The sequence below is a fragment of the Roseateles chitinivorans genome, assembly GCF_002761755.1.
Lineage (GTDB): Bacteria > Pseudomonadota > Gammaproteobacteria > Burkholderiales > Burkholderiaceae_C > Roseateles > Roseateles chitinivorans.
The window spans coordinates 57,289-114,959 of record NZ_PEOG01000008.1 but is presented as its reverse complement, the minus strand read 5'-3'; the positions used below and the strand labels follow the sequence as shown (position 1 = coordinate 114,959).

At 65.7% G+C, this 57,671-nt stretch carries 49 protein-coding genes and 1 tRNA gene (2 of these 50 only partly in view); 20 read left to right on the top strand and 30 right to left on the bottom strand.

All coding sequences use genetic code 11. The annotated features are described in order from the left end of the window. From CS062_RS03470 to CS062_RS03435, 8 genes are all read left to right on the top strand, one after another. Positions 1–894 carry the 3' portion of a polyprenyl synthetase family protein gene (locus CS062_RS03470; RefSeq protein ID WP_099860065.1) on the top strand. Its footprint begins 36 nt before the window's first position, so only the last 894 of its 930 coding nucleotides appear in the window; its start codon lies beyond the left edge, outside the window; its stop codon occupies positions 892–894. A 26-nt stretch (positions 895–920) separates the two neighbouring features. Continuing rightward, positions 921–997 (top strand) — tRNA-Pro (locus tag CS062_RS03465). A 305-nt stretch (positions 998–1,302) separates the two neighbouring features. Then, positions 1,303–3,036, top strand: coding sequence for a type IV-A pilus assembly ATPase PilB (gene pilB, locus CS062_RS03460; RefSeq protein ID WP_099860064.1), 1,734 nt, complete (start codon positions 1,303–1,305; stop codon positions 3,034–3,036). Between the two features lie 125 nt (positions 3,037–3,161). Then, positions 3,162–4,400, top strand: coding sequence for a type II secretion system F family protein (locus CS062_RS03455; protein ID WP_099860063.1), 1,239 nt, complete (start codon positions 3,162–3,164; stop codon positions 4,398–4,400). Positions 4,401–4,403: 3 nt separating this feature from the next. Then, complete coding sequence (locus CS062_RS03450; RefSeq protein ID WP_233217893.1) at positions 4,404–5,345, top strand: prepilin peptidase; 942 nt, start codon at positions 4,404–4,406, stop codon at positions 5,343–5,345. A 19-nt stretch (positions 5,346–5,364) separates the two neighbouring features. Continuing rightward, a complete protein-coding gene (gene coaE, locus CS062_RS03445; protein ID WP_099860062.1) occupies positions 5,365–5,958 on the top strand; it encodes a dephospho-CoA kinase in 594 nt (197 codons plus the stop codon). Between the two features lie 76 nt (positions 5,959–6,034). After that, positions 6,035–6,790, top strand: coding sequence for a cell division protein ZapD (gene zapD / locus CS062_RS03440; protein ID WP_091731524.1), 756 nt, complete (start codon positions 6,035–6,037; stop codon positions 6,788–6,790). A gap of 13 nt (positions 6,791–6,803) precedes the next feature. After that, on the top strand, positions 6,804–7,013 hold the full coding sequence (locus CS062_RS03435) for a DNA gyrase inhibitor YacG (protein ID WP_099860061.1): 210 nt from the start codon (positions 6,804–6,806) through the stop codon (positions 7,011–7,013). Positions 7,014–7,081: 68 nt separating this feature from the next. Here CS062_RS03435 and CS062_RS03430 read toward each other — a convergent pair whose 3' ends face one another. The 3 genes from CS062_RS03430 to tal all read right to left on the bottom strand — a co-directional run bounded on the left by CS062_RS03430 (position 7,082) and on the right by tal (position 10,339). After that, on the bottom strand, positions 7,082–7,702 hold the full coding sequence (locus CS062_RS03430) for an HAD family hydrolase (RefSeq protein WP_099860060.1): 621 nt from the start codon (positions 7,700–7,702) through the stop codon (positions 7,082–7,084). 61 nt (positions 7,703–7,763) lie between these two features. After that, a complete protein-coding gene (gene pgi, locus CS062_RS03425; protein ID WP_099860059.1) occupies positions 7,764–9,392 on the bottom strand; it encodes a glucose-6-phosphate isomerase in 1,629 nt (542 codons plus the stop codon). Further along, the gene (gene tal / locus CS062_RS03420) at positions 9,389–10,339 is read right to left on the bottom strand and encodes a transaldolase (RefSeq protein WP_099860090.1); all 951 of its coding nucleotides are present in this window, start codon (positions 10,337–10,339) and stop codon (positions 9,389–9,391) included. Before tal ends, pgi begins: the two co-directional genes overlap by 4 nt. Positions 10,340–10,566: 227 nt before the next feature. Here tal and zwf point away from each other — a divergent pair, with 227 nt between their 5' ends. Together zwf and CS062_RS03410 are read left to right on the top strand one after the other, a co-directional pair. Beyond that, positions 10,567–12,012 carry a glucose-6-phosphate dehydrogenase gene (gene zwf, locus CS062_RS03415; RefSeq protein WP_099860058.1) on the top strand — a complete coding sequence of 482 codons (1,446 nt, stop codon included), beginning with the start codon at positions 10,567–10,569 and terminating at the stop codon, positions 12,010–12,012. Between the two features lie 10 nt (positions 12,013–12,022). Continuing rightward, positions 12,023–12,883, top strand: coding sequence for a MurR/RpiR family transcriptional regulator (locus CS062_RS03410; protein WP_099860089.1), 861 nt, complete (start codon positions 12,023–12,025; stop codon positions 12,881–12,883). Positions 12,884–12,972: 89 nt separating this feature from the next. Here CS062_RS03410 and CS062_RS03405 read toward each other — a convergent pair whose 3' ends face one another. The 6 genes from CS062_RS03405 to CS062_RS03380 all read right to left on the bottom strand — a co-directional run bounded on the left by CS062_RS03405 (position 12,973) and on the right by CS062_RS03380 (position 17,267). Then, positions 12,973–13,287: an STAS domain-containing protein gene (locus tag CS062_RS03405; RefSeq protein ID WP_099860057.1), complete on the bottom strand. Its 315-nt coding sequence runs from the start codon at positions 13,285–13,287 to the stop codon at positions 12,973–12,975. Between the two features lie 4 nt (positions 13,288–13,291). Then, a complete protein-coding gene (locus CS062_RS03400) occupies positions 13,292–13,936 on the bottom strand; it encodes an MlaC/ttg2D family ABC transporter substrate-binding protein (protein ID WP_099860056.1) in 645 nt (214 codons plus the stop codon). A gap of 101 nt (positions 13,937–14,037) precedes the next feature. Beyond that, positions 14,038–15,102: an MlaA family lipoprotein gene (locus tag CS062_RS03395; protein ID WP_099860055.1), complete on the bottom strand. Its 1,065-nt coding sequence runs from the start codon at positions 15,100–15,102 to the stop codon at positions 14,038–14,040. Further along, complete coding sequence (gene mlaD, locus CS062_RS03390) at positions 15,099–15,587, bottom strand: outer membrane lipid asymmetry maintenance protein MlaD (RefSeq protein ID WP_099860054.1); 489 nt, start codon at positions 15,585–15,587, stop codon at positions 15,099–15,101. The genes CS062_RS03395 and mlaD overlap by 4 nt, the downstream gene beginning before the upstream one ends. A 61-nt stretch (positions 15,588–15,648) precedes the next feature. Then, positions 15,649–16,428, bottom strand: a complete 780-nt coding sequence (gene mlaE / locus CS062_RS03385; protein ID WP_099860053.1) for a lipid asymmetry maintenance ABC transporter permease subunit MlaE — start codon at positions 16,426–16,428, stop codon at positions 15,649–15,651. Then, a complete protein-coding gene (locus CS062_RS03380) occupies positions 16,425–17,267 on the bottom strand; it encodes an ABC transporter ATP-binding protein (RefSeq protein ID WP_099860052.1) in 843 nt (280 codons plus the stop codon). The genes mlaE and CS062_RS03380 overlap by 4 nt, the downstream gene beginning before the upstream one ends. Positions 17,268–17,646: 379 nt before the next feature. On the opposite strand from CS062_RS03380, the gene CS062_RS26735 reads away from it, so the two are divergent. The 6 genes from CS062_RS26735 to CS062_RS03350 all read left to right on the top strand — a co-directional run bounded on the left by CS062_RS26735 (position 17,647) and on the right by CS062_RS03350 (position 24,896). Then, complete coding sequence (locus CS062_RS26735; protein ID WP_099860051.1) at positions 17,647–18,105, top strand: type IV pilin protein; 459 nt, start codon at positions 17,647–17,649, stop codon at positions 18,103–18,105. Continuing rightward, positions 18,099–18,734, top strand: coding sequence for a GspH/FimT family pseudopilin (locus CS062_RS03370; RefSeq protein ID WP_099860050.1), 636 nt, complete (start codon positions 18,099–18,101; stop codon positions 18,732–18,734). Before CS062_RS26735 ends, CS062_RS03370 begins: the two co-directional genes overlap by 7 nt. Next, positions 18,731–19,141: a type IV pilus modification PilV family protein gene (locus tag CS062_RS03365; protein WP_099860049.1), complete on the top strand. Its 411-nt coding sequence runs from the start codon at positions 18,731–18,733 to the stop codon at positions 19,139–19,141. The genes CS062_RS03370 and CS062_RS03365 overlap by 4 nt, the downstream gene beginning before the upstream one ends. Positions 19,142–19,143: 2 nt before the next feature. After that, positions 19,144–20,367, top strand: a complete 1,224-nt coding sequence (locus CS062_RS03360; RefSeq protein ID WP_099860048.1) for a PilW family protein — start codon at positions 19,144–19,146, stop codon at positions 20,365–20,367. A gap of 106 nt (positions 20,368–20,473) precedes the next feature. Then, positions 20,474–21,031: a hypothetical protein gene (locus CS062_RS03355; protein ID WP_099860047.1), complete on the top strand. Its 558-nt coding sequence runs from the start codon at positions 20,474–20,476 to the stop codon at positions 21,029–21,031. A 13-nt stretch (positions 21,032–21,044) separates the two neighbouring features. Beyond that, positions 21,045–24,896: a pilus assembly protein gene (locus tag CS062_RS03350; protein ID WP_099860046.1), complete on the top strand. Its 3,852-nt coding sequence runs from the start codon at positions 21,045–21,047 to the stop codon at positions 24,894–24,896. Positions 24,897–25,046: 150 nt separating this feature from the next. On the opposite strand, the gene CS062_RS03345 is transcribed toward CS062_RS03350, so the two are convergent. The 12 genes from CS062_RS03345 to CS062_RS03290 all read right to left on the bottom strand — a co-directional run bounded on the left by CS062_RS03345 (position 25,047) and on the right by CS062_RS03290 (position 42,835). Beyond that, a complete protein-coding gene (locus CS062_RS03345) occupies positions 25,047–26,522 on the bottom strand; it encodes a glutamate synthase subunit beta (protein WP_099860045.1) in 1,476 nt (491 codons plus the stop codon). Between the two features lie 50 nt (positions 26,523–26,572). Further along, a complete protein-coding gene (locus CS062_RS03340; protein ID WP_099860044.1) occupies positions 26,573–31,393 on the bottom strand; it encodes a glutamate synthase-related protein in 4,821 nt (1,606 codons plus the stop codon). Between the two features lie 147 nt (positions 31,394–31,540). Continuing rightward, positions 31,541–32,242, bottom strand: a complete 702-nt coding sequence (locus tag CS062_RS03335) for a transposase (RefSeq protein WP_099860043.1) — start codon at positions 32,240–32,242, stop codon at positions 31,541–31,543. Positions 32,243–32,329: 87 nt separating this feature from the next. Further along, positions 32,330–33,463 carry a deoxyguanosinetriphosphate triphosphohydrolase gene (locus CS062_RS03330; RefSeq protein ID WP_099860088.1) on the bottom strand — a complete coding sequence of 378 codons (1,134 nt, stop codon included), beginning with the start codon at positions 33,461–33,463 and terminating at the stop codon, positions 32,330–32,332. Positions 33,464–33,485: 22 nt separating this feature from the next. Then, complete coding sequence (gene aroB / locus CS062_RS03325; protein WP_099860042.1) at positions 33,486–34,631, bottom strand: 3-dehydroquinate synthase; 1,146 nt, start codon at positions 34,629–34,631, stop codon at positions 33,486–33,488. Beyond that, positions 34,612–35,196, bottom strand: coding sequence for a shikimate kinase (locus CS062_RS03320; RefSeq protein ID WP_438270451.1), 585 nt, complete (start codon positions 35,194–35,196; stop codon positions 34,612–34,614). Before CS062_RS03320 ends, aroB begins: the two co-directional genes overlap by 20 nt. A gap of 17 nt (positions 35,197–35,213) precedes the next feature. After that, a complete protein-coding gene (locus CS062_RS03315; RefSeq protein ID WP_099860040.1) occupies positions 35,214–37,496 on the bottom strand; it encodes an Ig-like domain-containing protein in 2,283 nt (760 codons plus the stop codon). A gap of 166 nt (positions 37,497–37,662) precedes the next feature. After that, positions 37,663–39,855, bottom strand: coding sequence for a type IV pilus secretin PilQ (locus tag CS062_RS03310; protein WP_199174162.1), 2,193 nt, complete (start codon positions 39,853–39,855; stop codon positions 37,663–37,665). A gap of 26 nt (positions 39,856–39,881) precedes the next feature. Continuing rightward, on the bottom strand, positions 39,882–40,433 hold the full coding sequence (locus tag CS062_RS03305; RefSeq protein WP_099860038.1) for a pilus assembly protein PilP: 552 nt from the start codon (positions 40,431–40,433) through the stop codon (positions 39,882–39,884). Then, positions 40,433–41,140 carry a type IV pilus inner membrane component PilO gene (locus CS062_RS03300; RefSeq protein ID WP_099860037.1) on the bottom strand — a complete coding sequence of 236 codons (708 nt, stop codon included), beginning with the start codon at positions 41,138–41,140 and terminating at the stop codon, positions 40,433–40,435. The genes CS062_RS03305 and CS062_RS03300 overlap by 1 nt, the downstream gene beginning before the upstream one ends. Positions 41,141–41,147: 7 nt before the next feature. Beyond that, a complete protein-coding gene (locus CS062_RS03295; protein ID WP_199174158.1) occupies positions 41,148–41,759 on the bottom strand; it encodes a PilN domain-containing protein in 612 nt (203 codons plus the stop codon). Next, positions 41,756–42,835 (bottom strand): pilus assembly protein PilM, encoded by a 1,080-nt coding sequence (locus CS062_RS03290; RefSeq protein ID WP_091731533.1) that lies wholly within the window; start codon positions 42,833–42,835, stop codon positions 41,756–41,758. The genes CS062_RS03295 and CS062_RS03290 overlap by 4 nt, the downstream gene beginning before the upstream one ends. 442 nt (positions 42,836–43,277) lie before the next feature. Here CS062_RS03290 and CS062_RS03285 point away from each other — a divergent pair, with 442 nt between their 5' ends. Beyond that, a complete protein-coding gene (locus tag CS062_RS03285) occupies positions 43,278–45,719 on the top strand; it encodes a penicillin-binding protein 1A (protein WP_099860036.1) in 2,442 nt (813 codons plus the stop codon). 84 nt (positions 45,720–45,803) lie between these two features. On the opposite strand, the gene cyaY is transcribed toward CS062_RS03285, so the two are convergent. After that, complete coding sequence (gene cyaY / locus CS062_RS03280; RefSeq protein WP_438270448.1) at positions 45,804–46,151, bottom strand: iron donor protein CyaY; 348 nt, start codon at positions 46,149–46,151, stop codon at positions 45,804–45,806. Between cyaY and lptM the strand changes: the two genes are divergently transcribed. After that, positions 46,032–46,409, top strand: a complete 378-nt coding sequence (gene lptM / locus CS062_RS27360; RefSeq protein ID WP_368372846.1) for an LPS translocon maturation chaperone LptM — start codon at positions 46,032–46,034, stop codon at positions 46,407–46,409. The genes cyaY and lptM overlap by 120 nt on opposite strands. A 241-nt stretch (positions 46,410–46,650) precedes the next feature. Here the strand turns inward: lptM and CS062_RS03275 are convergent, their stop codons facing one another. The 7 genes from CS062_RS03275 to CS062_RS03245 form a co-directional block, all read right to left on the bottom strand. After that, positions 46,651–47,676, bottom strand: a complete 1,026-nt coding sequence (locus CS062_RS03275; protein WP_438270447.1) for an ABC transporter ATP-binding protein — start codon at positions 47,674–47,676, stop codon at positions 46,651–46,653. Positions 47,677–47,699: 23 nt separating this feature from the next. Next, positions 47,700–48,695, bottom strand: coding sequence for an ABC transporter ATP-binding protein (locus CS062_RS03270; protein ID WP_099860035.1), 996 nt, complete (start codon positions 48,693–48,695; stop codon positions 47,700–47,702). Positions 48,696–48,714: 19 nt separating this feature from the next. Beyond that, positions 48,715–49,677, bottom strand: a complete 963-nt coding sequence (locus CS062_RS03265) for an ABC transporter permease (protein ID WP_099860034.1) — start codon at positions 49,675–49,677, stop codon at positions 48,715–48,717. Between the two features lie 57 nt (positions 49,678–49,734). Beyond that, on the bottom strand, positions 49,735–50,967 hold the full coding sequence (locus CS062_RS03260) for a M20 aminoacylase family protein (protein ID WP_099860033.1): 1,233 nt from the start codon (positions 50,965–50,967) through the stop codon (positions 49,735–49,737). 1 nt (position 50,968) lies between these two features. After that, a complete protein-coding gene (locus tag CS062_RS03255) occupies positions 50,969–51,946 on the bottom strand; it encodes an ABC transporter permease (RefSeq protein ID WP_099860032.1) in 978 nt (325 codons plus the stop codon). Between the two features lie 248 nt (positions 51,947–52,194). After that, complete coding sequence (locus CS062_RS03250; RefSeq protein ID WP_099860031.1) at positions 52,195–53,256, bottom strand: porin; 1,062 nt, start codon at positions 53,254–53,256, stop codon at positions 52,195–52,197. 299 nt (positions 53,257–53,555) lie between these two features. Next, complete coding sequence (locus tag CS062_RS03245; RefSeq protein ID WP_099860030.1) at positions 53,556–54,617, bottom strand: porin; 1,062 nt, start codon at positions 54,615–54,617, stop codon at positions 53,556–53,558. A gap of 313 nt (positions 54,618–54,930) precedes the next feature. Here CS062_RS03245 and coq7 point away from each other — a divergent pair, with 313 nt between their 5' ends. Further along, positions 54,931–55,548 (top strand): 2-polyprenyl-3-methyl-6-methoxy-1,4-benzoquinone monooxygenase, encoded by a 618-nt coding sequence (gene coq7, locus CS062_RS03240; RefSeq protein ID WP_099860029.1) that lies wholly within the window; start codon positions 54,931–54,933, stop codon positions 55,546–55,548. Positions 55,549–55,623: 75 nt separating this feature from the next. Here coq7 and CS062_RS03235 read toward each other — a convergent pair whose 3' ends face one another. Next, entirely contained in the window at positions 55,624–56,046 is a 423-nt protein-coding gene (locus CS062_RS03235) for an OsmC family protein (RefSeq protein ID WP_099860028.1), read from the bottom strand. A 462-nt stretch (positions 56,047–56,508) separates the two neighbouring features. On the opposite strand from CS062_RS03235, the gene ilvA reads away from it, so the two are divergent. Further along, on the top strand, positions 56,509–57,671 hold the 5' portion of the coding sequence (gene ilvA, locus CS062_RS03230; protein ID WP_099860027.1) for a threonine ammonia-lyase, biosynthetic. 424 nt of this gene lie beyond the right edge of the window; 1,163 of the gene's 1,587 nt are visible here — the first part of the coding sequence; the start codon lies at positions 56,509–56,511; its stop codon lies off the right edge, out of view.

Sequence of the window (57,671 nt, the reverse complement as noted above, 5' to 3'; positions counted from 1 at the left end):
CGATCGGACGTCGCGCTGATCAACCAGATTTCCGCGTACATCATTCATGCCGGCGGCAAGCGGATGCGGCCGAAACTGGTGCTGATGTTCGCCAACGCGCTGGACGCCGACTCGCCCGCCAGCCGCGAGCTCGCGGCGGTCGTCGAGTTCATCCACACCGCGACCCTGTTGCACGACGACGTGGTCGACGAATCCGCGCTGCGCCGCGGCAAGCAGACAGCCAACGCCATGTTCGGCAACGCGGCCAGCGTGCTGGTCGGCGACTTCCTGTATTCGCGCGCCTTCCAGATGATGGTGTCGGTGAATCGGATGCGCGTGCTCGAGGTGCTGGCCGATGCGACCAACGTGATCGCCGAGGGCGAGGTCCTGCAGCTGATGAACATGCATGACCCGGACGTGGCCGTCGACAGCTACTTGCGAGTTATCCGATACAAGACGGCGAAGCTGTTCGAAGCCAGTGCGCGCCTGGGCGCGGTGCTCGCGGACGCACCGCCCGCGCTGGAGGAAGCCTGCGCCGGTTATGGCCGCTCGCTGGGCACCGCCTTCCAACTGATTGACGACGCCCTGGACTACGAGGGCACCAGCGATTCGCTGGGCAAGAACGTCGGCGACGACCTGCGCGAAGGCAAGCCGACGCTGCCGCTGCTGATCGCCATGGAGCGCGGCACCAAGGAGGACCGCGCGCTGATCCGCCACGCGATCGAGCATGGCGAGGTGGAACGGCTGCAGGACATCGTCGCGATCGTGCGCCGCACCGGCGCGCTGGAAGCGACGCGCGAGGCAGCCCGCGCGGAAGTCGCACAGGCGCGACAACATTTGTCGGCGCTACCCCTTTCCAAGTGGAAAGAAAGCCTGCTAGAATTTGCGGCTCAGTCGGTTGAGAGAAGTTCTTGAACGAACTCTCGATCGAGTGACCAAAACGGGGTGTAGCTTAGCCTGGTAGAGCGCTACGTTCGGGACGTAGAGGCCGGAGGTTCGAATCCTCTCACCCCGACCAGGACATCGAAAACGCCGCGAATCGCAAGGTTCGCGGCGTTTTTCTTTGCGCGCTCCCCAACTGCTGCAACCGCTGGCCAACACCCTGCCAAGCCTGGCGCAGGGTCAGGCGTTGCTGCGTCCCGCGGAGGCTTCCCAGGGTCTCGCACATTTCGCGCTCAATTTCCAGTGACCAAGGCCGAAATTGCACGAAGCGTGAGACTTCAGTGAATGCCTGGGGCATCCCCACCGCCACCCCTTCGTTCAAGGGGGTAAAGTGAGAGGTCGTTCCGGCGCCAGCGCCGGGCATCCGGCAAGACCCAACCGATGGCGATATCCGTGGACACCACATTGGCCGAACACCCTCAGTCCGCCCTGTCCGGCGTTGCCCGCGTGCTCGTGCATGCGGGCAAGCTCAAGCCGCAGGCCGCCGAGGACCTGGTCAAGCTGGCGCGGGAGAAGAAGACCAGCTTCGTCAACGCGGTCATGGCCTCCGGGACCGTCTCTCCGTCGGACCTGGCCCACACGCTCTCGCATGCGCTGGCGTTGCCGCTGCTGGACCTGAACGCGGTCGACGCCCACAAGCTCCCGCAGAACATCATCGATGCCAAGCTGGCCGCGCAATACCAGGTCGTGGTGCTGGCGCGGCGCGGCAACCGGCTCTTCATCGGCGGCGCCGATCCGACGGAGCAGGAGGCGGTCGAGCGCATCAAGTTCGCGACCCAGCTGACGCCGGAATGGATCATCGTCGAGCATGACAAGCTGGCGAAGCTGCTCGGCATCACCGCCGCCTCGACCGCCGAGGCGCTGGAGGCGATCTCCGGCGACGACTTCGACTTCGACATCGCCGAGGAAGACGCCCCACCGCCGGAAGAGTCGCAGGACATCACCGATGTGGAGGACGCGCCGGTCGTGCGCTTCCTGCAGAAGATGCTGGTCGACGCCATCAACATGCGGGCGTCGGACCTCCACTTCGAACCGTTCGAATACCACTACCGGGTGCGCTTCCGGGTCGACGGCGAACTGCGCGAGATCACGCAGCCTCCGATCGCGATCAAGGACAAGCTGTCCTCCCGCATCAAGGTGATCTCGCGACTCGACATCTCCGAGCGCCGCGTCCCGCAGGACGGCCGGATGAAGCTGAAGTTCGGCTCCAAGGCAATCGACTTCCGGGTCTCGACACTGCCGACCCTGTTCGGTGAAAAGATCGTGATCCGGATCCTGGACCCGTCGTCGGCGAAGCTGGGCATCGAGGCGCTGGGCTACGAGAAGATCGAGAAGGAGCGGTTGCTGCAATGCATCCACCGCCCCTACGGGATGATCCTGGTCACCGGCCCGACCGGCTCCGGCAAGACGGTGTCGCTGTACACCTGTCTGAATATCCTCAACCAGCCCGGCACCAACATCTCGACCGTCGAAGACCCGGCGGAAATCAACCTGCCCGGCATCAACCAGGTCAACGTCAACGACAAGGCGGGGCTGACCTTCTCCGCGGCGCTGAAGGCCTTCCTGCGTCAGGATCCCGACATCATCATGGTCGGCGAGATCCGGGACCTGGAAACGGCCGACATCGCCATCAAGGCGGCGCAGACGGGCCACATGGTCATGTCGACGCTGCACACGAACGACGCCCCCACCACCCTGACGCGTCTGCTGAACATGGGCGTGGCGCCGTTCAACATCGCGTCCAGCGTCCTGCTGATCACGGCCCAGCGTCTGGCCCGTCGCCTGTGCGAAAACTGCAAGGCGCCGGCCGAGTATCCCCGCGAGGCGCTGATCCGCGCCGGCTTTGCCGAACAGGAACTCGACGGCAGCTGGAAGCCGTACCGCGCCGTCGGCTGCTCGAATTGCAACAATGGTTATCGAGGCCGTGTCGGTCTTTACCAAGTGATGCCCATCAGCGAGGCGATTCAGCGGATCATCCTGTCCGAGGGAACGGCCATGGACATCGCCGAACAGGCCCGCGCCGATGGCGTGCGGGACTTGCGGCAGTCCGGGCTGGTCAAGGTCCGGGCGGGCGTCACGACACTGGAAGAGGTGCTGGCGGCCACCAACGAATGACACCGGCGGCATGACGCGGCGTCCTCGGGCGCCGCGTTCGCGCGTCTGGCGTCCGGCCACCGGAACCGTTCGAACGATTCAAAGATTGGGAGCGCCAGTCACCTGGCGCGACGGCAGGAGGTGATATGGCGACGACCACCGCAAGCGGCAAGAGCGCGGCCAGCAAGGGCATCAAGGAATTCGTCTTCGAATGGGAAGGCAAGGACCGCAACGGCAAGATCGTTCGCGGCGAGATGCGTGCCGGCGGTGAAGCCGTCATCAGTGCATCGCTGCGGCGCCAGGGCATCCTGGTCACCAAGGTCAAGAAGCGACGCACCTCCGGCGGCAAGTCCATCAAGCAGAAGGACATCGCCGTCTTCACGCGCCAACTGGCGACGATGATGCGCGCCGGCGTGCCGCTGCTGCAGGCCTTCGACATCGTCGCCCGCGGTAGCCCCAACCCCCGCCTGACCAAGCTCCTGACCGACATCCGTCAGGACGTCGAGACCGGCACGTCGCTCTCGGCCGCTTTCCGCAAGCACCCGCTCTACTTCGACGCGCTGTACTGCAACCTGGTCGAGGCCGGCGAGCAGGGCGGTATCCTCGAAGCGCTGCTGGACCGCCTCGCGATCTACCAGGAGAAGACGGTCGCGCTGAAGGGCAAGATCAAGTCGGCGCTGACCTATCCGATCGCGGTGCTGGTGGTGGCCTTCGTCGTGACGGCCGTCATCATGATCTTCGTGATCCCGGCCTTCAAGGACGTGTTCAAGTCCTTCGGTGCCGACCTCCCCGCGCCGACCCTGTTCGTGATGGCCATGTCGGAGATCTTCGTCGCCTACTGGTGGCTGATCTTCGGCGTCATCGGGGGCGGCCTGTACTTCTTCTTCCAGAGCTGGAAACGCTCCGAGAAGATGCAGAAGTTCATGGACCGCCTGCTGCTGAAGATCCCGGTCTTCGGCCAGCTCATCTACAAGTCCGCGGTCGCTCGATGGACCCGCACGCTGGCAACCATGTTCGCCGCGGGCGTGCCGCTGGTGGAAGCGCTGGACTCGGTGGGCGGCGCCTCCGGCAACGCGGTGTTCGTCGAGGCGACCGAGAAGATCCAGCGCGACGTGTCCACCGGCGCGTCGCTCACGACCTCGATGCAGACGACAGGCATCTTCCCGGTGATGGTCCTGCAGATGTCGTCGATCGGCGAAGAGTCCGGCTCGCTGGACCACATGCTGGGCAAGGCCGCCGATTTCTACGAGGAAGAAGTGGACGATGCGGTAAAGGCGTTGTCCAGCCTGATGGAGCCCATCATCATCGTGTTCCTGGGTACGCTGATCGGCGGCATCGTGATCTCGATGTACCTGCCGATCTTCAAGCTCGGCGCGGTGGTGTAAGTGCTGGACCAGAGCCTGCTGGAGGCGCTGCTCTCGCCCGCCTACCTCGGCCTGATCGGTCTGTGCGTCGGCAGCTTCCTGAATGTCGTCATCTATCGATTGCCGGTGATGCTGCATCGGGCCTGGCTGTCCGATTGCGCGGACCAGCTGGCCCAGGAAGACGACTTGCGCACCCATGCGGGGTTGGATGAGGCCAAGGCCAGGCAGCTGGCCGCCTCCGCCGCCCCGCTGAGGGAAGCCCTGGATCGCCAGCCAGCGTTCTCGCTGATCCGGCCGGCATCGCGCTGCCCCCATTGCGGCCACGCACTGCGCTGGCACGAGAACCTGCCGCTGCTCGGCTGGCTGCGGCTGGGCGGGAAGTGCGCGTCCTGCAAGGCACCGATCTCGCCGCGTTATCCCTTCGTCGAACTGTTGACCGGCCTGCTGTTCGCTGGCATCGCCTGGCGCCTCGGTCCCCAGCCGAGCGCCTTGCTCTACTGCGGCTTCGCGGCAGCGCTGGTGGCGCTGGCAGGCATCGACTGGGACACGACATTGCTGCCGGACAGCATCAACCAGCCCTTGCTATGGGCGGGACTGATCGCCGCGTCGGCAGGTTGGATCCCGGTGTCCTTGCCGAGCGCGCTGATCGGTGCGCTCGCGGGCTACCTGTCCCTCTGGTCGATCTACTGGATCTTCAAGCTGGCCACCGGCAAGGAAGGCATGGGCTACGGCGACTTCAAGCTGCTGGCGGCCTTGGGGGCGTGGCTGGGCTGGCAGATGGTGCTGCCGGTGGCGCTGTTCGCCTCGTTGATCGGCGCCGTGGTCGGCATCGCGCTCAAGCTGCGCGGCGGCTTGCGCGAAGGCCGCTATGTCCCGTTCGGCCCCTTCCTGGCCGGTGGCGGGCTTGCGGTGCTGTTGATCGGCACCACCGAAGTCGCCGCCTGGCTCGGTCTGCAACCGATCTGATCGCGTCTGCCGGGGCCCCATGCGCATCGGACTCACCGGCGGCATCGGCAGCGGCAAGAGCACCGTGGCGGCCGCGCTGGTGGAACTCGGCGGCGCGCTGCTGGTCGACACCGACGCCATCTCGCGCTCGCTGACCGCTCCGGGCGGGGAGGCGATGCCCGCGATCGAGGCGCAGTTCGGCGCGCGATTCGTTGCCAGCAATGGCGCGCTGGACCGTGCCGCGATGCGGGAACTGGCCTTCCACGATCCCAAGGCGAAACAGGCGCTCGAGGCCATCCTGCATCCGATGATCGGCGCCGAGACGGCGCGGCAGGCCGCGCTCGCCGCCCCCGGTCAGCATGTCGTGTTCGACGTGCCCTTGCTGGTCGAGTCCGGCCGGTGGCGGCGCCTCGTGGACCGCGTCCTGGTGGTCGACTGCGATGAAGCCACGCAGATCGCCCGGGTGATGGCCCGATCGGGCTTGAGCGAGGCGGCGGTGCGGGCCATCCTCGCGCAGCAGGCGACGCGGGCGCAGCGTCGTGCCGCCGCGGATGCGGTCATCCACAACGAAGGCTTGACGCTCTCGCAACTGCGCGATGAAGTCGGCCGCCTGCTGACCAGTCCCCTGTTCTGACCACCCCTCACCCGGCCGGGGTGATGCGTCGGCGCACTGTGGAACAATGGCCCCTTGCCGCAAAGGGATGGTCGACTTGGTCCTCTACGAATACCCGTTCAACGAGAGCATCCGCACGATGCTCAGACTCGAACACCTGTTCGATCGGCTCGGTCAGCTGATGGCGCGCGACACCGCGATGGATCACCACTTCGCGCTGGCCACCATCTTCGAGGTCATGGATGTCGCCTCGCGCGCCGACCTGAAGGCCGACCTGCTCAAGGAGCTGGAACGACACCGCACCCAGTTCAACGGCTACCGCGGCAATCCCGCGGTCTCGGAAGCCGTGCTGGACGAGGTGGTGGGTCGCATCGACGCCGCGTTCGACAAGCTCAATCAGTTGCCGGGCAAGGCCGGCCACGCGCTCACCACGAACGAATGGTTGATGAGCATCCGCAGCCGGATTTCCATCCCTGGCGGCACCTGCGAGTTCGACCTGCCGGCCTACTATGCCTGGCAGCAACTGCTGCCGGTACGCCGGCGCAATGACCTGATGCAGTGGGCGCAGACGCTGATGCCGATGGCCGAAGCGCTCAACGTCCTGCTGGGGCTGCTGCGCGACAGCGGTTCGCCGCACAAGGTGGCGGCGCATGGCGGCCAGTACCAGCAGAGTCTGCCGCCGGGGCGCAGCTTCCAGTTGCTGCGCATGCGCATCGACCCCAGCCTCGGGCTGATTCCGGAAATCAGCGGCCACCGCCTGATGGTCTCGATCCGCCTGATGCGCCAGGACGAGGACGGACGCTTGAAACCGGCGCCAGTGGACGCCACCTTCGAACTGACCTTGTGCTCCTGACAGCCGTACCGTCATGCCCGAGAAATTCATTCCCGCCACGCCCGCGCCGCGCATCGTGCCCTGCCCGACCTGCGGCGGCGACAGCCTGTTCGCGCCGAGCAACCTCTGGCGCCCCTTCTGCAGCGAGCGCTGCCGGCAGATCGACCTGGGCCACTGGTCCGACGAATCGTTCCGGGTCGCGGCACCGCCAACCACCGTCGACGAGGACGAGTCCTCGAAATGAGCATTCGGAACCGGCCGTCAGGCCGGTTCTGCTTTCCGATCCGACGACGCGGGCCGCTTCTTGGATCCTCAGGCCGGCAGCAGACCGCGCCGGGTCAGGTCCTCGCGCGCCAGTTCCGGCGTCGTGAACAGGTGGGCCTGCCAGCCCAGCGCCTTCGCCGCCGCGATATTGGCCGGATGGTCATCGAGGAAGAACACCTCTTCCGGCCGGGCGCCGAACTGCTCGAGGGCCAGATCGAAGATCTCCCGCGACGGCTTGGACTGCTTGACCCGGCCCGAGAACACGCCCGACACGAACCAGTCCTTCAGCGGGAAGGTCTGCTCCAGGTAGTCGGCATAGGGCTCCGGCATGTTGGACAGGAAGTGCAGCGCATGCCCCTGCGCCTTCAGCTCCTGGATCAGTGCGGCCGTGCCCTCGATGAGCTTGAGCTCCGACGGCACCGCATCCATCACCGCGACGATCTCCTCCCGCGGCCAGCCGGTACGGGCATGGATGCGGTCGGCGGTGGTCGAGGCATCGATGAGGCCCTGGTCGAAGGCGCCCCAGTCGCCGCGATAGTCCTGGAACAGGTCCTTGGCCAGTGCGGCGCCTTCGACCTCGTCGGCGGCGCGGTGGGCCCAGACGCGGGCCAGGAAACTGGGCGGATGCCAACGGAACAGCACCGCACCGAAATCGAACACGATCTTCATCTGTCGTTCTCTACTGCTGGAAAGGGGAGATCGGCGCCGCCGCGCGGGACGGCGCCGTGATTCAACCGCGGACCTTGGCGAGCAGGCCGGCGGTCGAGCCGTCCAGGCCCGTCGCGTCGCCGGAAGCCAGGCGCGGCAGCAGGCTGTTGCACAGCGCCTTGCCAAGCTCGACGCCCCACTGGTCGAAGCTGTTGATGTTCCAGATCGCGCCGCTGACGAACACGCGGTGCTCGTACAGCGCAATCAGCGCGCCCAGCGACGACGGGGTCAGCGCCTCCAGCAGCAGCGTGGTGCTGGGGCGATTCCCGCTGAAGCTGCGGTGGCGGGCAAGCACATCCGGATCGAGGTCCTTGGACGCGGTGGGCGCCGACTCGGCACGAGCCGCCTCCGCCGTCTTGCCCTGCATCAGCGCCTGCGATTGCGCCAGGCAGTTCGCGAGCAGCTTGACATGCTGGTCCTGGAGCCGGCTCAGCAGTTCGCCTTCGACGTGGGCGCCGAAGTTGGGCGTCTTCACCGCGATGAACTCGACCGGGATCACATCGGTGCCCTGGTGCAGCATCTGGAAATAGGCGTGCTGGCCGTTGGTGCCGGCCTCGCCCCAGACCACCGGACTGGTGCCGAAGCTCAGCGGATCGCCGGCGCGGTCGACGCCCTTGCCGTTGCTTTCCATCTCCAGCTGCTGCAGGTAGGCCGGCAACCGGCGCAGGCCCTGGTGGTACGGCGCCACCGAGCGGCTGGTGAAGCCATGGAAATTGCGATACCAGACGTCCAGCAGGCCCAGCAGCACCGGCAGGTTCTTCTCCAGCGGCGCGCTGCGGAAGTGCTGGTCCATCGCATGCGCGCCGGCCAGCAGTGCACGGAAGTTCGCCGAGCCCACCGCGATCGCGATCGGCAGGCCGATCACCGACCACAGCGAGTAGCGGCCGCCGACCCAGTCCCAGAAGCCGAAGGTCGTGTCGATGCCGAACTCGGCCGCGGCCCTGGCATTGCTGGTGGTCGCGGCGAAGTGCCGCGCGATGTCGGTGCCACCGCTGCTCAGGAACCAGGCCTTGGCGGCCATCGCATTGGCCAGGGTTTCCTGCGTCGTGAAGGTCTTGGACGCGACGATGAACTGCGTCCGCTTCGGGTCGAGCCCGCGAAGCACCGGGGCCAGGTCATGCCCATCGACGTTGGACACGAAATGAAGCTTCAGGCCCGCGGGCACATACGACTGCAGCGCCTGAACGACCATCGCCGGACCGAGGTCCGAGCCGCCGATGCCGATATGCACGACATCGGTGACACCGCTCGCGGCCGGGTCGCGCACCCGGTCGGCGAAGGCCAGCATGCGGTCGAGCGAGGCCTGCACCTCGTCCGAGAACGGTCCCTGGCCCGCCGGCGCGCGCAGCGCCGTGTGCAGCACCGCGCGGCCTTCAGTCGCGTTGATCGGATCGCCGTTGAACAAGGCCTCGCGTTGCGACTCGAGCTTCACGTCCTGGGCCAGTTGCAGCAGCAGTTCCAGGGTGCGGGCGTCGATGCGGTTCTTCGACAGGTCCGCGAACACCTCCGGCGCCTGCAGTGACCAGGCCGCGAAGCGGCCGGGGTCGGCCGCGAAGGCCTGGCGCACGTCGAACGCGCGGCCGGATTGCTGGAAATGGCTTTGCAGGGCGGCCCAGGTCGGGCTGCGGTCGCAACGCGGGAACTCGGTCATCGCAGGCTTTCGATCATCTGGTCCAGCTTGCCGGCGTCGGCGGCAAACAGGCGGATGCCTTCGGCCAGCTTCTCGGTGGCCATGGCGTCCTGGTTGAGGGCGAAGCGGAATGCCGCCTCGTTGAAGGAGACCTTGGGCAAATCCAGGGCCTTGGCCGCGTCGGCATCCAGCGCGCGCGTCAGCGGCGCCTCGCTGGCCTGCAATTGCGCCAGCAGGTCGGGGCTGATGGTCAGCAGGTCGCTGCCAGCCAGCGCCTGGATCTGGCCCACGTTGCGGAAACTCGCGCCCATGACCTCGGTCTTGATGCCCTGCTTCTTGAAGTAGTTGAAGATCGCCGTCACCGACTTCACGCCTGGGTCGTTGACGCCGGCGTTGGCGGCCTCGTCCCAGTTCGCGCCGGCCGACTTCTTGTACCAGTCGTAGATCCGGCCGACGAAGGGCGAGATCAGCTGGATGCCGTTCTCGCCGCAGGCCACCGCTTGGCAGAAGGAGAACAGCAGCGTCAGGTTGGTGTGGATGCCTTCGAGCTCGAGTTCGCGGGCGGCCTGGATGCCCTCCCAGGTCGAGGCGATCTTGATCAGCACCCGTTCGCGTCCAATGCCGGCCGCCTCGTACATCTGGATCAGGCGGCGCGCGCGCGCCAGCGTCGCGACGGTGTCGAAGCTCAGGCGCGCATCGACCTCGGTCGAGACGCGGCCCGGCACGACCTTCAGGATCTCCAGGCCGAAGGCGACCAGCACCTTGTCGACGACCAGGTCTAGCGCGTCGGTCTTGTTGGCGGCGACGGTGTCCTCGAGCAGGTGGGCATAGTCGGGCGACTGCACCGCCTTGAGGATCAGCGACGGGTTGGTCGTCGCGTCGCGGGGCGTGAACTGGGCCAGTTGCTTGAAGTTGCCGGTATCGGCGACAACGGTGGTGAAGGCCTTGAGTTGTTCGAGCTGGTTCATGAGCGTGGGCGCTGGGAAGGTCGAGAACGGGACGGCGTGCATCGGGGCATGGGCTTTGCCCCTCGACGCGGACGGGGAAACCCCGTATTAGAACTGCTTGCGCCCCCCCGCCCGGAGGCTCCGCGCACGTTGACCGGCCCAAGAAACTGGGGCATCATAATTCCGGTAACTCCGTTACATCAAGACATCGCCAACAACTCTTACGCCCGGATGCGGGCGCAGCGCCCATGTCCTTCGATCTCGTCTTTTTTGGTGGCACCGGTGACCTGACCTGGCGCAAGCTGATGCCTGCGCTGTTCCAGGCCTTCCGCCACGGCAAGCTGCCCGAAGGCGGCCGCATCCTGGCGGTCGCGCGCGATGACCAGTCCGACGAGCGCTACCGCGAATGGCTGAAGGAGCGCTTCCAGGAGGTCGAGGCCGGCAAGCGTCCCAACGACGAGGAGTTCGCCCGCTTTTCCGAGCTGGTGCATTACCGGCGGATGGACTTGTCCCAGCCCGATCACTACGCCCGCCTCAAGGAATGGCTGGGCGAGCGCAACGCCGACACGGTCGTCTTCTACCTGGCGACCAGTCCTCACCTGTTCACCCAGATCTGCCAGCAGCTGGGGGCCGCCGGCCTGAACGGCGACAAGGTGCGCGTGGTGCTGGAGAAGCCGCTGGGCCACGACCTGGCCAGCGCGCAGGAGATCAACCGCGTCGTGCGTTCGGTGTTCACCGAGACGCAGGCCTTCCGCATCGACCATTACCTGGGCAAGCCCTCGGTGCAGAACCTGATGGCGCTGCGCTTCGGCAACGCGCTGTTCGAGCCGCTGTGGCGCCGCGAGAGCATCGCCAACATCCAGATCACGCTGGCCGAAGGCCTGGGCGTGGGCACGCGCGGACCGTTCTACGACGGCACCGGCGCGCTGCGCGACATGATCCAGAACCATGCGCTGCAGTTGCTGACGATGATCGCGATGGAGGCACCCTCCTCCAACGACGCCGATGCCATCCGGGACGAGAAGCTGAAGGTGCTGCGCGCGCTCAAGCCCTTCACCGCCGAGAGCGTCGCGCGCGACGTCGTGCGCGGCCAGTACCGCGCCGGCAACGTCGAAGGCAAGCAGGTGCCCGGCTATCTCGACGAGGGCAAGATCCCCGCCGACAGCCACACCGAGACCTTCGTCGCCCTCAAGACCGAGATCCAGAACTGGCGCTGGGCCGGCGTGCCCTTCTACCTGCGCACCGGCAAGCGCCTGGCCGCGCGCGACGCGCAGATCGTCATCAACTTCCGCCCGGTGCCGCATCCGATCTTCCCGGGCAGCAGTTGCCCCAACCGGCTGATCATCAAGCTGCAGCCGGAGGACGGCCTGGAACTGCAGCTGATGGCCAACAAGGGCGGCTCCAGCAACGAGGCCCTCAGCCCGGTGTCGCTGGACCTGGACTTCGACAAGGCCTTCGCTCACACCCGTGTCGGCGCCTACGAGCGGCTGCTGCTGGACGCGATCGCCGGACGGCTCAACCTGTTCGTGCGCAGCGACGAGCAGGAACAGGCCTGGCGCTGGGTCGAGCCGATCCTGAACTTCTGGAAGCAGGACAGCACCGGTCCGCGCACCTACGTCGCCGGCAGCTGGGGCCCGCCCGCATCGAGCGCGCTGGTCGCGCGCGACGGCCACTCGTGGATCGAGGAATGCTGACGCGATGAGCATGCTTGAACGCATCAAGGCGGCACTGCCCGCGCTGCCGCCGGCGGAACAGCGCGTGGCCAAGCTGCTGCTGGCCGACCCGCGCTCCTTCGCGAATCTGCCGGTCAGCGAGCTCGCCGACCGCTCCCACGTCAGCAAGCCGACGGTGGTGCGTTTCTGCCGCAGCGTCGGCTATGACGGGCTGGCGGACTTCAAGCTGAAGCTGGCCGGCAGCGTCAACGAAGGCGTGCCCTTCGTGCACCGGGCGGTCGATGAGGACGACAAGCCCGGCGACCTGATCGTGAAGGTGGTGGACAACGCGGTCGCCGCATTGCTCCATTACCGCAACGACGCCGCCAGCCATGCGTTCGAGCGCGCCATCGCCGCGCTCTCCGAGACCGCGCGGCAGCGCCAGCGGATCGAGTTCTACGGCGTCGGCAATTCCGGCATCGTGGCGCAGGACGCGCAGCACAAGTTCTTCCGGCTGGGCGCCAACACCTTCGCCTGTGCCGACGGCCATGTGCAGTTGATGAGCGCGACGATGCTGGGCCCGGGCGACTGCGCGGTGATCATCTCCAACTCCGGCCGCAGTCGCGACCTGATGGATGCCGCCGAGATCGCGCGCAAGAAGGGCGCGACGACGATCATCATCACCGCCAGCGGCTCGCCGCTGGCGCAGATGGGCCAGTTGCCCGGCCAGGTGCTGCTGGCGGTGGACCATCCGGAGGACTACGACCGCTACAGCCCGATGGTGTCGCGCTTGCTGCACCTCATCGTCGTGGACGTGCTGACCACCGGCGTGGCGTTGCGGCTGGGCGAGCATCTGCGGCCGATGCTGCAGGAGATCAAGCGCAATCTGCGGACCAAGCGCTACGCGCAGTAGGCGGCGAGCCGAGCGCCTGGCGCCGGAAATGTCCATCCGAAAAGCAGACGGGCCGCTCATCGCGGCCCGTCGTCATTGGCGCAACTTCGTCATGCCATCTCGGCAGGCGCGGCGACGTCGGGCCAGAACAGGTGCTCCAGCGCATAGACACGGGCCAGCTCGCGCAGTTCGCGAGGCGCCTGCTGCAGCGTCAGCTGCCAGCCGTCCTGACCGCACAGCCGCAGCGCACTGAGCAGCAAGCTGAGCGCGGCGGAGTCGAAGTCGTTCAGACCGCTCGCGTCCAGCGTGATGCCGCGACCGGCGGCATTGCCGACCTGCGCCAGCTCGGCGCGCAGCGCGCCCTCGAGCCGCGCCCATTCCTCGGGCGCGTTGTCCAGGCGCAGCCGCGGCGGCAGCTTCAGCATCGCCTCAGCCCTTCTTGGCGGCCGAGGCCGCCGGCGCCGGACGGGCGTTGCGTTCGGCCAGCGACTTGATCAGGCCGTCGATGCCCTTGGCGTTGATCTCCTGCGCAAAGCTGTTGCGGTACTGATCCGCCAGCCAGATGCCCAGCACGTTCACGTCGTAGATCTTCCAGCCGCCATCGGTCTTCTCGACGCGGTAGTCGAGCTGGATCGGGTCGCCCTTGCCACGGATCTCGGTGCGCACGACCACCTCGGTGTCTTCCGGCGCGGCGCGCATCGGCTTCATCGCAATGGTCTGGTCCTTCACCTGCGTCAGCGCCCCGGCATAGGTGCGCACCAGCAGGGTCTTGAACTCGTCCTGGAGACGCTGCTTCTGCTCGGGCGTGGCCTGGCGCCAGAAGCGGCCGACGGCCGAGGAGGTGATGCGCTGGAAGTCCACGTGCGGCATCACCTTCGTGTTGACCAGCTCCATGACCTTGTTGACGTCACCGGACTGGATCGCCTTGTCGCTCTTGACGGCGTCCAGGGTCTCGATGGACAGCTGGCGGATCAGTTGATCCGGCGTCGAGTTGTCCGCGGCGAACGAGGCCAGCGGGCTCAGCGCGGCGATCGACACGATCGCGTTCAGCAGCAGTCGTTTGGTGGCATTCATGCTTGTCCTTTCTCTCTCTTCATGACACGGACCGGCCCACAACGTAGCAGGTCCGATGCCGGTTCACCGGCCCCCGCGGGCGTTACCGGTGGTTGCCGGGGTCAGCGGTCGCCCTGCGGGTTGACCGGCTTCTCGTCCGGGGTGATGACTTCGTAATCGTCGTCATCGTCTTCCTGCTGTTCCTTGTGGGACTTGATGTTGCGGCGCTGCAGGTAGGCGTCGCGAACGAAGGTGTACTTGTCCAGCGCGATGCCATCCAGCATGTCGGTCACCCGCAGCAGGTTGGCGCGGGTGTTGATCACCTGCAGCGCGGTGATCGCGAACTTGTATTCGCCATCGTCGAAGAGGTAGGCCGGCGAGTAGTAGGCGTTGACCGGCAGCGTCACCGAGTCCCGCAGCGAGGACGGTCCCAGCAGCGGCCACACGATGTACGGCCCGGTCTTGACGCCCCAGTAGCCGAGCGTACGACCCAGGTCCTCGGAGGTCTTCTCCAGGCCCGCTGGCGTGGCGATGTCGATCAGGCCAGCAATGCCGAACACCGAGTTCACCGCAACGCGCATCGTCTGCGACGCACCGTTCTTGAAGCGCCCCTGGAGGAACAGGTTCACGGCCGACCAGGCGTCCGAGAAGTTGCCGAAGAAGTTGTCGACGGCCTGGCGCGCGGGCTGCGGCACGAGATCCGAATAGGCCGTGGCGACCGGACGCAGCACATGCTCGTCCAGCTTCTCGTTGAAGTTGAAGACCTTCCGGTTCCAGCGTTCCCACGGATCGAGGCGGTTGCGCACCCGCGGACCGGGCGCCGGCGCATCGGCGGCCGCCGCGGCCGCACCGGCTTGGCCCGCCACGGCCGGCTCGGCGGCCGAACCCGAGGCCGGGGCCGATGCCGCCTGATCCTGGCCTTCCGGCGCTTCGTCCGCAGCGCTCGCCGCCTTGCCAGCGGCATCGATGTCGTCGGCGGCGGCCTGTCTCAATTCGGCCGGCACCGGCGCCGTCAGCGCCAGCGGCGTCGCCAGCGCCACATCCAGCGGCGGCGCGATCACCGGGTCGGCCTGGAACCGGGCCATCGCGGGCGCCGCAGCACCCAGGAGCGCCGCGCTCAGCAACGCGGCCGCAAGGTCGGTCCGTCGCGCTCTGAGCGCGGGGCCGGTCGTGGTGGTGGTGGTCATGGTTTCTCTCCCGAGGCCGGCGCCGCGGAGGCATCGGCCGCCTTGTTATAGAGGAACTGGCCGATCAGGTTCTCCAGCACCACTGCCGACTGCGTCTGCGTGATGATGTCGCCTGCGGCGAGGTTCTTTTCTTCCGCACCCGGCTCCAGTCCGATGTACTGCTCGCCCAGCAGGCCGGACGTGAGGATCTTGGCCGAACTGTCCTTGGGGAACGCGACGCCCTGGTTCATGTTCAGGATCACCCGGGCCTGGAAGCTCTTGTCGTCGAAGGCAATGCCGCCCACGCGGCCGACCACGACGCCGGCGCTCTTGACTGCCGCGCCCGGCTTCAGGCCGCCGATGTTGTCGAACTTGGCGGTGACGGTGTAGGTGTCCTGGAAATTCAGCGTCAGCAGGTTGCCCGCCTTCAGGGCCAGGAACAGCAGGGCGGCGCCGCCCAGCAGCACGAAGAACCCGACCAGCGCGTCATAACGAGAGGATTGCATCAGGCAACTCCAGAAGAACTCTTGATTTCAGTTGTCGGTTCGATGGTCCGCGCGCGGCGCGTCAGATCGAGAACATCATGGCGGTCAGGATGAAGTCCAGACCCAGCACCGCAAGGGAGGACAACACCACGGTGCGGGTCGTCGCCTGCGACACGCCTTCGGGCGTGGGCTTGCAGGAATAACCCTGCAGCAGCGCGACGAAACTGACGGTCACGCCGAACACCACGCTCTTCACGAAGCCGTTGCCGACGTCCTTGAACACGTCGACGCCGCCTTGCATCTGCGACCAGAACGAGCCGGCGTCGATGCCGATCAGCGGCACGGCGACCAGCCAGCCGCCGATGATGCCGACCGCCGAGAACACCGCCGCCAGCAAGGGCATCGCGATGAAGCCGGCCCAGAAGCGCGGCGCCAGTACGCGCTGCACCGGGTCGACCGCCATCATCTCCATGGCGCTGAGCTGCTCCCCGGCCTTCATCAGACCGATCTCGGCGGTCAGCGAGGTACCGGCGCGACCCGCGAACAGGAGCGCCGCCACCACCGGTCCGAGCTCGCGCACCAGACTGAGCGCGACCAGCAGGCCGACGGCCTCCGCCGAGCCGTAACGCTGCAGGGTGTAGTAGCCCTGCAGCGCCAGCACGAAGCCGACGAACAACCCGGACACGCCGATGATGGACAGCGAGCGATTGCCCAGGAAATAGATCTGCTCCCGCACCAGCGCGAAGCGGCGCAGGCAGGCGCCCAGGTGCAGCAGCAAGGCGCCGAGCAGCCTCGCCGACCAGCCCCAGTCGCCGAGCTTCAGGCGCAGGCCGCGCCCGATGGAGGTCGCAAGGCCGATCATGCGGAGATCTCCTGGGGCAGTCCGAAGTCCTCGCGCACCGGCCTGGCGGGCTGATGGAAGCGCACCGGGCCATCGGACTGGGCATTGACGAACTGGTGCACCAGCGGATCGCTGCTGTGCCGCAGCTCCTCCGGCGTGCCTTGGGCGACGACCCCGCCATTGGCCACCATCACCACATGGTCGGCGATGCCGAAGGTCTCATGGATGTCGTGCGAAACGATGACGCTGGTGAGGCCCAGCGCGTCGTTCAGGTCGCGGATCAGGCGGGCGGTGACGCCCAGCGAGATGGGATCCAGGCCGGCGAAAGGCTCGTCGTAGAGCACCAGGTCCGGGTCGAGCGCGATCGCGCGCGCCAGCGCTACGCGACGCGCCATGCCGCCCGACACCTCGTTGGGCATCAGGTCGCGGGCACCGCGCAGGCCGACCGCATTGAGCTTCATCAGGACGAGGTCGCGGATCATCGGCTCGGGCAGGCGGGTGTGCTCGCGCAGCGGGAAGGCAACGTTCTCGAAGACGCTCAGGTCGGTGAACAGGGCACCGAACTGGAACAGCATGCCCATCCGCCGGCGCTGGGCGTAGAGCTGCGTCTGGTCCATCGGCGCCAGGTCCTGGCCGTCGAACAGCACCTGCCCCGACTGCGGACGCAGTTGCCGGGTCAGCAGCCGCAGCAGCGTCGTCTTGCCACCGCCGGAGGATCCGATCAGGGCCATCACCTTGCCGCGCGGCAAAGTGACATTGACGTCCTTCAGGATGACCCGGTCGCCATAACCGACAGTCACGCCCTTCACCTCGATCAGCGGGCGGGCGTCAGGGGAGGAATGGGGATCGGTGAATGCCATTTCTTGGAATAGATCCGGGACGATGCCGGGCGGCAGGCGTCCGGGAGCCGGGATCATAGGGTAAAGCCCGAATTGATGCCGGAGGACACCTGGGGCGGGGTGGCGATATGCGACAGCCCGATGAAGGGGGATTGACGCCGGGGTCGAGGGCTCCGCAACGCGTAACCCCTGGTCACAATTGGCTCGCGCGCGTGGCTTGCCGAGCAGCGGGGCCGGTGTGCGAGTCGCCCGGCGACGCTCGCCGGAGGCGTCGACGGACGCCAAACCGTGACGGACGTCACATTCGAAGGTCGCCGCGAGACGGGCGGAATCCGAGGCACGACGAGCGGCCTCGCCTTCCAGGGGCGGCTGCCGATAATTTCAGCAAACAGGAGCGCTTATGTCTGGGAACTTTTCGTCGCCGGCACGCCGGTCCGCGTCGCGTGGTTTCACGCTGATCGAGTTGATGATCGTGGTGGCCATCGTGGGCATCCTGGCCGCGATCGCGCTGCCCAGCTATCGGGCCTATTACATCCGTGGTGCGCTTACGGATGCCGCCACGGGGCTGACCATGATGCGGACCGAGATGGAGGCCTACTACCAAAACTTCCGGACCTATCAAGCCAGCGGCGGCGCCACCCCCCCCTGCACCGACGGAAGAAAAGTCGGCAAGTTCAATATCACCTGCAGCAACTTGGGCGCGGGCACCTACCTCCTGACGGCGGGCAGTTCGGACAACCTGCTGTCGGGCTTCGAGTTCACGATCGACCAGGCAGGCGCCCAGAGGACGACCAAGGCTCCCACCGGCTGGAACTCCTGCACCTCGCGCTGGGTCATGGTGAAGGGTGAGACATGCTAAGAGCCAGGCGCCGCGCACCACGCGGGTTTTCGCTGATCGAGTTGATGATCGTCCTGGCGATCATCGGCCTGACGACGGCCCTGGCTGCGCCGGCGATGAGGTCGTGGGCCGCCAGCGCCCAGGTGCGGACCGCGGGCAGTTCGTTGGCCACCAGCCTGCGCAATGCTCAGGCGCAAGCCATCAAGTCTTACCAGCCGGTGGTCTTCTACCGCACCGCCGATTCCACTTGCAGCCTCAATGCGGAGGCATCCGCCACCGGACGTTACTGGGTGGTCCAGCTGATCCAGAATCCGCTGATCACGCAACCCGCCCCCACGCAGCCGCTCCAATGCGGTTCGGTGACCGATTCAACCTCCAACATCACCATCACCGGACCGACCGCGGTCTGCTTCGGTCCCAACGGCCGCCCGCTGATGCTGAATGCACCGGTGGCAGGGACCTCCTGCAACGTCAATCCCGACGGCAATTCGATCTACTGGATCGACTCCAGCGTGACGGCCCCCAACCAGAAGAAGCTGTCTGTCTGGGTGACCCTGGGCGGCACGGTGCGCCTGTGTGACCGGGAGCGACTGTTGTCGGATTCGGAACCGGACGGCTGCGCGGCCGTCAACAAGGCAGCGACCCAATGAAAACGACTCACCTCCTGCGCCCGGCGCGCCGCCGTTCGTCGGTACCTGCCAGAGGCATGACACTGATTGAACTGATGGTCGCGATGCTGGTCATGACGATCGGGATCGTCGGCTTGGTGGCGCTGATGGCGCGCGCCTCACAGGCCAGCGCCGGCGCTGATGAGAACCAGCGCGCCGCGACGCTGGCCGCCGACCTCGCCAACGACATGTGGCTCTACAACACACGCAATCCGCCGACGATCGCGGCGTGGACCCAGCGCGTCGCGGCCTCCGGCCTCGTGAACGCCGTGGGCGCGGTCGGCGACGCCCCGACCGCAACGCTCGGGAACACGTCGCGCATCACGATTCGCTGGAAAACCCCCGCAGGCGCGGACCGCGTGTACTACACCGACGTGCGGCTGAACTAATCATGACGATGCACCGCCGTTCCTCCCCGCTTGCGCGCACGCGCCACACCGGCCAGGGCTTCACCCTGATCGAACTGCTGATTTCCATGACGATCGGCCTGATTCTCATGACCGCGCTGGGCGTCATGATGAACATGTTCGAGAAGTCGAAGCGCCAGAACTCGAGCACCTCCGACCTCGCGCAGAGCAGTGGTTACCTGGCCTATGAACTGGACCGTCAGTTCCGAAGCATCGGTTCGGGTCTGTTCCAGAACGCCGGCCTGACCTTTGGGTGCCAGTTGAATGCCATTCGCAATGGGGCCCAGATCCTGCCGCGTCTGACGCCGTTCCCTGCCCCGTTCCAGGCTGTGCCGGGCACAGTGAACGTGAGCCCGGTCGTCGTGTATTCCGGTGTCGGCGCGGATGCCGGCTTTGGCAACGGACCGTCGGACGTCGTCCAGTTCATGACCACCTCGGCCGGCTTGAGCGAAACCCCCCAGGAGGTAGTCGCCGGTTCCGTGCAGGTGAACACCTTCACGATGAACAACACGCTGGGCATTCGAAGCGGTGACCTCCTGATGCTCACGGAATTGGCCCGCCCCTGCCTCATCACGCAGGTCGGACCGAACTTCGTCGGCTCGACCGTAACGGGGGTGCCGCTCGATGGCGAGTTCTACGCCCCGGGCGTGAACGCGAACAGCCTTGTTTCCTATGGCGTGAACGCGCCGCTGAGCGTCTCGAACCTGGGCAACGTCGTGGGTAACCAGCCGCGCTTTCAGTTGCTGGGCGTCAGCGCCAACCGGCAACTGGTGGCCTACGACATCCTGCAACTGAACAACATCCCCAACGCCGACCTGCCGGTGCCGCTGGCGGACAACGTCGTGGACATGCGGGTCCGCTTCGGCGTGGACGCCGCCGGGCTCAACGATGGCGTGATCTCCGCGTGGGTCAATCCCGCCAACGCTCCCTACAACGCCAATGGGCTCAACAACGCCAATCCAGCACTGGCGTCCAACATCGTCGCTGTCAGCATCTCAATGCTGGTGCGAGGCGACCGGATCGAGCGCGAAGGCGATACGCTGGTCTCGCCGGGAACCTTCACGATGTTCTCGTCACTGCCGCCGGCGATGCAGATGCTCATCCGGCTGCCGGCGGCTGAGCAGCGGCGCAACTATCGCCTGATCGAGCTGACGATTCCATTGCGCAATGCCATCGTCACTGCCCCCGCGCGCGTTCCGCCAGCGTGATCGGCCGCCGTCCCGCCGTAGTCACGACGCCCCTTCTCCGAGGCCTCCAATGCGATCCTTCGCTCCGTCCCTTCCACCACTTGCGCGCCGCCAACGCGGCGTGATCATGGTGATCGCGCTGATCACCCTCGCCGTGCTGCTCATCGGCGCAGCCGCGGCGATGAAGTCGATGAACGTCACGCTTGCCAGCGTCGGCTATTTCGGCTTCAAGCGCGAGATGACCAACCAGGGAGAGCGGGCGATTCGCCTGGCCGCCAACGCGTTGTCTCCCACTGGCGCCCTCGGCGTCGCCGCCGCGCGCATGGTCAGCAACCCGGCTCAGAACTACAGCGCCACCATGCTCGCCAGCGACGCTTCCGGCATCCCGCTGGCACTGCTGGACACCACGACCGCAGGCGCCCTTGGCGGTCTGGGCAGCTCGGCCAACGAAATCAAGATGGACGGCGACAGCATCACCGTGCATTACCTCATCGACCGGCTGTGCGTGAACCCCGGCACCTTCTCGGCGTCTCACTGTCAAGTGCTTGGGCGGGCGAACAACTTCGGTCCCAAGCAGAACAATCCGGTCGCGCCGCCGCAACCGACCTACCGAATCACAGTGCGTGTCACTGGTCCGCACAACGCGTACTCGTTCTACCAGAGCACGTTCACCACCTTGGATTAAGCAGAGGCTCACCATGTCCCCCTCTCGTCTTTTCTTGCGCCTGAGCGGCGTGGCCGCCCTGCTGGCCTTGGTGTCGGCGGCAAGCGCGCAAACGGCGCTGTCCGACAAACCTGTCTTTGCCTCGGTGGCGGTGCCAGGCAATCTGGCGCTGGCGCTATCGGTGGAATACCCAACCGCAGTGAGCAATGCGCACACCGACAACACGTACAACCCGGCCTCCACCTACCTCGGGTATTTCGATCCAAACAAGTGCTACGACTACCGGCTCGCCGACACCAGTTCCGATCCAGACGCGATCAAGGTCAATCACTTCGCGCCAACGGCCTTGGCCAACAACCACGTGTGCGCCAAGAAGTGGAGCGGCAACTTCCTCAATTACGCGTCGATGCAGACGATCGACCCGTTCCGCTGGGCGCTCACCGGCGGCTCTCGCGTTGTTGATACGACCAGGGCCACTGTGCTGCAGAAGGCCTATGCGAGCGGTCAAGGCAGCATCAACAATTTCCCCGACCGTTCGATCACCTCGAGCACCGTCATCGCCGGTGCCACGCCACTGATCAACTCCAAGGGGACGTGGGGCGGGCTGAAGATGCGGATCCAGGGGCTGGGCGTGAGCATGCGCATCACGAACAGCGGCAACAACAACAGCGGATCTGGTGTTGGTTTCGATCCCGCCGCCAAGACGTGGGATGACAGCGTCTCCTACATCGTCGACATCCGTGCGCGCGTCTGCGACAAGACCTCGGGGCTCGATCTCGAGAAGAACTGTAAGTCTTACGCCAACAACACCATCTTCAAGCCTGAGGGGTTGATCCAGAACTACTCCAGCCAAATCCGCTTCAGCGCCTTCGGCTACCTCAATGATGGGTCTCTCTCTCGCGACGGCGGCGTGCTGCGCTCGCGGCAGAAGTATGTCGGCCCGACCATGCCTGTCCCGGGTGGGGATCCTGTCAGCAACCCGCTGACAGAGTGGGATGCCGCAACGGGCATCATGCGGAACAACCCCAATGTCGACGAAACGGCCTCTCCCAAGATCAATGACATCGCCGACATGAAGGCCTACTACGGCGTTGATGTCAGCTACAGCGGGGTCATGAACTATCTGAACAAGTTCGGCAGTTCCAACTCGTACAAGACTTATGACCCGGTGGGCGAGCTTTATTACGCGGTGCTGCGCTACTTCCGCAATCAGGGCAACGTGACGAGTTACTCCGCTCCCAGCAGTACCTCGACACGGGCCGCGCAAGCGGATGGCTTCCCGGTGATCTCGGAGTGGCGCGACCCGATGCAGTACTCGTGCCAGAAGAACTTCATCCTTGGTATCGGCGACGTCAACACCCACGCGGACCGCAATCTGCCTGGCGCCACCGGATCCTCGGAGCCCACCAAGCCAACGGAAGTCACCAACGACAAGGCCTTCGATGCCGTCGAATGGACCAACCGTGTTGGCAAGCTCAGTGGCGTCAATGCCTCGCTAGGCAACGTGCAGGGCTATGGCGGATGCTGCAACAACAATGGAGCGTTGATCGCGGGCATGGCGTACTGGGCCAACTCGACGGACATCCGACCCGATAGCGATGCGGATCCCAACTCGGCCGGCAAACAGACGGTCCAGACCTACTGGCTCGACGTGCTGGAGTTCAGCACCTACAAGACGAACAACCAGTACTACTTGGCCACCCGCTACGGCGGTGCCCAGTTGCCGAACGACTTCGCGCCGCTGACTCAGACGACCGACCTGCCGCAGAGTTGGTGGCATACGGGCGGCAGTACGGACCTCGTCGGCAGTCAGCTTCGTCCTGACACCTACTTCACCTCGGCCAAGGCCGATCAGATGGTTGATGGTCTGGCCGCTGCCTTCACCAGCATCGCGTCGCGGATGAAGGCCTATTCGACGGCGTTCAGCACCGCCTCCCAGCAGATCACCTCCGTCGGAGTGGCGAGCTACGCCACGCAGTACGACGCCAAGGAATGGACCGGTGAAGTCATCGCCAGCACGCTCAGCGCGGCGGAAGACACTACCGCGACCCGTCAGGTGGAGGCCTGGAAATTCACGCAGAAGCTCAAGGGGCAGCTCGCCGGCACCGGTTGGAAGAGCAATCGCTACATGGTCACCTACGACACCGCAGCGAAGGCGGTGGTGCCGTTCCTCGAAACCAGCCTCAGCGCCGACATGAAGAACGCGCTGGCCACGCCCTATGCCTCGACGGCCACCGTCACTGACTACGTCAACTATCTGCGGGGTGATCGCACCAACGAGTCCTCCAAGTTCCGCGTGCGTGCCGAATTGGTGGGGGACATCGTGAACTCGAAGGTGACGGTGGTGGCACCGCCTTCACTGACGCTGTCCGAAGGTGCGAACCCGGGCTACAGCGACTACAAGACGAAGTTCAAGGCACGTCCCAACTACCTGGTGGTGGGAACAAATGCTGGCGTGGTGCACGTGATCAACGGCTCACTGACCGGCGACACTGCCGGTCGTGAGATCTTCGCCTACGTGCCCGGAGCGCTCTACAAGGGCCCGAGCAGCCCGTCGACGCCCTCCGTCGATGGATTGGCCGCGCTGGGCAATCCGAACTTCAACCATCGCTTCTACATCGACGCGCGCCCAACCGTAGCGGACGTGGACTTCGGCTTCACCGGCGGCAAGCGCGGCACTGCCGACTGGCGCACCATCGTGGTCGGCGGCCTGGGCAAGGGCGGTCGCAGCGTCTATGCGCTGGACCTGACCGACCTCTCCGGTGTCACCTCCGAAGGTGCCGCTGCGTCCAAGGTGCTGTGGGAGTTCACCACCGGAGAAATGGGTTTCCTGTACGGCGAGCCGGTCATTACCAAGACCGCCACTCATGGTTGGGTGGTCCTGGTCCCGACCGGCCACAACAACGGCTCGGGCAAGGCGAGCATCTTCATGCTGAATCCGAAAACGGGCGAGCTCATCACAACCATCAGCGCCGACAAGCTGTCGGACGACGCAACTGGCGCGGACCCGGCCGGACTGAACCAGCTGACACCGTTCTATCCCGACCTGTCTGCCGCAGTGGTCGAGTCGGTCTACGGCGGAGACCTGCGCGGCAACGTGTGGCGCGCCGATCTGCGCTCCGGCAGTTCGGGATATCCGAACCTGGTGAAGGTGGCACGCGCGGTCGGACCCAACAACACGCCGCAGCCGATCACGACGGCCGTCGTTCCGATCGGCGACACCACGACCTATCGTCGCTTCCTGGCCTTCGGCACCGGCAAGATGCTGTTCGCCAACGACATCAACAGCACGCAGTTGCAGCGCCTGTACGGCATCGTCGATGGCACCGTCGCCAAGTTCAGCAACTCGGGCGATGCACCGACCAACACCGCCTTCCCGATCACCTCGGCCAACCTGGTCCAGTTGACCGACCTCACGCAGAAGGCCAACATCGACTACAAGACCAAGTCGGGCTGGTACTTCGATTTGCCGAGCGGCTACCGCGTGCTGAGCGATCCGACCTACTTCATGAACATCGCCGCCTTCTCCGCGACCCTGCCGTCGTCGGCTGATGCGTGCAATCCGGGCGGCACGAGCCGGGTGTACCTGATCGACCTGTCAACGGGCCAGACGCAATTCGCCAACAACGCGGCTTACCTGGACCCCGGCTTCGCAGTGACGGACATGCTGTTCATGAAGACGGACAAGAGCGTCGACTTGGTGTTGAGCGGCTCCACCGCGTCGGCGGCCAACAAGACTTGCAAGGAGGGTGACCCCACCTGCAATGTCTGCCCCCAAGGCGATCCGCTGTGCCGCGCCAAGCCCAATCAAGGCGGAACGGTCGGGACCAAGATCCTGAACTGGCGCGAGATCCCGCTGCGCAACAGCACCAACGGCACGCTCTGAGCGAGTCCTCTTACCCCATCGAAAGCCCGGCCATGCCGGGCTTTTTTTATGTTCCTGCCCAGCGCGTTCCCACCTCGAGCTCGCTGGCAAACGACAAGGCCCGCCAACTCTCGCCGGCGGGCCTTGTCCAAGTCTGTCCGACAGGTCGATTCAACGCGGCAACGCGCTCTCCCCCATCAGGAACTCATCGATCGAGCGTGCCGCCTGCCGGCCTTCGCGGATGGCCCACACCACCAGCGACTGGCCGCGGCGCATGTCGCCGGCGACGAACACCTTCGCTGCGTTCGTCTTGTAGCCACCATTGAAGTCCGTCGTCGCCTTGGCGTTGCCCCGGGCATCCTTGGTCACGCCGAAGGCATCGATGATGGACGCGACCGGACTGACGAAGCCCATCGCCAGCAGCACCAGGTCCGCCTTCAGGATCTGCTCGCTGCCAGCGACTTCGACCATCTTGCCGTTGGACCATTCCACACGCACCGTCTTCACGCCGGTGACCTTGCCCTTCTCACCGAGGAATTCCTTGGTCGCGATCGCGAACTCGCGCTCACAGCCCTCCTCGTGACTGGACGACGTGCGCAGCTTGATCGGCCAGTACGGCCAGGTCAGCGGCCGGTCCTCGACCTCGGGCGGCTGGGGCATCAGCTCGAACTGGGTGACGCTCTTGGCGCCATGGCGGTTGCTGGTGCCGACGCAGTCGCTGCCGGTGTCGCCGCCGCCGATCACGATGACGTGCTTGCCGTCGGCGCGCAGCTGGTTCTTGAGCTTGTCACCGGCGTTGACCTTGTTCTGCTGCGGCAGGAACTCCATCGCGAAATGCACGCCGGCCAAGTCACGGCCCGGCACCGGCAAGTCGCGCGACTGCTCGGCGCCGCCGGCCAGCAGCACGGCATCGAACTTCTCGGTCAGTTCCTCGGCCGTCACCACATCCTTGGCCCAGTTGGTGACCTTGGACCCCTCGGGCAGGTGAGCGACCATCACGCCGGTGCGGAACACCACGCCTTCCGCTTCCATCTGCTGGACGCGCCGGTCGATGTGGCTCTTCTCCATCTTGAAGTCGGGGATGCCGTAACGCAGCAGGCCGCCGACGCGGTCGTTCTTCTCGAACACGGTCACGCTGTGACCCGCGCGAGCCAGCTGCTGCGCCGCAGCCAGGCCGGCCGGGCCGGAACCCACCACCGCCACTGTCTTGCCCGTCTTGACCCTCGCGGGTCTGGGCGGCACCCAGCCCTCGGCCCAGGCGCGGTCGATGATGGCGTGCTCGATCGACTTGATGCCGACCGCGTCGTCATTGACGTTGAGCGTGCAGGCCGCCTCGCAGGGCGCGGGGCAGATGCGGCCGGTGAACTCGGGGAAGTTGTTGGTCGAGTGCAGCACCGCGATGGCGCTCTTCCAGTCCGCATCTCCGCCCCGGTACACCAGGTCGTTGAAGTCCGGAATGATGTTGTTGACCGGGCAGCCGCTGTTGCAGAACGGCGTCCCGCAGTCCATGCATCTGGCGCCCTGCTGCTTCGCCTGCTCGACGTTCAGGCCGATGACGAATTCCTTGTAGTTCTTGAGACGCGCCTCGACGGGCTCATAGCCCTCTTCCAGACGTTCGTACTCCATGAAGCCGGTGACTTTTCCCATGACGGCTCGCTCCTGAATTCCTGAATCTCTTGCGACTTCGATGCGACCGATCAGACCTTGGCCTTGGCGGCGGGCGCCTTGGCGTGGGCGATCGTGGCGGCGGCTTCCTTGGCGGCACCCAGCTCACCCAGCGCGCGGCGGTACTCCGTCGGGAACACCTTCACGAACTTGGCGCGCGACTCGGCCCAGTGGTCCAGGATGTCGCGGGCGCGTTGGCTGCCGGTCCAGCGATGGTGATCCTCGATCAGCTTCTTGAGGATCGCCTCATCGGTGCGGGCCTCGCCGTCGCCGAGCTTGTGCCAGATCGCCTTGTCCATCGTGGCCTCCTGCTCGTGCGCGGGCAGCAGCTTGTCCAGGGAGACCATTGCCGTGTTGCAGCGCTTGGCGAACTGGCCATCCTCGTCGTAGACGTACGCCACACCTCCGCTCATGCCGGCAGCGAAGTTGCGACCGGTTTTGCCCAGCACCGCGACGGTGCCTCCGGTCATGTACTCGCAGCCGTGGTCGCCGGTGCCCTCGACGACCGCGGTCGCGCCGGACAGCCGCACCGCGAAGCGCTCGCCCGCGACACCGCGGAAGAAGGCCTCGCCCTTGGTCGCACCGTAGAGCACGGTGTTGCCGACGATGATGTTCTTCGTCGCGTCACCCCGGAAGTCAATCGACGGGCGCACCACCACGCGACCGCCGGACAGGCCCTTGCCGGTGTAGTCGTTGGCATCGCCGATCAGGTAGAAGGTGATGCCCGGAGCCAGGAAGGCGCCGAAGCTCTGGCCACCGGTGCCTTCCATCTGGATGAAGATGGTCTGGTCCTCGAGCCCTTCCGGACGGCGTCGGATCAACTCGCCCGACAGCATCGCGCCCACCGTGCGGCGAACGTTGGTCACTTCCTGCATGAAGCGCACCTTCTCGCCCTTCTCGAAGGCGGGCAGGCACTTCTCGATCAGCTTGACGTCCAGTGCGCGGTCCAGGCCGTGATCCTGGTGATCGTTGTGCAGGCGGGCGACATCGGCGGGCAGCTCCGGACGATGGAACACCCGGGTGAAGTCCAGGCCCTTGGCCTTCCAGTGGCTGATGCCCTTCTTCGTGTCGAGCAGGTCGGCGCGACCGATCAGTTCATCGAACTTGCGGATGCCCAGCTGCGCCATGATCTGGCGCGCTTCCTCGGCGACGAAGAAGAAGTAGTTGACGACGTGCTCGGGCTTGCCGCTGAACTTCTTGCGCAGCACCGGATCCTGCGTCGCGACGCCGACCGGGCACGTGTTCAGGTGGCACTTGCGCATCATGATGCAGCCTTCGACCACCAGCGGCGCGGTCGCGAAGCCGAACTCGTCGGCTCCCAGAAGTGCGCCGATCACCACGTCGCGGCCGGTCTTCATCTGGCCGTCGGCCTGCACGCGCACGCGGCCACGCAGACGGTTCAGCACCAGCGTCTGCTGCGCCTCGGCCAGGCCCAGCTCCCACGGCGTGCCCGCATGCTTGATCGACGACCACGGCGACGCGCCGGTACCGCCGTCATGGCCGGCGATCACGATGTGGTCGGCCTTGGCCTTGGCCACGCCCGCCGCGATCGTGCCCACACCGACTTCCGACACCAGCTTGACCGAAATGTCGGCGCGTTGGTTGACGTTCTTCAGGTCGTGGATCAGCTGTGCCAGGTCCTCGATCGAATAGATGTCGTGGTGCGGCGGCGGCGAGATCAGGCCGACGCCCGGCACCGAGTGGCGCAGGAAGCCGATGTATTCGGTGACCTTGCCGCCGGGCAACTGGCCGCCCTCGCCCGGCTTGGCGCCCTGCGCCATCTTGATCTGGATCTGGTCGGCGCTGACCAGGTACTCGGTCGTGACGCCGAAGCGGCCCGATGCCACCTGCTTGATGCGAGAGCGCATCGAGTCGCCGTCCTGCAGTTCGTAATCGACCTCGACGACCTTGCTGCCCACGACGTCCGACATCTTCGTGCCGGCCGTGATCTTGATGCCCTTGAGTTCGTTGCGATAACGCGCCGGGTCTTCCCCGCCCTCGCCCGTGTTGCTCTTGCCGCCGATGCGATTCATCGCCACGGCCAGCGTCGCGTGCGCCTCGGTCGAGATCGATCCCAGCGACATCGCGCCGGTGGCGAAGCGCTTGACGATCTCTGCGGCCGGCTCGACCTCCTCGAGCGGGATCGCCTTGCTCGGATCGAACTTGAACTCGAACAGGCCACGCAGCGTCATGTGGCGACGGCTCTGGTCGTTGATCAGCTGGGCGTACTCCTTGTACGTGTCGAACTTGCCCGAGCGCGTGCTGTGCTGCAGCTTGGCGATCGCGTCGGGGGTCCACATGTGTTCCTCGCCGCGGGTGCGCCACGCATACTCGCCGCCGGCGTCGAGCATGTTCTCAAGCACCGGGTCATCGCCAAAGGCGGCGCGATGCAGGCGCAGCGCTTCCTCGGCGACCTCGAACACACCGATGCCGCCGACCTGCGTCGGCGTGCCGCGGAAGTACTTGGCGACGAAATCCGACTTGAGGCCGATGGCCTCGAAGATCTGGGCGCCGCAATAGGACATGTAGGTCGAGATGCCCATCTTGGACATGATCTTCGACAGTCCCTTGCCCACCGCCTTGATGTAGTTGTAGATCGCCTTGTCGGCCGACAGCGACGCGGGCAGCTCCGCGGTCATGGCCTGCAGCGTCTCCAGCGCGAGGTAGGGATGAACCGCCTCGGCGCCGAAGCCCGCGAGCACCGCGAAATGGTGGACCTCGCGCGCCGTGCCGGTCTCGACGACCAAACCGCAGGTCGTGCGCAGACCTTCGCGGACCAGGTGGTGATGCACTGCCGAGAGCGCCAGCAGCGCCGGGATCGCGACCCGGTTCGCGCTCAGATGGCGATCCGTGATGATGAGGATGTTGTGTCCGCCCTTGATCGCGTCCACCGTTTCCGCGCACAGGGAGGCGAGCTGCGCCTCCACACCCTCGCGGCCCCAGTCCAGCGGGTAGGTGATGTCGAGTTCGTAAGGCTTGAACTTGCCATTGGTGTGATGCTCGATCGCGCGCAGGCGCGCCATCGATTCGAAGTCGAGCACCGGCTGCGTCACCTCCAGACGCATCGGCGGGTTCACCGCATTGATGTCCAGCAGGTTGGGCTTGGGACCGATGAAGCTGTTCAGCGACATCACGATCGCTTCGCGGATCGGGTCGATCGGCGGGTTGGTGACCTGCGCGAACAGCTGCTTGAAGTAGTTGTAGAGCGGCTTGTTCTTGTCGGACAGCACGGCCAGCGGGCTGTCGTTGCCCATGGAGCCGATACCTTCCTCACCGTTGGCGGCCATCGGCGCGAGCAGGAACTTCACATCTTCCTGGGTGAAGCCGAAGGCCTGCTGGCGATCCAGCAGCGATGCCGGGAACACCGGCGCGGCCGCTTCCGGCGCGGGGATCTCGTCGAGCTTGACTCGCACGTTCTCGATCCACTGCCGGTAAGGACGCGCGTTCGCGTACTGGGTCTTCAGTTCCTCGTCGTCGATGATCCGGCCCTGCTCCAGGTCGATCAGGAACATCTTGCCGGGCTGCAGCCGCCACTTCTGGACGACGCGCGACTCCGGGATGGGGAGCACGCCGGACTCGGAGGCCAGCACGACGAGGTCATCATCGGTGACCCAGTACCGGGCCGGGCGCAGGCCATTGCGGTCCAGCGCGGCGCACACCTGGCGGCCGTCGGTGAAGACCATCGCGGCGGGGCCGTCCCACGGCTCCATCATCGCGGCGTGGTACTCGTAGAACGCACGACGGCGCTCGTCCATCCACTCGTGCTGTTCCCAGGCCTCGGGGATCATCATCATCGCGGCATGCGCGAGCGGGTAGCCCGACATCGTCAGCAGCTCGATGGCGTTGTCGAAGGTGGCCGTGTCGGACTGGTGTTCGAAGCTGATCGGATACAGCTTCTTCAGGTCGTCGCCCAGCACCGGTGACTTCATGACGCCTTCGCGGGCGCGCATCCAGTTGAAGTTGCCTTTGACGGTGTTGATCTCGCCGTTGTGGGCCACCATCCGGTACGGGTGGGCCAGCGGCCACTCGGGGAAAGTGTTGGTCGAGAAGCGCTGGTGCACCAGTGCGATCGCCGAGACCACGCGCGGATCGGCCAGGTCGCGGTAATACTTGCCCACCTGGTCGGCCAGCAGCAGGCCCTTGTAGATGACCGTGCGGCAGCTCATCGACGGCACGTAGTACTCGCGGCTGTGCGTCAGCTTCAGCGCCTGGATCGCGCTCGACGCCGTCTTGCGGATCACGTACAGCTTCCGCTCGAGCGCGTCGGGGACGATGATGTCCGGACCGCGGCCGATGAAGATCTGGCGAATGATCGGTTCCTTCTCGCGCACCGTCGGCGACATCGGCATGTCGCGGTCCACCGGCACGTCGCGCCAACCCAGCAGCACCTGGCCCTCGGCCTTGATCGCGCGGGCCAGTTCCTGTTCGCAGGCGAGGCGCGAGGCGTGCTCCTTGGGCAGGAAGATCATGCCGACGCCATATTCGCCGGGCGGCGGCAAGGTGACGCCCTGCTTGGCCATCTCGGCGCGATAGAACTCGTCGGGAATCTGGATCAGGATGCCGGCGCCGTCGCCCATCAGCTTGTCCGCGCCGACTGCACCGCGGTGGTCCAGGTTCTCCAGGATCTTCAGGCCCTGCTGGACGATGTGGTGCGCCTTCTGCCCCTTGATGTGGGCAACGAAACCGAGGCCGCAGGCGTCCTTCTCGTTGGCACCGTTGTACAGACCGTGGGCGGCCAGTTCGCGAATCTCGGTCGCGGACGGCCCGGCCGTCGGCAGCGTGGCGGAGACCGCGTCGGCGGTCGTGGCGGGGGACGACGGTTGCGCTACGCGCAGATCTTGAGCTGCCGACATCGGTGGCCTCCTGACTCTCGAAAACGAAACCCGCGCAGGTTAAGGCGCGTACCGGGACGGCACAAGCAGAACTAAATGGGGTCAGTCTCGAATTAGAAGATGCGTTGCAGCCAGTGGTCGATTAAATAGGGACAGATTCGAAGTCGCTCAACTCGCCTCGTCCGCCCTGACCTTCCGGGGGCGTCCGCGAGGGCGCGGACTCATCGGACGCTCGCTCAATTCGCTCAGCAGCTGCAGGAAGCGTGCCGATCCCAGCGGCCACCCCTTCAGCGCCGAGTCGATCAGCTTCTGGCGCTCTGCTTCGGTTTCACCTTCCTCCAACCAGCGGCGCCAAGCCAACTCGCGCTCGAATGGGGTGTTGCCCAAAGCCCAGAATCCGGGCGGATCGCTGATCAGCGGGTCGCGTCGATGGCCAAGATGGTGCGCCGCGGAGGACCAGGGGTATTCGCCGGGATCGCCCAGCCCGGCGCGTCCAGGGTTCAGTTCGATGCTGCGCATGACCGCGAGCAGGTGGGTGTCCGCCTCCAATGGCGCCGCGCGGAAACGGCCTTCCCACAGGGTGCCCATCCGGCCGTGCCGAAGGTTGAAGGCGCTCACATAGCGCCGCCCCAGCGCCTGCATCATCCGGCTGAGGCCGTCCGCGGTCGACGGCGTGGCCAACAGATGAAGGTGGTTCGGCATCACGACGTAGGCGTGGATCGCGACCTTGTGCGTCGCCGCACTGTCCTGCAGCGCCGCGAGCAAGGCCTTGCGATCATCGTCATCGACGACGATCGGCTGCAGGTTGTGACCGCGGTGGATCAGGTGATGCAGATGGCCGGCGAGCGCCAGCCGAGGGAGTCTTGCCATGGCGGGAACGGTAATCTGTCCCCAATTATGGCGCCCGCCGTCGTTCGAGCGTTCGCCTCAGACCGAGGCGGTATTCGCCGATGGGGCTCAGGCCGCGATGAGCCGCTTGCCGGTGAGCCGCTCATGCTCCTTGAGCGCGAACCGGTCCGTCATGCCGGCGATGTAGTCGGCGCAGGCGCGGGCGTGATCCTCGCCATCCGCGAAGTCGGCCGGCAGCCGGCTGGGATCGGTCAGGTAGATCTGGAACAGTTCTCGCAGCACCTGCTCGGCGCGGTCCCGCTGCGCCTGGACCGCCGGATGCCGATAGAGATTCTTGAAGAGGAAGCGCTTGAGTGCCGTGCTGGCGTGACGCATCTCAGGGCTGAAGCGCACCAGCGGCCCCTTGGTGCGGGCGTCCTCGGCGTCGACCGGCGCTGCGGCCTCGATGGCGGCGCGTGTGGCGTCGATGATGTCGTAGACCTGCTGGGAGAGCATCCGGCGAATGGTCTCGGCGAGCAGCCGCTTGCCGGTCAGCTCGGGATAGATCGACAAGGTCTCCCGCAGGTAGCGATGCACCAGCGGCACTTCCTCCAACTGCTCGAGCGTCACCAGCCCGGACCGGACGCCATCGTCGACATCATGGGCGTTGTAGGCGACCTCGTCGGCGAGGTTGCACAGTTGCGCCTCCAGGCTCGGCTGGCCGCCGTCGAGGAAGCGCGCCGCCACGCCACCGGGCTCGCGCTCTTCGATCCGCTCCGCGTCGCGCCGGCTGCAATGCTTGAGGATGCCCTCGCGGCTCTCGAAGCTCAGGTTCAGGCCGTCGAAACCGGGGTACCGCTGCTCCAGCTTGTCGACCACACGCAGCGACTGCAGGTTGTGCTCAAAGCCGCCATGCGCCTTCATGCAGTCGTTCAACACGTCCTGGCCGGCATGACCGAAAGGCGTATGGCCGAGATCGTGCGCAAGTGCGACGGTTTCGATGAGGTCTTCGTCAAGACCCAGGCTCCGCCCGATCGACCGCCCCAGCTGCGCAACCTCCAGCGAATGCGTCAACCGGGTGCGAAACAGGTCGCCCTCGTGATTGAGGAAGACCTGCGTCTTGTAGACCAGCCGACGGAAGGCGGTGCTGTGAACGATGCGGTCGCGGTCGCGCTGGAACTCGCTGCGGGTCGGCGCCGGCGCCTCGGGATGACGGCGACCGCGGCTGCGCGCGGGATCGGAGGCATAGGGCGCGCGCAGCATCGTCATCGTCGGTTCGGGCTTCTCAGCGTTGTCCGGGCTCGGTGTGGGCCTCGATCACCTCGGCCACCAGTGCGTCGGGCGCGCCCCGGAGGCCGGCCTTGCCCAGGGACTCGATGACCACGAAGCGAATCTCGCCGCCCTCATTCTTCTTGTCGACCCGCATCAAGTCCAGCCATCGCTCGATCGGCATTCGGGGCGCCACCACCGGCAGCCCGGCGCGCTCGATCACGCGCGTCATCCGGTCGACGAAGGCCGGAGGCATCAAGCCCAACCGGGCCGAGAGCTCGGAGGCCAGCACCATCCCGCATGCCACGCCTTCGCCGTGGAGCCACTCGCCGTAGCCAAGGCCGGTCTCGATCGCATGGCCGAAGGTATGGCCGAAGTTGAGGATCGCGCGCAGACCGCTCTCGCGCTCATCCTGACCGACGACCCAAGCCTTGATCTCGCAACTACGCTTCACCGCATGAGCCAGCGCTGACTTGTCGCGCGCAAGCAGGGCATCCAGATTGGCCTCGATCCAAGCGAGGAAAGCCTCGTCGGCGATCGGTCCGTACTTGATGATCTCCGCCAGGCCGGCGGACAGTTCCCGATCGGGCAAGGTATCCAGCGTGTCGAGATCGGCCACGACCCGCACCGGCTGGTAGAACGCGCCGACCATGTTCTTGCCGCGTGGGTGATTGATCGCGGTCTTGCCGCCCACCGACGAATCGACCTGCGCCAGCAGGGTCGTCGGCACCTGCACGAAGGGCACGCCGCGCATGTAGATGGCGGCCGCGAAACCGGTCAGGTCGCCGATCACGCCGCCGCCCAACGCGTACAGCACCGTCTTGCGATCCGCCGCGCCAGCGAGCAGGTGATCGATGACGCGGTCCAGGGACGCCCAGTTCTTGTGCTGCTCCCCATCCGGCAGCACGACCGACTCGACCTGCTTGTAATGAGGCGCCAACTGGCGCTTCAGGCGCTCGAGGTAGAGCGGCGCGACGGTGTCGTTGGTGACGATCAGTGCGACAGCGGCGCGCGGCAGCCCGGACCAGGTCGACGCGTCATCGAAGAGTCCGGAGCCGATGAGGATGTCGTAGCGGCGATCGCCGAGGTCGATGGCGACTGTGGTTGCGCCGGCGGCCGACGCCGCCGCGGAAGACGTGGAATCAGGAAGCGGAGCGGTCATTCCCGGAAGTGTACGGGGCCTCGCTCGCCCCGACGGTTGCCGCCACCCGCGCGGGATCGATCAGCCCTGCCAGTTCCAACTGCATCAGGATCATGTTGGCCAACCCATGCACCGATGGGCGGCTCGACTCGAGCACGAAGTGCGCGCAGCGGCGATAGAGGGGATCGCGCTGGCCATAGAGGTCGCGCAGCTTCGCCAGCGGATTGGCCACCTGCAGCAGCGGCCGCTGGGTGTCGTGCTTCAACCGTCGGAAGAGTTCTTCAGGCGACGAGCGAAGGTACACGACTGTCGAATGCGACTTGAGCCGGTCGCGATTGATCTCGCGCAGCACGGCGCCGCCGCCGGTCGCCAGGATCATTTCCCGGCCCGCTCCCGCGTCCTCGAGCAGCCGCGCGATCACGCGCGATTCGAGGTCCCGAAACGACGCTTCGCCCTGACGGGCGAAGTAGTCCTTGATCGACTCGCCGCCGAGATCTTTTTCGATCTCGGCGTCGGAGTCGACGAAGGGGATGTTGAGCTGTCTGGCCAGCAGTCGACCGACGGTGGATTTGCCACCGCCGGGCATGCCGACCAAACTCAACCTCAATCGCACGCCGCCGGAGTCGCAGGGACAGCCGCCTTGGCGACGTTCTGCGCGACCGTCACCGCCGAGCCGCTCGGCGAGGTGACGGTGATGTACACGGTCCCGGACGCTGTGGTGTCCGCGAACTTCACATCGATCGACGCGCCGGTGGGATAGGAGGTACTCGGCGTGGTGGCGCCGGCCTGCACCGTGACCGTCAGACCATCGCTGCCAGTTGCCGTGACCTTGCTGCCGGCAGGCATCGGGTTGAAGGCGACCGGGTTGTTGTCACTGACGAAGAAGAGGAGCGACAGGCTCGACGATCCGCCGGAGTAGACAACGCCAGTACCCACCGGAGCCACCTGACGGAGGTTGGGGCGAGCCGCTTCGTCCTGCGAATATCCCAGCCAGGTCGAGCGCTGCACGACGTTATTCGCGTCGCGGTAGTAGCCGTACAAGCCACTGTCCTTGGGTTCCTCTCCGAAAGCGCCAAAGTCAATCAGCTCGCGCTTGTCAGGGCAAACGCCGCGCAGGTTCTCCGGCGCCTTCAAACCCCACACGATGGCTGCCGTCGACGACGAGAAGACCGTCTCCACCGCGCGACGGACATAGGCCTTGCCCTGAGCTGCATCGCAGGTGTTCGGCACATACGGCGTGTAGGCGGTGAACTTGAACAGCGAGGTGGCCGGCTGCGTCAACACGTTGTTGGGATCATTCGTGCAGACGCTAGTCCCGGTACTGTCGTTCTGCTTGATGAACTGATCGGTGTTGCTGTAGTGGTTGTTGTACAGCCGATCGAGGAACACCGAGCCGAGGTTCTGGAACTGCTCACCGGCGTCGTAGACGTTATTGCCGTTCTGATCGACGAAGGATTCTTCGCCGAGGGCATACGCCAGCACCGTGACCCGGCCGTCCGCAGGACGCGGTTCCGACGAGACAAAGTTCGACGTGGCGCGGGAGATGCCGTTGGAATCCTTGGCCGTGAACACGGTGTTCACAACCTGGCCGGCTTCGGAGACGAAGTTGATCGCCGTGCCGTCCGGCACCGGGTTGCCAAGGCGGTCGGACGCGATGATCGAATAGGTGTTCGCCGTGCCATCACGGCTGCCACCTTCGATATTGATCGTCCCTTGGGCCAGCGAGAAGTTGAGCTGGGAAGGCAAGCCGACCGCGATGGACAGCGCGCTGGACACGGTCGAGATCGACGTGCCCTTGAGTGTGGCGGACACTCGAACCGGCGTCGGCACCGTGCCGGAGTTGACGCGCACCACCACGTCGCCGTTGTTGTCCGTGTTCTTGGTGATCGTCGTCTGCGTCGCCCCGTCCAGCGTGAGGCCACCCGACCAGATGTTGGCAGTCAGATCGATCGGCTGGTTCGGCACGCCATTGCCGCTGGCGTCGACCAGGCGGAACGACACATTGGCGAATTCGGTATAGCCGGAGCCCTTCAGGTAGATCGTCTGCGTCGCGTTGCTGGTGGCCTGGATGCTTTGCGCCGAGGGCTTGCCCAGGTTCAGCGACAAGGACTGCGTGGCAGCGCTGCCGGCGATGGACGCCTGGTAGGTATCCGTATTCTGGAAGCTGCCGCAACTGTTGTCGCGGAAGCGGAAGGTCGCCACGCCGGTGCTCGTCGTCACCGAGCTGGCAGGCGTCAAGGTTCCTCGGCCAGCAATGACACAGGCCGAGGTCAGCGACACATTCACCGGAGTGCCGATCGCGGACGACGACAGCGCGACGGTCAACGTGGTTTCCCCATTGGGCGGAAGCGCAGGCAGCGTGAGATCGGAAGTCAATGACGTGATCGTCACGTTGGTCGCCGCCAGTTGGAAGCCGCCAGTCGCCGTCACGTTGGCGTTGTTGACGCTTGCCGTCGCGGTAATCGTGTCGGCGCCGGTACTGGTAGCACTCGCCGGGGACAGCGTCACAATCGCGTCGCCGCTGTCATTGGTCAGGGCCGAGGCCGGCTCGAATTTCCCGAGGTTGCCTGCGGTGGTGAATGTCACGACCGTGCCGGGGATCGGCGCGCCAGTAGCGGTCCGAAGCGAAGCGGTGACCGTGGCCGGCGCGTTCGCGGTCACCGTGGACGAAGACAACGCCAAGGTCATCGTCGGCTTGGTGACCGGCGTGGTCGTGCCGCCGCCACCGGTGCCACCACCACCGACCACCGGGGTACCTGCATCGCTGCCGCCGCCACCACCGCCGCAAGCGGCCAGCACGGCCACCATCGTGGCCGTCAGCATCAGGCGGGCGGCGCCGCGCGTCATCCCGTTGCCGGCGCCGGCCACTCGTTCGATTCGCTTCATGTCTTGCTACTCCTGCGTCCGCAGCATTTGTTCAGGCCGCGGCATCCTCTCTGATATGCGCTCGCGCCGCCGGCCCTTTCCGGCTCTTGTGGCGGCATTTCTCACGCGAACGCCCTTTGGTTCATGACGGCCGTTGCCGCGAAGCGGCGCCGAGGCGCCGCCGCGATCAGCGCGTGGCCGTGACGCGATCGCTCACCACCTTCGGCGTGATGAAGATCAGCAGTTCCGTCTTCGCCGAACTGCGCGACTTGTTCTTGAACAGGTTGCCCAGCAGCGGGATATCGCCCAGGTACGGGACCTTGTTCTCGGTCTCGAGATCTTCCTGCGTGTAGATGCCACCGATCACCACCGTGCCGCCGTTCTCCACCAGCACCAGCGTCTGCACATGCTTGTTGTTGATCGCATAGCCCTGCGGGGTCAGCGTGCCGCGGCTGTCCTTGTTCACGTCGACCGTCAGGATGACGTTGCCTTCCGGCGTGATCTGCGGCGTGACTTCCAACTTCAGCACTGCCTTCTTGAAGGTGATCGAGGTGGCGCCGCTGGAGGTCGACTGCTGGTACGGAATTTCCTCGCCCTGCTCGATCAGCGCCTTGGTCTGGTCCGCCGTCACGACGCGCGGGCTCGACACCACCTTGCCTCGGCCATCGGCCTCCAGCGCGGAGATCTCCAGGTTCAGGAAGCGGTTCGCCGTGGCGCTGAACAGCGACAGCGCGAAGTTGGCTGCCGTCGCACCGCCGAAGGCGTCACCCGAGACATTCGCCGGCAGGTTGACGAACTGCGAGTCGTTGTAGTTGTAGCTCGTCTGCTGGTTGGTCTGCGAGCCGACCGCCGAGTAGTTGCCCCCAATCGTCACGTAGTTGCTGCCACCGACGTTGTAGCCTGGAATACCGCCCTGCCGGCCCCGCAGGTCGGAGGCGCCCAGCTTCACGCCCAGTGCGCGACCGAATTTGTCGTCGGCTTCGACGATGCGGGCCTCGATCAGCACCTGCCGCACCGGCACGTCGATCTTGGCGATCAGGGCCTGGATCTCTTCCAGCTTCGAGGGGATGTCGCTGACGAACAGCTGGTTCGTGCGGGTTTCCCAGATGACGCTGCCGCGCGGCGAGAGGATGCGCGACGCGTTCGCGTTGCTGCCACCCTGGTTGTTCTGCCCGGTCAGGCCCTTGGCCACTTCCTCGGCCTTGGTGTAATTCATCTGGAAGGACTGCGTGCGCAGCGGCTCCAGTTGGGCCACGGCCTGCTTGGCCTCGAGTTCAGCCTTTTCCTTGTTGGCCAGCTCTTCCTTCGGCGCGATCCACAGCACGTTGCCGGACTTGCGCAGCCCCAGGCCCTTGGCCTGCAGGATGATGTCCAGCGCCTGATCCCAAGGCACATCCTTGAGTCGCAGGGTGACGTTGCCGGTGACGGTGTCACTGGTCACGACGTTGAAGTTGGTGAAGTCAGCGATGACCTGCAGCAGCGCGCGCACGTCGATGTTCTGGAAGTTCAGGCTGAGCTTGTCGCCGCTGTAGCCCGGGCCTTGCGTCAGCTTGTTCGGATCCACCTTCTGCGGACGCACTTCCAGCACGAACTGGTTGTCGCTCTGATAGGCGCTGTGCTCCCACGCGCCCTTGGGCGTGACGACCAGGCGCACCCGGTCCCCTTGCTGGGTCGCGGTCACCGTCTGCACAGGCGTGCCGAAATCGGTCACGTCCAGCTTGCGGCGCAGACGCTCCGGCAGCGCGCTGCGCAGGAACTCGACCACCAGGTTCTGCCCCTGTTGCTGGATGTCCACGCCGACCTGGCTGCTCGGCAGGTTCACGACCACGCGGCCCGCGCCATCGTTACCGCGACGGAAGTCGATGTCCTGGAGCGCTTGCGTGGTCGCGTTCTGGCTCGGCGCGAAATGCACCGGCTCGGTGGTCGCTGCCGCGGGGCCGGCCGCGGCAGCCGTCGCGGGCGACGGAGCGGCATCCAGGAAGATCAGCAGCGAGTTGTCCTGCAACTGCGCGCGGTAGGTGCTCGCCTGACGTAGATTCAGCACGACGCGGCTGCGATCACCGGCCTGCGCCACATTGGCGGAGCGCATGTTGCCGGAGTTGATCTCGACCGCGTTACGGCCCATGCCGTTGGAGACGCCCGGCAGGTCCAGCGCGATGCGCGGCGGTGCTTGCACGGCGAAGCCGCGCGGCAATTCGGTCAGCGGTTTCGCCAGCTCGATGCGCACGATGTCGGCGCCGCCCTGCTGGGTCGAACTGATCGACCGAATCATGTTCTGGGCCCAGGCCTGCACCGGCATCAGCACCGCCAGGCTCATTGCGCAGGCCAGCGCTTGCCAGCGCCTGGCGCGCCCTGCTCGTTCCCTCGTCTGGACGCTCATCGAAGCGTTCTCCACAACAGTGTTCTTCATCGTCCCTGCTCCTGAAGCTGGAGAGTACTGGTGCGTTCAATCCATTCGCCCGCAGCGTCCTGGACGACTTCTCGCAACGTGATTTCGGTTTCGCTGATCTTGGTGATGCGACCGAAGTTCTGGCCCAGGTAATCACCGACCCGGGCTTGATACAGCAGGTTGTCGACACGCAGCAGCGCATACGGACGCCCCTCGCGCGATACGCTGCCCACCATCGCCATGCTGTCCAGCGGGAAGGCTTCCAGCGGCTCACGACGGCGCTTCATCTCGGCCGCCAGCAGTGAACTGGGCTGCGCCGCCTCGCGCCGCAGCGCGACCGTCAGCTTCTGCGTGCTGAAGGGGTCCACCACGGCCAGGGCCTCATAGCGCTGGGGCTGGAAAGTCTTCGGCGGCGTCAGAGGTTTGACGGTCGGGCGCGTCTGCTGGCGCTGCTCGTCCATCCATTGCTGCAGTTCGTCGGTTCCGGCGGAGCACCCCGCCAGGGCGGCGCCGACCAGCATGAGACCCAGCAGGCCCCGTGTGCGGTCGGAAGAGCGAACGAGGCGCATCATTTCTTCTTCTCCGCGGCCGCCGCAGCCTTCTTCTGCTCCGCGACCTCGTTGGGGTCGAGGTAGCGATAGGTTCGCGCGGTAGCTTCCATCGTCAGGGTCGCGTTCGTGTCGGTGCGCGGCGGCGCGTTCTGCCCGCCGGTTGCGACCGGCGCAGCGATCGACATGTCGTGCAGCGTCACGATCCGGGACAGGTTGGACACGTCCGCGGTGAACGAACCGATGTCGTGATAGCGACCAGTCACCTTGATCGCGATCGGCTGCTCGGCGTAGTAGTCGCGCATGACGATCCCGCCCGGGCGGAACAGCTCGAACTGGAGCCCGCGGCCCAGTCCGGCCTGGTTGATATCCGACAGCAGCGCATCCATCTCGGCCTTGCCGGGGAGTTGCTTCTCAAGCTGCAGGACGTACTCCTCGACCTGACTCTTCTGCTTGCGCAACTCCGGCAGATTCACGGCCTGCGTCAGCTTGTTGTTAAAGTCTTCCTTGAGATGCGGTTCCTTCTCGCGCTCGGCGTCGAGCGCGGACTGCTCGTCGGAAAGCACTGCGAACCAGCCCAGCACGACGGTGAGCAGCGCCACCACGATGAACGACACGTAGCGAGGCGCCGGCGGCCACTGGCCCGGCTCCTGCATGTTCAGGTTCTGGAACTGCCCGGAGAAGTCCGCGAACCAGGCGTTGAGGTCCAGGTTTTTCAACGTTGCCATGGGGTCCTCACGACTTCTTCGGCGGCGTGGCGCCAGCGCCACTGGCGGCGCCGGCAGCGGCTTCGGGATTCGCGCTCTTGATGCCGACCTTGATCGAGAAATCGTAGAGACGGCGTGGATCGCGAGGATTCACCGGCGCGGCCTTGATCTCGACGAGGTCCGGCGCCTCGACCCATTCGGCGCGGCTGAGGTTGCGCAGCATCTCCGACACGCGCTCATTGGAGGCGGCCACGCCGGCGATGACGACGACCTTGTTGGTCTGACGCACCGACTGCAGGAACACCCCTTCCGGCGTGAACTGGGCCAGCTCGTTGAGCAGGTGAACCGGTGTGTTGCGGTCGCTCTGCAGGTTCTCGACCGCACGCTGGCGGGCGCGCAACGCCTCGATCTCGGCGCGCAGCGTCGCGATGTCCTTGATCTGCGTGTCGAGCTTGGTGATCTCGGCCTTCAGATAGTCATTGCGCTCCGCCTGGGCGGCGGTCAGTTGTTGCAGGAGCAGGTAGATGAATGCGGCGATCAGCAGACCGACGACGAAGGACATTCCCAGCCCGACGAAGAACGCGGCCTTGCGGCGCTTGCGCTTCTCCTCGCGGTGCGGGAGCAGGTTGATCAGAATCACTGAAAGAACCTCCGCATGGCGAGGCCGCAGGCCGTCAAGTACGCAGGAGCTTCACGGCGCAGCTTGGACTCCCGCACCGCGGACCCGAGCACCATGTTCTCGAACGGGTTCACCACCATGCAGGCGAAGCCCGTCAGTTCTGTCACCCGTTCCTTCAGACCCGGCAGCGTGGCAGTGCCGCCGGCGAGCATCACGTAGTGAACCTTGTGGTGCGGGGTGCTGGTGAAGAAATACTGAAGCGCCCGACCGATCTCCTGGGACAGGGAATCGACGAACGGCGTCAGCACTTGCGGCTCATAGTCATCTGGCATCTCGCCGCTGAGCTTCTTCTGCTCCGCCTCCTCGAACGAGAAGCCGTACTGGCGGGAGATCAGCTGCGTCAGTTGTGAACCGCCGAAGGCCTGGTCGCGGTCGTAGAGCATCTCGTCATCGCGCAGCACCTTCAGCGAGGTGGTGTCGGCGCCGATCTCGAACAACGCGACCAACGCATCCTTGCCCTCGTTGGGCAGCGTCTCGACCAGGCGCCCCACCGCCATCCGCGATGCATGCGACTCGATATCCAGCACGACCGGCTTGAGGCCGGCAGCTTCCGCGAGCGCCTGGCGATCCTGCACGCGATCCTTACGGGACGCGGCAATCAGGACCTCGACGTCGCCGACGGACGTGGGGCTCGGGCCGATGACACAGAAGTCCAGCGACACCTCGTCCAGCGAGAACGGGATGTACTGGTTGGCTTCGGCCTCGACCTGCAGTTCGAGCTCTTCCTCGCGGAGCCCTGCAGGAAGCATGATCTTCTTGGTGATCACCGAGCTCTGCGGCATCGCCAGCGCGGCCTGCCGCGTGCGGCTGCCACTGCGGGTGACCACTCGCCGGACCGCGTCCGCCACCTCGTCGAATTTCTCGATCTGGCCGTCGGTAATCCAGCCCTTTTCAAATGGCTCGGTCGCGAAACGTTCCAAAACGTATTCGCCACTCGAGTTTTGACTCAATTCCACAAGCTTGACGCTGGACGATGAGATGTCCAGGCCAATCATGGGTGGATGCGCACGTCCGCGCAGTAGATCCAACAGCCCCATGATGCGTTCCCCCAACGCGCCGCTCATGCGCCGGTTTGTTAATAAGTTACTTGAATGCTATCAGCAAAGCCTTTGTCGCCCCAAGGCAAAGCGGTCACAGCAAGTAACGCAGCGTTGCGTAACATACACGCCACCGAGGGGTGGTAAAGCGTCGAAAAATGACCTTTCGACTCCCCATTCCGCACGGTTTCGCGCCAGATTCCCGCTTTGCCCAATTTCGCTCCGGACCACCTTGTGAGGGATGTCTCGAGGGGGCTGAAAAGGCAGCCGCGCAGTGTCCGCGAAAGTCTCGACAACTCCTGTAACAGTCAAGAGAGGTGATCCAGGACGCGCCGGGCCTGCTTCAGGGCCGTTCCTATAATCGCCGCTCGCGGCCCGCATCGTCACCCGTAGAGGCCCTGATAGGGCGCGGCCAGGCAAGCAAGATTGCACACTCCGGCCCATGCCCTCGAAGCATTCATCCGACAACGAACCTTCCTTCGACGCCCCCTCCGACCCCGGCAAGGGCGCCGCGTCCAAGCCTGACAAGGGCGGTGCCCCCCGCAAGAAGGCCAAGGGGGGAGACAAGCCCCGCCGTCCGTGGTTCGTCCGGGCACTGGGATGGCTGGTCGGCCTGATCCTTGCCGGCGTGGGCGCGGTGGTGCTGCTGGTCGGCATGGCACTGGCGATTGCCTACCCGCAGCTACCCGACATCAGCGGCCTGACGGACTATCGACCCAAGTTGCCGCTTCGCGTGCTGTCCAGCGAGGGCCAGTTGCTGGCTGAGTACGGCGAGGAGCGCCGCAGCTACTCCGACATCCGCGAGATCCCCAAGGTGATGCAGAACGCGATCCTGGCCATCGAGGACGCCCGCTTCTATCAGCACGGCGGCGTGGACTACCTGGGCGTGATACGGGCCGGCTTGGCCAATGTGAGCGAGTCCAAGAGCCAGGGCGCGTCCACCATCACGATGCAGGTGGCTCGCAACTTCTACCTCTCCACCGAGAAGACCTTCACCCGCAAGATCTACGAGATCCTGCTGGCGCTGAAGATCGAGAGCGCGTTGCCCAAGGAGAAGATCCTCGAGATCTACATGAACCAGATCTTCCTGGGACACCGGGCCTACGGGTTCGCGGCGGCCAGCGAGGTCTATTTCGGCAAGCCGCTCAAGGATCTGTCGATCGCCGAGGCCGCGATGCTCGCCGGGTTGCCGAAAGCACCATCTGCTTACAACCCGATCAACAATCCCCGCCGAGCAGTGTTGCGCCAGCAATACATCATCGACCGGATGCTGGAGATGGGCTTCATCACGCCCGAGCAGCACGCCCAAGCCAAGGCCGAGAAGCTGCGCATCCGTCCACCGCAGGAAGCGGCCAGCCACGCGGAGTACGTGGCCGAGCTGGCCCGCCAGCTGATCTTCAGCCAGTACGGCGACGAGGCCTACACCCGCGGGTTGAACGTCTACCTGACGCTGCATGCCGACGAGCAGGAGCGCGCCTACCGAGCGCTGCGCCGCGGGATCATGGATTACGAGCGTCGGCAGGTGTATCGCGGTCCAGAGGCTTACGTGGACCTGCCGGCAGACCCCAAGGAGCTGGACACCCGGATCGCCGAGGCGCTCTCCGACCACCCAGCCAACGACGAGTTGCTCGCGGCCGTGGTGCTGGAAGCCAGTCCCAAGCAGGTCGTGGCGGCACTGCAGAGCGGTGAGTCGGTGACGATCACCGGCGAAGGTCTCAAGCCGGCGACCTCCGGCCTGTCCGAGAAGGGCAATCCGAAAACGCGCATCCGGCGCGGCGCGGTCATCCGGGTCATCAAGCTGGTCAAGAACAACAAGGACGAGTGGACGATCACCCAGTTGCCGGAAGTCGAGGGCGCGATGGTGGCGCTCAGTCCGAAGGACGGCAGCGTGCGCGCGCTGGTGGGAGGCTTCGACTACAACAAGAACAAGTTCAACCACGTCACGCAAGCTTGGCGGCAGCCCGGATCGAGCTTCAAGCCCTTCATCTACTCGGCTGCGCTGGAGAAGGGTTTCAACGGCGCGACCATCGTCAATGACGGCCCGCTGTTCTTCGACGCCACGACCACGGGCAGTCAGCCCTGGGAGCCCAAGAACTATGACGGCCAGTTCGATGGCCCGATGCCGCTGCGGCGCGCGCTGGCCAAGTCCAAGAACATGGTGTCGATCCGGGTGCTGCAGTCGGTGGGCGTGAAGTACGCGCAGGACTGGATCACTCGCTTCGGTTTCGATGCCGACAAGCATCCGGCCTACCTCACGATGGCCCTCGGTGCCGGTTCAGTGACGCCGATGCAGATGGCTCAGGCTTATTCGGTCTTCGCCAACGGCGGCTACCGGATCGCGCCGCAGCTGGTGCAACGCATCACCGACCACGCAGGACGCGTGCTGTATCAACAGCAACCGAAGCCCTTCGAGGATTCGCAGCGCGCGATCGAGCCGCGCAACGCCTTCCTCATGGACAGCCTGCTGCAGGAGGTCGCACGCAGCGGCACGGCGTCGCGCACGCAGGCCACGCTCAAGCGTCCCGACATCTACGGCAAGACCGGCACGACCAACGATTCGATGGACGCCTGGTTCGCGGGTTTCCAACCGGACCTGGTCTCGGTCGTCTGGATCGGCTACGACCAGCCTCGCAAGCTGGGCGATCGCGAGACCGGCGGCGGTCTGGCGCTGCCGGTGTGGATTGAGTTCATGCAGTACGCGCTGCGCAACACGCCGGTCCAGGAAATCCAGCCCCCCGAAGGCGTGGTCAACGTCAACGGCGAGTGGTTCTACGACGAGTTCACCAACAACAACGGGGTGAAGGCGCTTGGCAACGAGGAGCATGTGCCGACATCCGGCACCGAGGAAGAGAAGAAGAGCATCCTCGACCTCTTCAAGCGCTGAACGGCCCAGCCGTCCACTCGTGCGAAGGCGCCCCGCGGGGCGCCTTTTTCATCGGGCATTGCGCCCCCAGGTTGAGGACTGCTATCAGACGCCGATGAACTTCAGCGCCTTGCCACCGTGGTGCGAGGCTTCTTCGGACAGACGGGCGAAGAACTCCCGGCCGTCCTTGGTGTCGAGCCAGTGGCCGTCGATGAACTTGAAGTGGTAGCCGCCGCGACGTGATGCGAGCCACAGCTCGTGTAGCGGCGGCTGGGTGTTGACGACGATCTTGCTGCGATCCGGGAACTGCAACTCCAGAAGCCCGCCGGTCCGATGCTGGTCGACGTCGATGATGTCGTCGTCGAGCCAGGCGTCGATCGTGGATTCGATGCTGGCCAGCACGGCGTCGGTGCGGGCGTCGTATTCGGCATCGGTCAGCGGGGTGGCGGTCATGTGCAGCGGGAGGCGGACTCGCTAGACTGCGAGCCCATGAAGAACGTGAAGACGCGAAGTGTAGGCGCAGCCTGCACACCCCCTCGTCGCGGTACCCCCAAGGCCATGACGACCTTGATGTTGTGCGCCGTCGCCGTAGCCCTCACCGCGTGCGGCCAGAAGCGCCCACTACAGCTTCCTCAGCACGCCAAGCATCCGCCCTCGGCCGCCAGCGCTCCCGCACAGCCTGCCGCTTCCGCCGCCAGCGCCCCGAACTGATCCCATCGCCCGCCCTCGCCCCGCGAAGTCCTCACCCGCCGTCCTCGTCGAAGTCCTCGTTCTCACGCCGTGGGCAGGGCCGGGGCCGGCGACGAAGTCGTGCCGTCCATTCTGACCAGGCGCGTTCTGTCTGACCAAAGCGAGCCGCAGGCGAGCGGCGGGAGTTGAGCGCCCGAGGCACGACGGGAGTCGCCGGCCCCGGTCCTGCCCACGCCGCTCCACCGTCCGAAGTAGGAGGTTTTCAGATCCTCCCCTCCTCCACCGCATGGCAGGCGACCCGCACGCCCTTGATTTCCAGCAGCTTCGGCCTTTCCGCGCCACAGCGCGCATTCGCATGCGGGCACCGCGGATGAAAGCTGCACCCGCTAGGGGGGTTGAGCGGATTCGGCACCTCCCCCTGAACGGGCGTCCGCGACCGTCCCGACATGTGGATGTCGGGAATCGCGTCGAGCAGCATGCGCGTATACGGATGGCGAGGCGTCGCGAACAGTGAGCGCTTGTCGGCCTGTTCCACCAGTCGGCCGAGGTACATCACGCCGACCTGATCGGCCACGTGCCGCACCACGGCGAGGTTGTGGGAGATGAAGAGGTAGGTCAGCCCCTGCTTGCGCTGCAGGTCTTTCATGATGTTGAGGACCTGCGCCTGGACGGAGACGTCGAGTGCGGAGGTCGGCTCGTCGCAGACGAGGAATTCCGGCTCCGTGGCCAGTGCGCGGGCGATCGAGATGCGCTGCCGCTGTCCGCCGGAGAACTGATGGGGGAACTTCTCCGCGTCTGCCGGAGAGAGGCCCACGGACTGCAGCAACTCGCCGACGCGGCGCTTGAGCCCGTCGGCGTCGCGCACCAAGCCGTGCTCGCGTAGCGGCTCTGCGACGATGTCCTGAACTTTCCAGCGTGGATTCAGGCTCGCATACGGATCCTGGAAGATCATCTGCATCCGGCGCCGCAGCGCCAGCGCCTTCGGACCTTTCAGCGTGGCGGCGATGTCCTCGCCATCGAAGCGCACCTCGCCCTGCGTCGGCGTGTACAGGCCGACCAGCAAACGGGCCACGGTGCTCTTGCCGCATCCGGACTCGCCGACCAGCGCAAGGGTGCGGCCCTTCTCGATCGTGAAGCTGACGCCGTCCACCGCATGCACGAACTGCCGCGGCTTGCGCTCGACCACGCGGTTCAGCCATGGGGCCGACACGTCGAAGACCTTGGCCAGATCGCGGACCTCGACGAGCGCGGAGCCTGGCGCTTTCGTCGATCCCTTGGCATCCGACACCTGGGACGCCTCCGTCATCACCGTCATGCGACATCTCCCTGCACGGTGGTCAGGTCCGTGGCGTGCAGCCAGCAGGCCGCATCGGTCGCCGCGGCCTTCATCAGTTCAGGGCGCTGCCGATGGCAGCGATCGAAGGCCCGCGGACAGCGCGGATGGAAGGCGCAGCCGGTCGGGATCGCAGTGAGACGAGGCATGGCGCCGTCGATCTGCACCAGTCGCTCGCGGTCTTCGTCCATCGCCGGGATCGAGCCCATCAGGCCGGACGTGTAGGGATGACCGGGGCGATGGATCACCTCCTGCACCGGACCGATCTCGGCGACGCGCCCGGCGTACATCACCGCCACGCGATCGCAAGTCTCGGCGATGACGCCCATGTCGTGGGTGACCAGCATCACCGCCGCGCCCTGCTCGCGGCACACGCGCTTGAGCAACGCGATGATCTGCGCCTGGATGGACACGTCGAGCGCCGTCGTCGGCTCGTCCGCCACGATCAGCTTGGGATCCGCCGCCAGTGCCAGTGCGATCACCACGCGCTGCCGCATGCCGCCGGAGAACTGGTGCGGGTACTGGTCCACACGCGCTTCGGGCGCCGGAATGCCGGTCGCGGCGAGCAGTTCGATCGCACGGACGCGTGCCTGCTTGGGCGTCAGGCCCAGGTGCGTCGTGATCGTCTCCACGAGCTGGCGTCCCACGGTGTACAGCGGGTTCAGCGAGGTGAGCGGGTCCTGGAAGATCGCGCCGATCTGCCGACCACGGATGCGCCGCATCTGGTCGGCGGGCAGGTTGTCGATGCGCTTGCCCTCGAGGAGGATCTCGCCGCCGGCGATGCGCCCGGGCGGTTCGAGCAAACCGATGATCGCGGAGCCGGTCAGCGACTTGCCCGCGCCAGACTCGCCGACGACGCCGAGCACCTCGCCCGGCGCGATGTCGAAGGACACGTCGTCCAGCGCCAGCAGCGTGCCGCGGCGGGTTGGAAATTCCACGCGCAGGTGGCGAACTTGCAGGAGAGGTGCGGTCATGGGGCCGTCCATCGAATCGTCAGCGCAGGCGAGGATTGAGCGCGTCGCGCAGCCAATCGCCGAGCAGGTTCACCGACAGCGCGATCAGCACCAGCATCGCGCTCGGCCAGATGGTGATCCACCATTCGCCGGAGAACAGGAAGTCGTTGCCGATGCGGATCAGCGTGCCCAGCGACGGACTGGTGGGCGGCACGCCGACGCCGAGGAAGGACAGCGTCGCCTCGGTCAGGATCGCGGAGGCCACCTGCAGCGTCGCCAGCACCAGCACCGGTCCGGTGACGTTGGGCAGCACATGCCGCCACATGATCGCCAGCGGCTTGACGCCGATCACCCGCGCGGCCTGGACATATTCCTTGTTGCGCTCGACCAGCGTCGAGCCACGCACCGTGCGCGCGTACTGCACCCAGCCGGTCAGCGCGATCGCCAGGATCAGCACTGCGAAGGCGAGCGTGTCATGCGCGTCCTTGAAGACGACGCGCCCGATGCCGTCGATCAGCAGCGCGATCAGGATGGACGGGAAGGACAGCATCACGTCGCAGATGCGCATGATGAAGGCGTCGACCTTGCCGCCGACGAAGCCCGCCAGCAGCCCCAGCCCGACGCCGATGATCATCGACAGGATCACCGAGGCCACGCCCACCAGCAGCGAGATGCGCGCGCCGTACATGATCGCGGAGAGCAGGTCGCGGCCCTGGTCATCGGTGCCCAGCAGGTACTTGCTCGAGCCGCCTTCGATCCATGCCGGCGGCAGGCGTGAGTCCATCAGCTCGAGCGCGGAAAGATCGAAGGGATCGTGCGGTGCGATCCAGGTCGCGAAGAGCGCGCAGACCAGGCAGCACAGCGCGACGAAGGCGGCGACCATCGCCGTCGGCGAGTGGGTGAAGGAATGCCAGACGTCGCCATCGAAGAAGCGGCTCAGCGCATTGGGCGGTCGTGCGGCCGACGCGCCGGAGGCCGGCGAAGGGGGAAGTGAGGCAGTCATTCAGGAAGGCGGGCAGCAGGCTGTCGGATCGATGGCGAGCGGGACGGCAGCGTCCGCTCAGTGAGGCGGGAGAGGTAGGCCCTGCTCCACCAGCGCCGCGAACAGCGCGGAGCCCAGCGGCAGGATCTCGTCGTTGAAGTCGTAGCGCGGCTGGTGGAGGCCGCAGGGGCCGCCCTGCCCCAGCCGCAGGTAGGCGCCAGGCCGGGCCTGCAGCATGAAGGCGAAGTCCTCGGAGCCCATGCTCGGCACCAGTTTGTCATCGACGTTCTCGGCACCGACCAGCGACTGCGCGACGCGCACGGCGAAGTCGGCCTCGGGCGCGCTGTTGATGGTGGCGGGATACAGGCGCTGGTAGTCGACCTTGGCACTGGCGCCAAAACCCAGCGCCACCGATTCGACCAAGCGCGTCATGCGTTCCTCGAGCAGCTGTTGCACCTCGGGCTTGAAGCTGCGGACCGTGCCGGTGAGCTGAGCCATCTCGGGGATCACACTGAAGGCGCTCGACTCGCCGGCCTGCATCGAGCACAGGCTGACCACCGCTTGCTCGATCGGCGCGATGTTGCGCGACACCAGGCTCTGCACCGCGGTGATCACGTGGCCGGCGATCAGCACCGGATCGACGCTCAGGTGCGGATGCGCGCCGTGGCCGCCGCGACCCTGGATGGTGATGGTCACGCGGTCCGCCGCGGCCATCATCGCCCCGCGGTTCAGGCCGATCTTGCCCGGCGGCAGATGCGGCCAGTTGTGCATCGCGTAGATGGCCTCGACCGGGAAGCGTTCGAACAGGCCGTCGGCGATCATCTCGCGGGCGCCGCCGTAGCCCTCCTCGCCCGGCTGGAACACCAGCACCGCCGTCCCCGCGAAGCGCCGGGTCTGCGCCAGGTAGCGCGCCGTGCCGACCAGCATCGCGCAGTGGCCATCGTGCCCGCAGGCATGCATCAGGCCAGGCGTCGACGAGCGCCAGGCGAAGTCGTTCTGCTCGCGCAGCGGCAGCGCGTCCATGTCGGCGCGCAAGCCGAAGAGCCGCGGTCTGGCGTCAGGCGCGGCGCCGGGCGTGGGCTGGCCGTGGATGGTGGCGACGATGCCGGTGCGGCCCAGGCCTTGGTGGATCTCGTCGACACCGCAGGCCTTGAGCGCCTGCACGATGCGGGCCGCCGTGCGGTGCTCCTCGAAGCCGAGTTCCGGCATCGTGTGCAGCTCGCGGCGCAGGGCCACGAGCTCGCCGCGCGCCTCGAACAGCCGCTGGTAGGTACCGGCCGCGGACGCGGTGAGGTGCTCCGGAGCGTTCATGTCAATGCGCGCCGCCGCTCACGCGCAAGCGCGGGTCGACAGCGAAATACAGCAGATCGACGACAAGATTGATCACGACGAAGATCAACGAGATCAGGCACAGGTAGGCCGCCATCACCGGGATGTCGGCGAACTGAACCGCCTGGATGAACAGCAGCCCCATGCCGGGCCATTGAAACACGGTCTCGGTGATGATCGCAAAGGCAATCAGCGATCCCAGCTGCAGCCCGGTGATCGTGATCACTGGCACCAGCGTGTTCTTCAGCGCATGACCGAAGTAGATCGTGCGGTCGGACAGGCCGCGGGCCCTCGCGAACTTGATGTAGTCAGCGCGCAGCACTTCCAGCATCTCGGCGCGGACGATGCGCATGATGAGCGTCAGCTGGAAGACCGCCAGCGTGATGCCCGGCAGCAACAGGTGACGCAGGCCATCGGTCGTCAGCAGACCGGTGCTCCAGGCGCCCAGCATGACGACCTCGCCTCGGCCGTAACTCGGCAGCCAGGCCAGTTGCACCGCGAAGATCAGGATCAGCAGGATGCCGATGAGGAAGGTCGGCAGGGCGACGCCCAGCAGCGACAGCGTCATCAGCACCTGCGAGCCGAAGCTGCCGCGCCGCAGTGCGGCGTAGACGCCCAACGGAATGCCGAACACCAGCGCGATCACCGCCGCCGTGGCGGACAGCTCGAGCGTCGCCGGGAATCGCTCGGCGATCAGCGCCGAGACCTTTCGACCTTGCTTCAGGCTCACGCCGAACTCGCCCTGCACCGCGTTGCCGGCGAAATGCGCGAACTGCACGGCGAAGGATTGATCGAGGCCGAGGTCCTTGCGCAGTTGCTCGCGCTGTTCCGGCGTGGCGTCCTGACCCAGCAGGTTGTTGACCGGATCGCCGACGTACTGGAACAGCATGAAGGCGATGAAGGCCACCGTCAGCATGACGACGACGGCCTGCGCCAGGCGGCGAAGAATGAAAACCAGCATGGACGATGGCCTCCGGCGACGGCTTGGGCGAGTCGGCTCGTGGCCTGCCCTGGCACGACCTGACCCCGGAGGCAAGACGCTTCAGAAGTCAACGATCATCGAGGAGCGTCCCGCCCCCGGCAAGTGGGTTACTCCTTAACGCAGCATGAACGCGACGTCGTCCTCACCGTCGCCCGCCAACGAAAAAACCGCCCGAAGGCGGTTTCGTGAGTAGCCAACGGACGCGCCGTGCGCCCGTATGGTGGCCATCAGAAGCGATGACGCAGGCCGACCATGGCACCGCCGCGCTTGGTGGCACCGTTGGCGAAGCGGACCGCGCCCTCGGAGAAGCGGGTGTAGTCCATCTCGGCGTAAACGTCGGTGCGCTTGGAGAAGGCGTAGTCGGCCACCACGGCGAAGTAGTGGCTCTTGCCCTTCTGGGTGCTGACCACGTAATGGGTCTGCGTCGCATACCAGTAGTGTCCGCCGATGTTCAGCTGCGGCGTCAGCTGATAGGTCAAGCCGCCGGAAATCATGTCGCGCTTCTTGACGTCGTTCGCCGCGGCGTTCAGCAGACCGGGGCCCAGCAGGCCGGCGGTATAGGTGGGGCCAAGGATCGGGCCGGCATCGAACTTGTTGGTCGCCCAGGACAGGTTCGCGTACCAGGGGCCCGAGGTCCAGGCGCCGCCTGCGGTGTAGGCCTTGACCTTGCGACCGGCCTGATCCTCGACCTGCAGGTAGGCACCGCCGACAGCGATCGGGCCATCGGCATACCGGAGCAAGCCCCCAACCGACTTGTTGGGACCCGTTCCTTCGCCGGCGGAGACCTGGATCTCACCGCGGATCGGACCGGATTCGAACAAGTACTTCACCATGTTGTCCTGGCGCGCACCGAGCGACAGACCAATTTCCGGCTTGTAGGCCTCGATGTAGGGCGAGTACTTGAAGGAAGCGTAGGTCGACGTGTAGATGTCGAACAGGATGTTGTACTGGCGACCCACCGTGATGCGGCCGAAGTCAGACGACTGGATGCCGACCCACGACTGACGCCAGAAGTCGGCCGCTGCGACTTGACCAGTGTCGGAGCTCAGCCGGTGCTCGAGATTGGCGATCGCCTTGAGGCCACCACCCATGTCTTCGGTCACGTTGATGCCGAGACGGCTTTGAGACATGCCACCGGGGATCACCTGCTTCTCGGACGATCCGACGTTGGCATTGCTGGTCCAGCGCAGACCCGCGTCCACGATGCCGTAGAGCGTCACGCTCGACTGGGCCCAGGCGGCGCTGGTGCTGGCTGCCAGGATGCTCAGCGCCAAGGCGGCTTTCTTCATGTGATGTCTCCTTTGATTGGTTTGGTCGCCGTGATCGATTCTCAGCGAAGCCTTCAGATGGAGACGCGTTGTGTTGCACATCGCCCACGCGAGCAAACCCTGTCAAGTTTGTGACGCCAGGACAGAGGGAAAACCCGCAATCACTATTCACAAATTCAACAACGGTGCGTTGCGGCGACTGAGCTTGATCGAGAGAGGCAAGGCCCGACCCCCGCGCCAACCTGCGCCAACGGACCGGACAGACGAAAAAAAGCCGCCCCGAGGGGCGGCTTTCGTTGCGCAGCGCGCTGATCCGGGGATCAGAAGCTGTGCTTGATACCGACGTCCAGACCGCCCGACTTGCCGCCGCGAGCAGCAGCAACAGCGTTGTTCCCGACGCGGAAGTTGGCGTTGCCGTCGTTCTTGATGTACGAAGCGGTCGAGTACAGAGCGGTGCGCTTCGACAGATTGTGCAGGTAGCCAATCGTGAAGGCCTTCGAGTCGCCAGCGCCGTTGATCGGCGTCGCGTTCGTAGCGGACGGGGCGGTGATCAGCGCGTCAGCAGCGCTGTTCGTCGATGCCTTGCTGAACTGGGCGGTCACCGAGCCGGCGGCCGTCACCGGCACCACGGCGCCGATCGTGTAGATGTTCTGCTTGTACGACGACAGCTTCAGTTGGCTGTACAGGCCGCTGACCTTCACAACCTTGAAGTCGTACGAAGCGCCCAGCGACAGCTGCTTGAACTTGGTGTTCTGCGTGTCGGTGGTCTGGTAGCCGCCGGCGACGTTCAGGTCACCCGCCTTGTAGCCCAGACGGCCGCCGTACATCTTCTTGCCTTGGGCGCCTTCACCGGCAGCCACGTCGAACGAGCCGTACACACCGCCCAGATCGCTCGGCAGGAAGTACTGGACCAGGTTGTCGGCACGGTTGTTCGTGTCGTACAGGCTGGTGCCCAGGCCGAAGGTCGAGTACAGGCGGGTCACATCGCCCAGACCGGTCGTGGTGTAGACGTCGAAATCGTCGACCACCAGACGGGTCGAGGTCTTGCCACGGCCCAGACGGACTTCACCGAAGTCGCCCATCAGGCTCACGGAAGCGCGGCGGCCCCAGAAGCGGGTGCTGTCGGCGGTGCCGCTGTCGGCGGACAGGGCGGCTTCCAGCCAGAAGCCAGCCTTCAGGCCGCCACCCAGGTCCTCGACGCCACGGACGCCAAGGCGGCTGGAGCTGCTGCCGTCGTTCGACAGCTGCTTCGTGTCCTGGCCGTTGGCCTTGGTGTAACGGGCGGCCACGTCGATCACGCCGAACAGGGTGACGGACGATTGAGCGGCAGCAGCACCGGCGAAACCAGCCAGCACAGCCAGCGCGACGAGAGATTTCTTCATTAGAGACTCCTAGATCTTCAATGAGGTCGCGGTCGGTAGATCGTCCGCAAACCAAGCTCCTGCAATGAAGCTGTGGTGTATTGCAACAGGTCCGATCCCGCCTGACCAGCAGCCACCCCGTAAAAGTCCTGATTTCGTTGGTCCGAAGCAACGCGTATGAGGTTAAAAAAATGTGTCATCAGGCATTCGCACAAAGGATCAGACAGCGCCCGGGAATCGCTTGACGCTGCCCTTCTAAACTGCAGCCTCATTTGCCACGGTAGCGCTCAAGATGCAATTTCAGACCCGACGCCCGGCGCGCAGTTTCACCCGCATGGACGCGTGGATATCCACGCTGGACCAAAGCCTGAAGACGCTGGCAGGCATCGCGCCGATGTCACGACCGGCGCCGCAGGCGGCCGCCCCGGACGAGGCGCTCGACGAACAGCAGCGTCGGCTGTCGGCTTCGCTGATGCGAGTCAATCACGTCGGCGAGGTCTGCGCCCAGGCCCTCTATCGCGCCCAGGCACTGCGGACCCGCGACGAGCAGCTCCGGGAGCACCTCCAGCACGCCGCCCAGGAGGAGATCGACCATCTCGCCTGGTGCGCGGACCGCCTGCGTGCCCTCAATGACCGCCCGAGTTTGCTGAATCCGCTCTGGTATGGCGGCGCTTTCGCGATCGGCACGGTCGCTGGGCTGGTCGGCGACAAGGTCAGCTTGGGCTTCGTTATCGAGACGGAACGCCAGGTCGAAGCCCACCTCGCCAGCCACCTGGAACGCCTGCCCGACGGGGACCACAGCTCCCGGGCGATCGTTGCCCGGATGAAGGAGGAGGAGGCGCGCCATGCCGAAGAAGCCCGCGACCGCGGCGGCATCGAGCTGCCGGCGCCGGTGCGGGGCCTGATGCGGATGGCCGCCAAGGTGATGACTCGAACCGCCCATCACCTCTGACGCTCCAAATGGATAGCACGAGGAGCGCGCCACGTGCGCACTCCTCGTGCCTCATTGGAGGGGCCATCGGGGGCATCACGCCTCGACAATCTCCACAGATGTCGTGATCTCCGCCGTCTTCGCCAACATGATGCTGGCGGAGCAGTATTTCTCGTGGGACAGCTGGACCGCTCGTTCGACGGCCCCTTCCGGCAGCCCCTTGCCGGTGACGACGAAGTGCATGTGAATCTTGGTGAACACCTTGGGATCCGACTCGGCGCGATCGGCGCTCAGCTTGACCTGACATCCCCGTACATCATGCCGGCCGCGCTTCAGGATCAGCACGACGTCATAGGCGGTGCACCCGCCGGTGCCGGCCAGCACCGTTTCCATCGGCCTGGGCGCCAGGTTGCGGCCACCGCCGTCCGGAGAGCCGTCCATGTTGATCATGTGACCGCTGCCGGTTTCGGCGATGAAGCTCATCCCTTCAGCGCCCATCCAGTTGATCGTGCATTCCATTCGTCATTCCTTGGTTCGATGGGCTGGGCCCAGTCGGGCGCCTCCGGCACCCTGACCCCATTTTTTCGACCACCGCGCCGTTGCGGCGATCGACTCTGGCGGTGATTTTGCGCATTTAGAGGCCCGACTCCAGGGTGGAGGCCCTCGAAAAATATTGCGGCGCAACATGCATCGCCCTAGAATTCTAGGCATGCGACAGCGCTACCCCGACTTGTGGGGTCAGCCCCGCACCGGTTGTCTCCTCCACCGCCTCCATGGTGGATTCAGCCCGAGGCCACAAGCCTCGGGCTTTTTTTCGCCCATCGACAGCCCGGCATGGCCGCAAGGCTCGCTCCTCCAATCGCGAAAGCGCGCCGACGCGGCGCAGCCGGCGACCCGCCGCGATCCGGACAAACCCTCGCTATCATCGTCCGCCCGACGGCTGGCGCGTCCCGCGCAGTCAGGGCAACTGGAGGGAATTCCATGGCCGGCACCCGCCGCGCATCGCGCAAGACCACCCCGGAGCGCCCATCGGCGCAACACCCGGCGTTACTCCCCGCGGATCAGAGTTATCTGCAACGGATTCTTAACGCGAAGGTGTATGAGGTCGCGCAGGAAACTTCCCTCGACGCCGCCCGCAATCTCTCGAAGCGCATCGGCAACAAGGTCTGGCTGAAACGCGAGGATCAGCAGCCGGTATTCAGCTTCAAACTGCGTGGTGCCTATAACAAGATGGCAAATCTCGCGCCTGGGCAATTGGCCCGGGGGGTGATTTGCGCTTCTGCGGGGAATCATGCGCAGGGCGTGGCCCTGTCGGCGAAGAAACTTGGCTGCCGCGCGGTGATCGTGATGCCGGTGACCACGCCGAAGGTCAAGATCGATGCGGTCCAGGCCCTGGGCGGCGAAGTGGTGCTGGCCGGAGAATCCTTCACCGACGCCTATGAACATGCGCTCGAACTGGAGCGCGAGCAGGGCCTGAGCTTCGTCCATCCCTTCGATGACCCCGACGTCATTGCCGGCCAGGGCACCATCGCGATGGAGCTGCTGCGCCAGCACCCCGGTCCCATCGACGCCATCTTCGTGGCCATCGGCGGCGGTGGCCTGATCGCCGGCGTGTCGGCCTACATCAAGGCGGTGCGACCGGAGATCAAGATCATCGGTGTCCAGACCAAGGATTCCGATGCGATGGTGCGCTCGGTGCGTGCCGGCAAGCGCGTCGCGTTGAGCGACGTCGGGCTGTTTTCCGACGGCACCGCGGTGAAGCTGGTGGGCGAAGAGACCTTCCGCATCTGCCGCGAGCTGGTGGACGACTATGTGCTGGTCGACACCGACGCCGTCTGTGCCGCGATCAAGGACGTCTTCGTCGACACGCGCAGCATCCTGGAGCCGGCCGGCGGACTGGGTGTCGCCGCGATCAAGCAGTACGCGGCGCAGCACGGGACCAAGGGCGAGACCTACGTGGCCATCACCTGCGGCGCCAACATGAACTTCGACCGGCTGCGTTTCGTGGCCGAGCGCGCCGAGGTCGGCGAAGAGCGCGAGGCGCTGTTCGCCGTCACCATCCCGGAAGAGCGCGGCAGCTTCCGCCGGTTCTGCGAGCTGGTCGGCGGCCGCAGCGTCACCGAGTTCAATTACCGCATCTCGGA

Coding starts and splice junctions, on each gene's coding strand:
- CS062_RS03310 (WP_199174162.1), bottom strand. CDS start 39,855: ATGAGCGTCCAGACGAGGGAACGAGCAGGGCGCGCCAGGCGCTGGCAA.
- CS062_RS03355 (WP_099860047.1), top strand. CDS start 20,474: ATGGTGATCGCGCTGATCACCCTCGCCGTGCTGCTCATCGGCGCAGCC.
- CS062_RS03290 (WP_091731533.1), bottom strand. CDS start 42,835: ATGGGGCTGTTGGATCTACTGCGCGGACGTGCGCATCCACCCATGATT.
- CS062_RS03315 (WP_099860040.1), bottom strand. CDS start 37,496: ATGAAGCGAATCGAACGAGTGGCCGGCGCCGGCAACGGGATGACGCGC.
- CS062_RS03265 (WP_099860034.1), bottom strand. CDS start 49,677: ATGACTGCCTCACTTCCCCCTTCGCCGGCCTCCGGCGCGTCGGCCGCA.
- CS062_RS03365 (WP_099860049.1), top strand. CDS start 18,731: ATGAAAACGACTCACCTCCTGCGCCCGGCGCGCCGCCGTTCGTCGGTA.
- zwf (WP_099860058.1), top strand. CDS start 10,567: ATGTCCTTCGATCTCGTCTTTTTTGGTGGCACCGGTGACCTGACCTGG.
- CS062_RS03350 (WP_099860046.1), top strand. CDS start 21,045: ATGTCCCCCTCTCGTCTTTTCTTGCGCCTGAGCGGCGTGGCCGCCCTG.
- pilB (WP_099860064.1), top strand. CDS start 1,303: ATGGCGATATCCGTGGACACCACATTGGCCGAACACCCTCAGTCCGCC.
- mlaD (WP_099860054.1), bottom strand. CDS start 15,587: ATGCAATCCTCTCGTTATGACGCGCTGGTCGGGTTCTTCGTGCTGCTG.
- CS062_RS03235 (WP_099860028.1), bottom strand. CDS start 56,046: ATGGAATGCACGATCAACTGGATGGGCGCTGAAGGGATGAGCTTCATC.
- CS062_RS03340 (WP_099860044.1), bottom strand. CDS start 31,393: ATGTCGGCAGCTCAAGATCTGCGCGTAGCGCAACCGTCGTCCCCCGCC.
- CS062_RS03330 (WP_099860088.1), bottom strand. CDS start 33,463: ATGCTGCGCGCGCCCTATGCCTCCGATCCCGCGCGCAGCCGCGGTCGC.
- CS062_RS03320 (WP_438270451.1), bottom strand. CDS start 35,196: ATGCCCGGCGGTGGCAAATCCACCGTCGGTCGACTGCTGGCCAGACAG.
- tal (WP_099860090.1), bottom strand. CDS start 10,339: ATGAACCAGCTCGAACAACTCAAGGCCTTCACCACCGTTGTCGCCGAT.
- aroB (WP_099860042.1), bottom strand. CDS start 34,631: ATGACCGCTCCGCTTCCTGATTCCACGTCTTCCGCGGCGGCGTCGGCC.
- CS062_RS03405 (WP_099860057.1), bottom strand. CDS start 13,287: ATGCTGAAGCTGCCGCCGCGGCTGCGCCTGGACAACGCGCCCGAGGAA.
- CS062_RS03370 (WP_099860050.1), top strand. CDS start 18,099: ATGCTAAGAGCCAGGCGCCGCGCACCACGCGGGTTTTCGCTGATCGAG.
- CS062_RS03360 (WP_099860048.1), top strand. CDS start 19,144: ATGACGATGCACCGCCGTTCCTCCCCGCTTGCGCGCACGCGCCACACC.
- CS062_RS03260 (WP_099860033.1), bottom strand. CDS start 50,967: ATGAACGCTCCGGAGCACCTCACCGCGTCCGCGGCCGGTACCTACCAG.
- CS062_RS03455 (WP_099860063.1), top strand. CDS start 3,162: ATGGCGACGACCACCGCAAGCGGCAAGAGCGCGGCCAGCAAGGGCATC.
- CS062_RS03345 (WP_099860045.1), bottom strand. CDS start 26,522: ATGGGAAAAGTCACCGGCTTCATGGAGTACGAACGTCTGGAAGAGGGC.
- cyaY (WP_438270448.1), bottom strand. CDS start 46,151: ATGACCGCCACCCCGCTGACCGATGCCGAATACGACGCCCGCACCGAC.
- mlaE (WP_099860053.1), bottom strand. CDS start 16,428: ATGATCGGCCTTGCGACCTCCATCGGGCGCGGCCTGCGCCTGAAGCTC.
- CS062_RS03255 (WP_099860032.1), bottom strand. CDS start 51,946: ATGCTGGTTTTCATTCTTCGCCGCCTGGCGCAGGCCGTCGTCGTCATG.
- CS062_RS03380 (WP_099860052.1), bottom strand. CDS start 17,267: ATGGCATTCACCGATCCCCATTCCTCCCCTGACGCCCGCCCGCTGATC.
- CS062_RS03435 (WP_099860061.1), top strand. CDS start 6,804: ATGCCCGAGAAATTCATTCCCGCCACGCCCGCGCCGCGCATCGTGCCC.
- CS062_RS26735 (WP_099860051.1), top strand. CDS start 17,647: ATGTCTGGGAACTTTTCGTCGCCGGCACGCCGGTCCGCGTCGCGTGGT.
- CS062_RS03395 (WP_099860055.1), bottom strand. CDS start 15,102: ATGACCACCACCACCACGACCGGCCCCGCGCTCAGAGCGCGACGGACC.
- CS062_RS03250 (WP_099860031.1), bottom strand. CDS start 53,256: ATGAAGAAAGCCGCCTTGGCGCTGAGCATCCTGGCAGCCAGCACCAGC.
- CS062_RS03300 (WP_099860037.1), bottom strand. CDS start 41,140: ATGGCAACGTTGAAAAACCTGGACCTCAACGCCTGGTTCGCGGACTTC.
- lptM (WP_368372846.1), top strand. CDS start 46,032: ATGCTGGTCGACGTCGATGATGTCGTCGTCGAGCCAGGCGTCGATCGT.
- CS062_RS03335 (WP_099860043.1), bottom strand. CDS start 32,242: ATGGCAAGACTCCCTCGGCTGGCGCTCGCCGGCCATCTGCATCACCTG.
- CS062_RS03400 (WP_099860056.1), bottom strand. CDS start 13,936: ATGAATGCCACCAAACGACTGCTGCTGAACGCGATCGTGTCGATCGCC.
- CS062_RS03410 (WP_099860089.1), top strand. CDS start 12,023: ATGCTTGAACGCATCAAGGCGGCACTGCCCGCGCTGCCGCCGGCGGAA.
- pgi (WP_099860059.1), bottom strand. CDS start 9,392: ATGACCGAGTTCCCGCGTTGCGACCGCAGCCCGACCTGGGCCGCCCTG.
- CS062_RS03285 (WP_099860036.1), top strand. CDS start 43,278: ATGCCCTCGAAGCATTCATCCGACAACGAACCTTCCTTCGACGCCCCC.
- CS062_RS03245 (WP_099860030.1), bottom strand. CDS start 54,617: ATGAAGAAATCTCTCGTCGCGCTGGCTGTGCTGGCTGGTTTCGCCGGT.
- CS062_RS03430 (WP_099860060.1), bottom strand. CDS start 7,702: ATGAAGATCGTGTTCGATTTCGGTGCGGTGCTGTTCCGTTGGCATCCG.
- CS062_RS03305 (WP_099860038.1), bottom strand. CDS start 40,433: ATGCGCCTCGTTCGCTCTTCCGACCGCACACGGGGCCTGCTGGGTCTC.
- coq7 (WP_099860029.1), top strand. CDS start 54,931: ATGGACGCGTGGATATCCACGCTGGACCAAAGCCTGAAGACGCTGGCA.
- CS062_RS03270 (WP_099860035.1), bottom strand. CDS start 48,695: ATGACCGCACCTCTCCTGCAAGTTCGCCACCTGCGCGTGGAATTTCCA.
- coaE (WP_099860062.1), top strand. CDS start 5,365: ATGCGCATCGGACTCACCGGCGGCATCGGCAGCGGCAAGAGCACCGTG.